Source organism: Lysinibacillus zambalensis (genome assembly GCF_040183165.1).
GTDB lineage: Bacteria > Bacillota > Bacilli > Bacillales_A > Planococcaceae > Lysinibacillus > Lysinibacillus zambalensis.
In genome coordinates, this window is record NZ_JBEGDG010000019.1 from 57,672 (window position 1) to 98,477 (window position 40,806).

General features: G+C 36.6%; 38 protein-coding genes, 1 pseudogene and 1 riboswitch (1 of these 40 cut by a window edge). Of the genes and pseudogenes, 4 read left to right on the top strand and 35 right to left on the bottom strand.

Annotation, left to right across the window (positions count from 1 at the left end; translation table 11 throughout):
• Positions 1 to 312: the 5' portion of a DUF86 domain-containing protein gene (locus tag ABNX05_RS20145; RefSeq protein ID WP_349661339.1), read on the bottom strand. 141 nt of this gene lie to the left of the window's left edge; the window shows 312 of its 453 coding nt (coding positions 1-312); its start codon is at positions 310 to 312; its stop codon lies off the left edge, out of view.
• Positions 313 to 401: 89 nt separating this feature from the next.
• Here ABNX05_RS20145 and ABNX05_RS20150 point away from each other — a divergent pair, with 89 nt between their 5' ends.
• A complete protein-coding gene (locus ABNX05_RS20150) occupies positions 402 to 668 on the top strand; it encodes a DUF3055 domain-containing protein (protein WP_079561497.1) in 267 nt (88 codons plus the stop codon).
• A 181-nt stretch (positions 669 to 849) separates the two neighbouring features.
• Here ABNX05_RS20150 and ABNX05_RS20155 read toward each other — a convergent pair whose 3' ends face one another.
• The 10 genes from ABNX05_RS20155 to ABNX05_RS20200 form a co-directional block, all read right to left on the bottom strand.
• Complete coding sequence (locus ABNX05_RS20155) at positions 850 to 1,044, bottom strand: hypothetical protein (protein WP_142510565.1); 195 nt, start codon at positions 1,042 to 1,044, stop codon at positions 850 to 852.
• Between the two features lie 64 nt (positions 1,045 to 1,108).
• Positions 1,109 to 1,636, bottom strand: a complete 528-nt coding sequence (locus ABNX05_RS20160; protein ID WP_349661340.1) for a D-glycero-alpha-D-manno-heptose-1,7-bisphosphate 7-phosphatase — start codon at positions 1,634 to 1,636, stop codon at positions 1,109 to 1,111.
• A 143-nt stretch (positions 1,637 to 1,779) separates the two neighbouring features.
• On the bottom strand, positions 1,780 to 1,920 hold the full coding sequence (locus tag ABNX05_RS20165; RefSeq protein ID WP_349661341.1) for a hypothetical protein: 141 nt from the start codon (positions 1,918 to 1,920) through the stop codon (positions 1,780 to 1,782).
• A 420-nt stretch (positions 1,921 to 2,340) separates the two neighbouring features.
• Complete coding sequence (locus tag ABNX05_RS20170) at positions 2,341 to 2,694, bottom strand: YutD family protein (RefSeq protein WP_349661342.1); 354 nt, start codon at positions 2,692 to 2,694, stop codon at positions 2,341 to 2,343.
• Between the two features lie 32 nt (positions 2,695 to 2,726).
• Positions 2,727 to 3,650: a lipoyl synthase gene (gene lipA, locus ABNX05_RS20175; protein ID WP_197143327.1), complete on the bottom strand. Its 924-nt coding sequence runs from the start codon at positions 3,648 to 3,650 to the stop codon at positions 2,727 to 2,729.
• Positions 3,651 to 3,755: 105 nt separating this feature from the next.
• Positions 3,756 to 4,559: a sporulation protein YunB gene (yunB, locus tag ABNX05_RS20180; protein WP_349661343.1), complete on the bottom strand. Its 804-nt coding sequence runs from the start codon at positions 4,557 to 4,559 to the stop codon at positions 3,756 to 3,758.
• A 23-nt stretch (positions 4,560 to 4,582) separates the two neighbouring features.
• Positions 4,583 to 5,692: an HD-GYP domain-containing protein gene (locus tag ABNX05_RS20185; protein ID WP_349661344.1), complete on the bottom strand. Its 1,110-nt coding sequence runs from the start codon at positions 5,690 to 5,692 to the stop codon at positions 4,583 to 4,585.
• 38 nt (positions 5,693 to 5,730) lie between these two features.
• Entirely contained in the window at positions 5,731 to 7,098 is a 1,368-nt protein-coding gene (locus ABNX05_RS20190) for a bifunctional metallophosphatase/5'-nucleotidase (RefSeq protein WP_349661345.1), read from the bottom strand.
• Positions 7,099 to 7,212: 114 nt separating this feature from the next.
• Positions 7,213 to 8,034 carry a sulfite exporter TauE/SafE family protein gene (locus tag ABNX05_RS20195; RefSeq protein WP_349661346.1) on the bottom strand — a complete coding sequence of 274 codons (822 nt, stop codon included), beginning with the start codon at positions 8,032 to 8,034 and terminating at the stop codon, positions 7,213 to 7,215.
• Positions 8,034 to 8,891 carry a DUF72 domain-containing protein gene (locus ABNX05_RS20200; protein WP_349661347.1) on the bottom strand — a complete coding sequence of 286 codons (858 nt, stop codon included), beginning with the start codon at positions 8,889 to 8,891 and terminating at the stop codon, positions 8,034 to 8,036. The genes ABNX05_RS20195 and ABNX05_RS20200 overlap by 1 nt, the downstream gene beginning before the upstream one ends.
• 525 nt (positions 8,892 to 9,416) lie before the next feature.
• On the opposite strand from ABNX05_RS20200, the pseudogene ABNX05_RS20205 reads away from it, so the two are divergent.
• A pseudogene (locus ABNX05_RS20205) lies at positions 9,417 to 10,236 on the top strand (GNAT family N-acetyltransferase).
• A 67-nt stretch (positions 10,237 to 10,303) separates the two neighbouring features.
• Here the strand turns inward: ABNX05_RS20205 and ABNX05_RS20210 are convergent.
• The 9 genes from ABNX05_RS20210 to sufC all read right to left on the bottom strand — a co-directional run bounded on the left by ABNX05_RS20210 (position 10,304) and on the right by sufC (position 17,656).
• Positions 10,304 to 10,906: a nitroreductase family protein gene (locus ABNX05_RS20210; protein WP_349661348.1), complete on the bottom strand. Its 603-nt coding sequence runs from the start codon at positions 10,904 to 10,906 to the stop codon at positions 10,304 to 10,306.
• Between the two features lie 97 nt (positions 10,907 to 11,003).
• Positions 11,004 to 11,603, bottom strand: coding sequence for a DsbA family oxidoreductase (locus tag ABNX05_RS20215; protein ID WP_349661349.1), 600 nt, complete (start codon positions 11,601 to 11,603; stop codon positions 11,004 to 11,006).
• An 81-nt stretch (positions 11,604 to 11,684) separates the two neighbouring features.
• Entirely contained in the window at positions 11,685 to 12,122 is a 438-nt protein-coding gene (locus ABNX05_RS20220) for an Rrf2 family transcriptional regulator (protein ID WP_349661371.1), read from the bottom strand.
• A 57-nt stretch (positions 12,123 to 12,179) separates the two neighbouring features.
• The gene (locus ABNX05_RS20225) at positions 12,180 to 12,380 is read right to left on the bottom strand and encodes a hypothetical protein (protein ID WP_349661350.1); all 201 of its coding nucleotides are present in this window, start codon (positions 12,378 to 12,380) and stop codon (positions 12,180 to 12,182) included.
• Between the two features lie 22 nt (positions 12,381 to 12,402).
• Complete coding sequence (gene sufB, locus ABNX05_RS20230; protein ID WP_031417705.1) at positions 12,403 to 13,800, bottom strand: Fe-S cluster assembly protein SufB; 1,398 nt, start codon at positions 13,798 to 13,800, stop codon at positions 12,403 to 12,405.
• 103 nt (positions 13,801 to 13,903) lie between these two features.
• Positions 13,904 to 14,332, bottom strand: a complete 429-nt coding sequence (gene sufU / locus ABNX05_RS20235; protein ID WP_349661351.1) for a Fe-S cluster assembly sulfur transfer protein SufU — start codon at positions 14,330 to 14,332, stop codon at positions 13,904 to 13,906.
• Positions 14,322 to 15,551, bottom strand: a complete 1,230-nt coding sequence (locus tag ABNX05_RS20240; protein ID WP_079561482.1) for a cysteine desulfurase — start codon at positions 15,549 to 15,551, stop codon at positions 14,322 to 14,324. Before ABNX05_RS20240 ends, sufU begins: the two co-directional genes overlap by 11 nt.
• The gene (gene sufD, locus ABNX05_RS20245) at positions 15,551 to 16,858 is read right to left on the bottom strand and encodes a Fe-S cluster assembly protein SufD (RefSeq protein ID WP_349661352.1); all 1,308 of its coding nucleotides are present in this window, start codon (positions 16,856 to 16,858) and stop codon (positions 15,551 to 15,553) included. Before sufD ends, ABNX05_RS20240 begins: the two co-directional genes overlap by 1 nt.
• 18 nt (positions 16,859 to 16,876) lie before the next feature.
• Positions 16,877 to 17,656: a Fe-S cluster assembly ATPase SufC gene (gene sufC, locus ABNX05_RS20250; protein ID WP_068985348.1), complete on the bottom strand. Its 780-nt coding sequence runs from the start codon at positions 17,654 to 17,656 to the stop codon at positions 16,877 to 16,879.
• 830 nt (positions 17,657 to 18,486) lie between these two features.
• Between sufC and gltC the strand changes: the two genes are divergently transcribed.
• Together gltC and ABNX05_RS20260 are read left to right on the top strand one after the other, a co-directional pair.
• Positions 18,487 to 19,389: a glutamate biosynthesis transcriptional regulator GltC gene (gltC, locus tag ABNX05_RS20255; RefSeq protein WP_349661353.1), complete on the top strand. Its 903-nt coding sequence runs from the start codon at positions 18,487 to 18,489 to the stop codon at positions 19,387 to 19,389.
• 39 nt (positions 19,390 to 19,428) lie between these two features.
• Positions 19,429 to 19,593, top strand: a complete 165-nt coding sequence (locus tag ABNX05_RS20260; protein WP_349661354.1) for a hypothetical protein — start codon at positions 19,429 to 19,431, stop codon at positions 19,591 to 19,593.
• A gap of 159 nt (positions 19,594 to 19,752) precedes the next feature.
• Here the strand turns inward: ABNX05_RS20260 and ABNX05_RS20265 are convergent, their stop codons facing one another.
• From ABNX05_RS20265 to ABNX05_RS20335, 15 genes are all read right to left on the bottom strand, one after another.
• The gene (locus tag ABNX05_RS20265) at positions 19,753 to 20,799 is read right to left on the bottom strand and encodes a glycosyl hydrolase family 18 protein (protein ID WP_349661355.1); all 1,047 of its coding nucleotides are present in this window, start codon (positions 20,797 to 20,799) and stop codon (positions 19,753 to 19,755) included.
• Positions 20,800 to 20,820: 21 nt separating this feature from the next.
• On the bottom strand, positions 20,821 to 22,572 hold the full coding sequence (locus ABNX05_RS20270; protein ID WP_349661356.1) for a polysaccharide deacetylase family protein: 1,752 nt from the start codon (positions 22,570 to 22,572) through the stop codon (positions 20,821 to 20,823).
• A complete protein-coding gene (locus ABNX05_RS20275) occupies positions 22,569 to 24,431 on the bottom strand; it encodes a glycosyltransferase family 2 protein (protein WP_349661357.1) in 1,863 nt (620 codons plus the stop codon). Before ABNX05_RS20275 ends, ABNX05_RS20270 begins: the two co-directional genes overlap by 4 nt.
• A 5-nt stretch (positions 24,432 to 24,436) precedes the next feature.
• Positions 24,437 to 25,873 carry a polysaccharide deacetylase family protein gene (locus tag ABNX05_RS20280; protein WP_349661358.1) on the bottom strand — a complete coding sequence of 479 codons (1,437 nt, stop codon included), beginning with the start codon at positions 25,871 to 25,873 and terminating at the stop codon, positions 24,437 to 24,439.
• A 10-nt stretch (positions 25,874 to 25,883) separates the two neighbouring features.
• Positions 25,884 to 27,209 carry a nucleotide sugar dehydrogenase gene (locus tag ABNX05_RS20285; protein WP_349661359.1) on the bottom strand — a complete coding sequence of 442 codons (1,326 nt, stop codon included), beginning with the start codon at positions 27,207 to 27,209 and terminating at the stop codon, positions 25,884 to 25,886.
• Positions 27,210 to 27,911: 702 nt separating this feature from the next.
• Entirely contained in the window at positions 27,912 to 29,075 is a 1,164-nt protein-coding gene (locus ABNX05_RS20290) for a dicarboxylate/amino acid:cation symporter (protein ID WP_349661360.1), read from the bottom strand.
• Positions 29,076 to 29,720: 645 nt separating this feature from the next.
• Positions 29,721 to 32,900: a hypothetical protein gene (locus ABNX05_RS20295; RefSeq protein WP_349661361.1), complete on the bottom strand. Its 3,180-nt coding sequence runs from the start codon at positions 32,898 to 32,900 to the stop codon at positions 29,721 to 29,723.
• Positions 32,897 to 34,321 (bottom strand): glycosyltransferase family 2 protein, encoded by a 1,425-nt coding sequence (locus ABNX05_RS20300; protein WP_349661362.1) that lies wholly within the window; start codon positions 34,319 to 34,321, stop codon positions 32,897 to 32,899. The genes ABNX05_RS20295 and ABNX05_RS20300 overlap by 4 nt, the downstream gene beginning before the upstream one ends.
• Entirely contained in the window at positions 34,318 to 35,364 is a 1,047-nt protein-coding gene (locus ABNX05_RS20305; protein ID WP_349661363.1) for a HEAT repeat domain-containing protein, read from the bottom strand. Before ABNX05_RS20305 ends, ABNX05_RS20300 begins: the two co-directional genes overlap by 4 nt.
• Entirely contained in the window at positions 35,361 to 36,245 is an 885-nt protein-coding gene (locus ABNX05_RS20310; protein ID WP_349661364.1) for a response regulator, read from the bottom strand. Before ABNX05_RS20310 ends, ABNX05_RS20305 begins: the two co-directional genes overlap by 4 nt.
• A gap of 461 nt (positions 36,246 to 36,706) precedes the next feature.
• On the bottom strand, positions 36,707 to 37,564 hold the full coding sequence (locus tag ABNX05_RS20315; RefSeq protein ID WP_349661365.1) for a MetQ/NlpA family ABC transporter substrate-binding protein: 858 nt from the start codon (positions 37,562 to 37,564) through the stop codon (positions 36,707 to 36,709).
• Positions 37,565 to 37,671: 107 nt separating this feature from the next.
• Complete coding sequence (locus tag ABNX05_RS20320; protein WP_349661366.1) at positions 37,672 to 38,340, bottom strand: methionine ABC transporter permease; 669 nt, start codon at positions 38,338 to 38,340, stop codon at positions 37,672 to 37,674.
• Positions 38,330 to 39,358: a methionine ABC transporter ATP-binding protein gene (locus ABNX05_RS20325; protein ID WP_349661367.1), complete on the bottom strand. Its 1,029-nt coding sequence runs from the start codon at positions 39,356 to 39,358 to the stop codon at positions 38,330 to 38,332. The genes ABNX05_RS20320 and ABNX05_RS20325 overlap by 11 nt, the downstream gene beginning before the upstream one ends.
• 316 nt (positions 39,359 to 39,674) lie before the next feature.
• A riboswitch (SAM riboswitch) is annotated at positions 39,675 to 39,779 on the bottom strand.
• Positions 39,780 to 39,841: 62 nt separating this feature from the next.
• Positions 39,842 to 40,144: a thioredoxin family protein gene (locus tag ABNX05_RS20330; RefSeq protein ID WP_349661368.1), complete on the bottom strand. Its 303-nt coding sequence runs from the start codon at positions 40,142 to 40,144 to the stop codon at positions 39,842 to 39,844.
• Positions 40,145 to 40,158: 14 nt separating this feature from the next.
• Positions 40,159 to 40,500, bottom strand: coding sequence for a toprim domain-containing protein (locus tag ABNX05_RS20335; protein ID WP_349661369.1), 342 nt, complete (start codon positions 40,498 to 40,500; stop codon positions 40,159 to 40,161).
• Positions 40,501 to 40,806: the final 306 nt, after the last annotated feature.

Genomic DNA, 40,806 nt, shown 5'->3' on the forward strand with positions numbered 1-40,806 from the left:
AAATTCACGAACAAGCATTTTACGTAAGCCAACTACTGCTTTTAATGGTTCTTCCATTTCAGTAGATACGACCTTTTCATCGATTAAAATATCAATAATATCCTCATAGCTTCCTGGATCACGCATAATGAAGCCATCAATCATTAAATTTCCAACATCCATCATTGACTCCATCACATTGTGACCAATTCGCTCGATTGCTAATTCCTTAATATCGTTTTCAAGCCAGCTATTTTCTGATTCTAAAATAGCTAATAGCCCATCTAAGTACTGTAAATTTTTTGTGATTTTATTACGATCTACAAAATACACAAGGAAAGCCCCCATTCAAAATCTTTAAAAGTTGATAGTCATTTCTCTTCTATAGTACCATATCTATAGGACTGGAAGGAGATTAAAAGATGGAACGTTTTTTTTTATATGATGATGTAGAAGATACAAAAACACGCTTTGTTAGTTTTGCTGGGGAAAAGTTACGTTATGATTTAGCCATTTTGCAATCGGGTCGTTTCTTTGGGAAAGTGCTTGTCATGGACATCCAATTTGGGCGCTTTGCAATAATCGGTCCAGATGATGTAGAAGAGCCTGGCTATCTTGAACACGTTTATAATCGTACAGAGGAAGAGACCGTCGAGCTACGAGAATATTTGCGTGAATTATTAAATTAACACCCTCCAAATCGGGTGTTTTTTTTGTGCCTGCAATGATAGCAATTAAGAATTTAATACAAAAAAATTCCGCTTTTCTGCGGACATAGGTTTCTACTTTGTGCACCTGCTGCAACAGAAGGTTGGCGGAATTTTTTTGTAAGTATCTTAAATCTAAATCGAGGAGCATTGTATTGTGCGCCTACTTTTCATTATTTAATTTAGCAGGATTATCCTTATTGCGAGGCTTGTCTTTGTTTTCATTGTCGTTTTGTTTTTTGGCTTGTTGATTTTGCCCAATTACGCCTAAATCATCAACACTAATATCAAAGCCAAATCCATATTCTTCTCGATCTAACGATTTTTTATTTTCTTTAGTCAAATTAATCACCTCCAATAAATAAATTATCCTCTTTCAAATGATTTATACGTTTTTTCTTTCTATCTCAACAACACTAGCTTTATGCTGTTGAATCCTTAATAATCCATTCAGCAGCACTAATTAAATCTGGAAAAATCGCATCTGCCAGCGGATCTTTTGCACCTAAAAATATTCCCTTAGTTCCTGCTCGTTTACCTGCTATAATATCTGTATCCGTATCTCCAACCATGTAGGATTTTTCCAAGTCTATATTGTATTTTTCACCAAGATCAACGATTAATTTACTCTTGGGCTTGCGACAGGCACAGCCCGACTTTGGTTTATGGGGACAATAGACGACTTCGTGAATAGTGGCCCCTTCCTTCTTCAATTCTTTTACCATATGCTCATGTATTTTTTGTAGCTGCGTTTCTTTCATAAACCCCAATCCAACGCCACCTTGATTAGTTACTACAAAAATATAGTCAAAGTATTTATTCAATTTTTTTATTGCTTCCGGAACATGCGGTAGGAAATAGAGTTCATTAGGTTTATTTACAAATTTAACGCGATCCGTTAATACTTCATTAATGACCCCATCACGGTCCAAAAATACAGCTTTTTTCATCTAAACAACACACACCTTTAATATAAAACTAGGAATAATTTTTAAAATCCGTTCCGTCCCTTTTGATTCATCACCAAAAATTAGGAATATTACTTTTTAACTATGCCATAATATGGAGCGGAGACTGGGCGACTCCTTTGGGATTAGCGATATAGAGGAACGAAGACTATAAGCATCACATCCTGTGTAACGCCTTCGTGACCAACATCCTGCTGTTGCTGTCGCTGCGCTTTCGCACAAACAAAACCAAAACCTGTTGTTGCTGTCGCTGCGCTTTCGCACAAACAAAACCAAAACCTGTTGTTGCTATCGCTGCGCTTTCGCACAAACAAAACCAAAACCTGCTGTTGCTGTCGCTGCGCTTTCGCACAAACAAAACCAAAACCTGCTGTTGCCGCTACGTTGCACTCACGCTTTCGCGCAAAAGACATCTGTTGGCCCGAGACCCTGCAGCGAAGCGGGTAGAGGAACGAAGGCTAAAAGCATCACGTCCTGTGATAACGCCTTCGTGACCAACATCCTGTTGCCCCGACGCCCCCAGGAAGCTCTGTGCGAAAGCGTAGCGTCAGCAACAAAGCACCCAGTCGGAACGGAAATCAACCTCACGCTATATTGATAAACTACATTTTTATTATTGCCAATTTATAAAAAACCTATCACTGCAAAGTAAAAACCTGATGCAAATTGCATCAGGTTTTAAATGTTTATTCTGCTATTTGTTCATTCTCAGCAAGCTTTGTCACTTGACTATCTTCACTTACTACAGCTACTGGCTGCTGAGTGGATTTACCGGTTTTGCGCAAGACGAAATAGGCACAGCCAAAATTACAATACTCGTATAGGTAATCTTGTAGTGTACTAATCTTTGTATCGAAAGTGGCTTTCTGATTTTTATCGTCAAAAAAGCCTTTTAAGCGCAATTGATTATAGCCCCAGTCGCCCACAATATAATCATATCTAGCTAAAATATCCGAGTAGCGTTCCTTGAACACTTCCTCTTCGAAAGCTTCTCGGTAATCATTTATAAGCTCGTATTCATATCCTTCAATAGTAATCAAAGTGACACCACCTTCCATTTCAACATTTGTTTTTACAGTTCTGTTTGTAATTGACGTTCTTTTGTTGCTTCGTTTACTTGTTCATCAGCATGATAGCTACTACGTACAAGTGGGCCTGCTTCACAATGCTTAAATCCTTTTTCCATTGCGATTTTACGAAGTTTACCAAACTCTATTGGTGAATAATACTTTTTAACAGCTAAATGCTTCTTCGTCGGCTGTAAGTATTGACCAATTGTCATAATATCTACGTTAATTGCTCGTAAATCATCCATAACTTCTAGAATTTCTTCTTCTGTTTCACCTAAACCTATCATTAAAGATGATTTCGTAGGGATGTCTGGCTGCATTTCTTTTGCCAAACGTAGAAACTCTAATGAGCGCTCATATTTTGCACGAGCACGTACTCTTGGCGTTAAGCGACGCACAGTTTCAATATTATGATTTAAAATATCTGGCTTCGCATCCATTAATAATTGAAGGTTCTCTTTCACGCCCCCTAAATCAGACGGTAACACTTCAACCGATGTAGCCGGACTTTTACGACGGATCGCACGCACGGTTTCAGCTAATACTTGTGCACCGCCATCCTTTAAATCATCACGCGCAACCATTGTAATAACAACGTGCTTTAAGTTCATAATAGCAACAGAATCTGCTACGCGTTCTGGCTCAGCTAAGTCTAATTCATTTGGTAAGCCTGTTTTAACAGCACAGAAACGACAAGCACGTGTACAAACAGATCCAAGAATCATCATTGTTGCTGTACGGCGCTCACCCCAGCATTCATGAATATTAGGACAGCGTGCTTCCTCACATACAGTATGCAGATTTTTTTCTCGCATGAGCTTCTTTAGCCCTTTATATTCATCATTTGTGTTTAGTTTAATTTTTAGCCAATCTGGCTTTCTTAAGTATTCTTCTTTGTCTTTACTTGTAGGTTTACAAGATGTCATACGGATATCGCCCCTATCAGAAATGTGCATTTTTTCTATTAACTATCTTCACTGTTGTCAATGTAACATAATATATGAACTCCAACAACTATCACAGCAACATTTCTATTCATTAAAAGGCACTGGTATTTCAAGGGACGGCTGTGTTGCTGAATCACCACTTGAATAAACATTTGGCACTTGCCCCTTCGTTAAACCCATTGCCACCGGAATATCCTGAGATACTGTAGCTGTTTTACTAGCAAAAGGGACAATAATTTGTACATTTACCTCTAAATGAATTCCTACCTGAACAAATGCACTATTAATACCATACTCCGTTATTGAAGAAGTAACTTCACTATGCACATTTCCAACTACGTGAAAGCGTACCGGAATTTTAGGCCCTAAATTCCCGAGTAAAGGGATATTAGCAGCCTGGCTAATAGGTACATAAAAAACGACTCCATTGCCTTCTTTTATCTTGTTAAAATCGTATTCAACATTATCAAGATTTGGTAAGTTGGCCAAGTCTCCTTCCTCAGCCTGCTCTAAATTCATTTTTACTTGCTTTACCGTTTCGGCACGAACTCGATTAATTACTTCAGTATTAATTTTCAAATCAGAGTTGTTGCCAGGGGATACTTCTACAAGAACATCATTAATATCTAAAACATTTGATGTGGCATTACTTACAACATAGGATGCAATCTTATTCGTTTGTATTTCGGCATATTCTAAGTAAGTTGGCATAAGCCGTTCATTCAAAAAATAAATAAATAAAAAAATACCAACAATAACGCTTACAATTAAAAGGGGTATACGATTCAAGCGTTTTTTTCCCCTTTTTCTATAGTTACTATGCTGATTATATGATCGTAATTTCATCCTTTTTCGAGGGAAAAACAAAAAAATCTCCTCCTGTTCCATAACGTATGAACAGGAGGAGATTTTTATTCGATTTTCGATGGGACAACGTAATCCGCTTCAACACTTTCAATGATTAGGTTAGGGTAGTCCACTAAATTAATTTCATATGTAGCTGCTAATATTTGATTTTGCTCTTCAAAAATACGAATCCAGGGCATTGCTGGATCCAATGTATTTTGTCTTGATACGATACCTCGACGGCCGTCAGATAATTTTAAAATAACACCTTTAGGATAATGGACCACAGACTTTTTCAATGCATTGACAACACGTACATCATATATAGTTCCAGAGCCTGCTTCTACAATTGCTAGGCCTTGAGAAGGTAGCATTTTTTCACGATATACACGGCTTGTCGTCACTGCATCAAAGACGTCAGCTACACCAATAATTTTTGCAAACGGATGGATTTCAAAATCAACTAAACCCCGTGGATAGCCACTCCCATCAATCCGTTCGTGATGTTGGAAGGCACAATGTGCAACAATCAATGATATGGAATGTAAATTACGTAACAAATCAAACCCATATCGAGTATGCTGCTTCATCGTTTCAAACTCGTCAAACGTTAGGCGCCCAGGTTTTGTCAAAATCTCTTTTGGTACCATCAGCTTCCCTATGTCATGTAACAAAGCGCCAATTCCAATTATACGTAAATCTTCGGCTGAGTAACCAAGCTCTTTAGCAATCGCTATCGAATAAAGAGTGACTTGAAAGGAGTGTTGATATAAATATTCATCAAATAAATACGCATCTGTTAGTATTGTTAAAATTTCATCATTGCCACTAACTACCGATAGTAACTCATCTACAATTGAGAGAATTGCCTTTGATTGTTGGTCAAGCACATAAGAGGCATTTACTGGACTTAAACCATCGATTGATTGGAAAGAATTTTTAATGGTTGAAATCGTTTTATTTCGAACAACAATTGGGACTGTTTCCTCTACTTCAATACCCTCAGAAATTTTATCGTCAATATACAAATAATGCGTATTTAATTGTTGAAGTCTTTGTATGATACGTTCATTAATAACTACATCTTTTTTTAAAAGAGGGTGTCCCGCCTCGTTCCAAATGGTTCTTGCTAAGACCATTCCTTCTTTTAATACATCGATTGAAATTAACCGCATGACCTTTTCCCCAATCCATTCTAAAAGCGTTTTATCTATTAGTGCTTAAAGAATCTTTGCCCATAATCTATCATAATATTTCTTAAAAATTCTGGTAGAATATATTTTTTCTTAGCATATTTAAAGCTTGGATAAAAATAACCAAACGTAAATAAATCAAGCGTAACTAATTTATAAATTCGATCGTTATCTGCAAGCTTCCCATTGATCAGTAATTGGCGATCTTCATTCATTGAAAAGCCATACGTTAACATCTTCCCAAAGATTACGCCTCTAAATCCTAATCCTTTTAGCTCAATATAAGGCCATTCTTCATTTTTAGATTGCTGGAAAATTTCTTTCATTTCAGCAACCGATAATTCAATCGTACATAAATTTATAGGATGTGGGAATATTCTATGCAAATCAAGTGCCGTCACTGTTCCCTTAGGTAAACCATCTAAAAAAATACCCGCGTTAAATAACGCACAATCCGCTCCACTTTTCTCTAAAATAGCCCGCGCGAACAAATCGGATAATTGCGAATAATGGAACCATTCTTTGTTGTACGATTTTTCTGTAGTGAATACTGGCTTATCGAGTAATCGTTTGCCCTCATCTTCTAAAAACTGAACGATTTCATGTTCATTTTTAACCGTAGGCAAATCTTTATTATGAATTAAGAAATCCTTTTTTTCAACAATTTTCCTCATACTTTTGTCATATTCTAACACAAGTTGGCCTGTATATTGACCAAATTTCCCCCCACCAGTTAATAAAACGCCATTAACCAGCTTTCCATTCGGGAGAACATGATGTGTATGTGAGCCGAATATAACATCTATTTCTGGGCATTCCTCAGCTAAAAGTTCATCCTCTGTTATCCCTAAATGCGACAAACAGACTATAATATCTACTTCTTTACGAAGCTGATAGGACAAGTGAATAAGTGAGTTTCGTGCCTCTTCAATCTCCCAGTTTAATTCCTTATAATAAATTTCAAACATAGCCGTTGCTGCAATAACTGCAATCTTTGTGCCATAAGCAGTTGTTAATATAACATACGGCTTCATCCACGCTGGATTTGTTCCATGTGAAGCATTTACATTAGCAACTACTACGTCAAAAGCTGCTCCATCATATAAATGATACAGCTCCTCATGGGACAATGTTATACCTTCATTATTACCGATTGTCACAACATCGTAGCCCGCTTCATTTAATAACTTCACATTGCCCTTACCAACTGTTGCTTCTGTATAAATATTTGAACGATCTAAATGATCGCCGATATCAAATAAATAGCTTGTCTCTCCCATGTTTGTAAGTCTAGTACGCATTTCTTTCACATGACTTTGCATTCGTGGCCAATATTTAAAATGACTATGCAAATCATTCGTATGAAAAATATGAATTTTTTCTAGCAATTAAGCCACCTCTTCTTTAAAATAGCTTCTATGTCTGTAGAAGACTTGCTATCAAAGTCACCTATACTCTTCGGACCTTAACGTCAATGTAAATTCGATTTATAAATATCAACATTACAATAATCCTTCGATAATAGAACGAATTCCTAATAATAATAAAATAACTCGAAGTGCTACTACAAGCGTATCTGATTTAATTCTTTTATTTAATGCTGCCCCTAGCTTTGCTCCAATATAAGCTCCTGGAATAACAGGAATCGTATAAAGCCAAGGCACATTTCCTAAATAAATATGACTCGCTGAATTAACAAGCGACGATAAAAATACTAGGAACATCGATGTTGCCACAGCTACATGTGGTGGGAATAAAAATAAAATTATCATTGCAGGCACAATCATCGAGCCTCCACCGATACCAAATAACCCTGAGGCAAAGCCAATACAAAACGTTAATGCAATGGCAAACCAAATTGGATACCCATATACATAGGTATTTCCTTCTTGATCTTCGAACTCTCGTTGCATACCGTTTTTTACAAACCATTCTACTGGTTTCAATTTATCACGTACAAGTAATATCGTCGCTAAAATAATAAGTAAAATACCAAAATATAAATTAAATGATGGTAAATCTAGCCCCTTATTTACCCATGCGCCCAACATTGTGCCCGGAATACTCCCTATAAAAAAAATCCAACCACTTTTGTAATCTACTGTTTTAGATTTCATATAACTTAGTGTAGAAGCAAGTCCAGTGAAAATCATCATGACAACAGATAATCCAACCACTTTTTGAGGAGTGATATCTGGAATCATCCCTAGATTTAACCCAACGAATAATGTTGCTGGAACTAAGACAACTCCTCCGCCAAGCCCAACCAATGAGCCAATTACCCCAGATAATAATGCAATAATAATTAAAAGAAAAAATTCCATTATAGTTCCCCTTCAAACATGTTTAATTGTTTAGGCGCTAACCCTACATCACTAATCGCTAAAATTCCTTGTAACTCTTTTGCATTTTTAGCGGCATGAAGCCCTGAGTTATTATTAAATAATACATATAGGTCCTGCACTTCTGATTGGAGATGTTTTATATGCTGTCCCATCTGCTGTAACTCTTCCCTATTATAATCATATAAAAAGCGAACTTTCCGCCAGTTTTCGGCATTCCCAGTATTGCGCCATCCATGAATGTTACGTCCATGAATACGTACAAGTGCCTTTGTTGCAGTAACCGTAGGATAAAAAGGTACTGAGCCTACGCCAGCCTGCGGTTCATCACAAATTGTATGAATGAATTGATGCTCTCGTAAAAAATCCATTGTTTGCTGCACTACATTGTCCGCATACCATGTTCGATTGCGAAACTCAATAGCTACGTCAAAGCCTTTAAGCTGCTGCCTAATATACAATAAATATTGTACATTTTTAGTCTGACAATCAAACCACGGTGGGAATTGTGCCAATACCATCGCTAGCTTCCCATGACGTTTAAATTCATTAACACAATCGATAAAGGCATTAAACATGTCATTCTTCGATTCAAACGGTATGTCGCCACGTAAATGACCAGTCATTCCTTGATAAGCCTTCACAACAAAACGGAAATTTCCGGGTGTATCCTCACACCATTTCCGAACATTCTCTTTAGAAGGTATGGCATAAAAAGAGGTATCTACCTCTACCGTTAAAAAATGACCTGTATAATCGAATAATTTGTCCTTTGAGGCAGTCACTCCACTATAAAGTGAAGGATGATCACCCCAACCAGTTAATCCAACTATAATCATGTGACTCCCTCCTTCATGTATATTTATCATAGCATACACCTTCTAATTAAACGTATCGTAAAAAAATCATAGTTCTTAAATAAGGTAAATATGTACATTACCATAATTTACACATACGATAAAATATAGGATTATCAGCAAAACGTAGGGTTGATTTCCGTTCCTGCTGGGGGCTTTGTAGCTGCCGCTTCACTTTCGCACAGATGAAACATTCGTTGTTGCTGACGCTTTGCTTTCGTGCAGAGCAGAGCATCCTGGGTGCGTTCGATGAGCCTCTTGGGCCAACAGATGTTTTTTGCGCGAAAGCGTAGTGCTAACGTAGCGACAGCGGCATGATGTTGGTCACGAAGGCGTTATCACAGGATGTTATAACGCCTTCGTTCCTCTATCGCTGTTCCCCGAGGAGTCGCCCAGCCTCCACTCCAATCAACTTATATGCATCATATACTTTTTTATAAATGTCACCCCAAACTTTGGTGATGAAACAAAATATGTGAAATTTAACGCGAAGGGGATTTGACTAAAATGATTACTGAACTACCGAAAAATGAATTTTACAGGTGTAAAGCTTTGTTAAATGAGCACGGTCAATTAGAAGTAAAATCTGTCGTAGAGGGAGTGAATCCTGGACGAATATTTGTTGATCAAATCGACAAACCTCAATCAGCACTTATTTGGTTAGGGAACAATGATGGATTTCTTTTTATAGGAAATGAAGATAATGAACAATTTAATAATCAAATTAACGACTTTATTGATCAAGTAATTGTACCAGAAGCGAAAAAAGTGGGATTGTATTACTTCGAAGGCATTGGTAATCATCAAAAGTGGGATCAAACGATTGAAAAAATATTTAAACATCGGGAACTTGGTAGTTGGAAGCAAAGAGTATATAAGCTTCATAAAGAAAACTATAAAGCGAATAATAAGCCAGATATTAAAGAAGGCTACACTGTTTTAAAAATTGACAACGCTCTGTTTGAAGATAACACAATTAAAAACCCTGCATTTTTACACTCTATTATCATTTTGGTCTTCAATTGAGTGTTTCTTGAATAAAGGGATCGGATACTGTATCGTTTACGATCGTTACATTATTAGTCTTTGTTTTTCAGGCTTTGTCGTTGAGAGTATCCACTGTATTGACATTGAAACATTAGAAGCTCACCAAGGAAATAAATTAGCCCAAAAGTTAGCTCACTATTTTGTAAAAGATTACTTAACGCAAAGTTCGATTCCATATTGGGATTGTATGGACTCAAATAACCCATCCATCGCTGCAGCAGAAAATACAGGGTTTTCCAATGCTTTTAACTATGTAGGATACGAGTTTTCATTTAACTAATATGTTAGAAACCCCATTAAGTGAACCGTGTCCACTTAATGGGGTTTAATTGTAGTTAGATTTTTAATTAATAAAACTTCACTACATCTTCAAAAGGTAAAGAAGTTTTTTCTCCTGGTTGTTCATTTGGTTCACCAAATGGCATTTGAGCTACAAGACTCCATTCTGCAGGAATATTCCAAGTTTCTTTAACTTCCTCGTCAATAATTGGATTATAGTGCTGAATAGATGCGCCGATCCCTTCAGTAGTTAAAGACATCCATGTTGCGTATTGTAACATTGCATTTCCTTGATGTGACCAGAATGGGAATTGCTCTTTATAAGAAGGCGCGTTTTCTTGCATTTGTTTGATTGTTGCTTGGTCTTCAAAGAACAAAATTGTCCCTACGCCATCTTTAAAGCCTTGTAAGCGTTCTTCAGTCGCTGCAAAATTTTCTGCTGGCACACGTGCACGTAATGTTTCTTTGACAATGTTCCAAAACTTTTCGTGTTCATTATCCATTAAAACTACTACACGTCCACTTTGCATATTAAATGAAGACGGTGCATGTACACTAATTTTTAATAGCTCTTCAATTTTTTCTTTTGTAATTGCTTCGTTCTTTTTCACCTTACGGATTGAACGACGATTAATAATTGCTTCTTTTAAATTAGTTGTTGTTACTGACATTTGTAATTCCTCCAAATTTTAATAAGATTCATTTATCTACACAGATTTTTACAAGTAGCTTTAATTTATATACTACTGTTTAAATCATTTACATAACCTACTTTTTTAATTGCTGATCGATCACTTGTGCTAGTCTTTCTTTACTAGCTAATCCTTGGATCATTTCATCACCAATAATTAATGTAGGAACGGCAGTAATATTCGCCTCTTCATAAGCATGCTTTAAAGCTTCTTGATGAGCTTCCCGATATTTACCTGAACGTAAAGCTTCTTTGAATTCTTCTGCAGGTAAACCTACCTCATTCGCTAATCGAGTTAACACTTCTACATCCTCAATATTTTGTTCTTCTTGGAAAAACGCTGTGAAAATTCTATGATGAAATTCATTTCCCTTTCCAAGCACCTTAGCAAATTGATATCCTTCAAAAGCTAAATTTGTATAAGGATGTGGCGATACACGCGGTAATCGCATATCAATCCCTAGCTTTTTGGCTGTAGGGAGAATATAGGAATCCCATGATCCTAATTTAGCCGGCTCTTTCCAAGGGTCAATTTTCGGATATGGTTCAGGTCTTAACTCAAATGGCATCCACTCTATTTCAATATTCTTTTCTTTTGCAATTTCATCTAATGGCCCTTTCCCTAAAAAACAGAAAGGACAAATAAAATCCGAATATGCTTTTATTTTAAGAGTCACCACTTAAACCTCCCTTTCTCTTTTAGTTGTAACCATTTTAGTTACAACTAAGTCAAATAAATAATGCATTCAGGAATGCATTTATTGTGATTGTTGCACCTCACGGATTAAAGATGTAATTACATGCTCCATAGTAATATTGGCTAATACTTGCTCCATAGCTTCTTGTGCTTGCACTAAAATTAGCTCTAATACAGCCTGTATATTGGCACCTATAGGACAATCAGGATTTGGATTTTCATGTAAATGAAATAACCGATCTTCTTCTACAACTTCTACTGAACGAAAAACCTCTAGCAAAGTAAGAGCATCCAAATCTTTGATCAAAGAAGCTCCTCCTGTTCCACGGCGCACTTGCACTATACCTGCCTTTTTAAGATAGGACACTATTTTCCTAATTACTACCGGATTTGTATTTACGCTTTCCGCCATAAATTCCGATGTGCAAATGGTCGATGGATTTTGTTTGATGATTGATAAAATATGCACAGCGATTGTAAAACGACTGCTAATTTTAATCTTCATCACCTCCAGCTGTAACCATTATAGTTACAACTTAAAAATAAGTCAACTATTTTATAAAAAATATAAAAACTCGCCCTCGATTGCTAATTTGATAAATGGGATTAGATTCACAAATACGCTGAGCTGTTGAATAAAAGGCTCAAACTCTATATTGTCATCTTGATCCATCAGAACGACATATCCAAGCAAAGCTCTATCCGTCGCTATAGCTCTTCTAATTTTTTCAAAGATGGAAAAACCCGCCACAAACATGTTGTGGCGGGTTTTAAAAGTTTTATCCGATTGAACCTTCCATCTCGAACTTGATTAGACGGTTCATTTCTACTGCGTATTCCATTGGTAATTCTTTTGTGAATGGCTCGATGAAGCCCATTACGATCATTTCTGTCGCTTCTTCTTCAGAAATACCACGAGACATTAAGTAGAATAATTGTTCCTCTGATACTTTTGAAACTTTCGCTTCATGCTCTAAAGAAACATTATCATTTAAGATTTCGTTGTATGGAATTGTATCTGAAGTAGATTGGTTGTCCATGATTAACGTATCACATTCGATATTAGCACGTGCACCACTTGCTTTAGGGCCGAAACGAACTTGACCCATATATGTTACCTTACCACCTTGTTTGGCAATCGATTTAGAAACGATTGTTGAAGATGTGTTTGGTGCCATATGAATCATTTTCGCACCTGCGTGTTGGTGTTGACCTTTACCTGCTAATGCGATTGATAATGTCATACCACGAGCGCCTTCACCTTTAAGGATACAAGCTGGGTACTTCATTGTTAACTTAGAACCGATGTTACCGTCGATCCATTCCATTGTACCGTTTTCTTCAACAACTGTACGTTTTGTTACTAGGTTGTAAACGTTGTTTGCCCAGTTTTGAATAGTTGTATAACGGCAGTATGCATCTTTACGTACAACAATTTCTACTACTGCTGAGTGTAAAGAGTTTGTTGTGTAAACAGGAGCTGTACAACCTTCAACATAGTGTACGTGTGCGCCTTCATCTACAATAATTAACGTACGTTCGAATTGACCCATGTTTTCAGAGTTAATACGGAAGTAAGCTTGTAATGGCGTTTCCACTTTTACACCTGGTGGTACATAGATGAATGATCCACCTGACCAAACTGCTGAATTTAGTGCAGCAAATTTGTTGTCAGTGTAAGGAATTACTTTGCCCCAGTATTGTTTGAAAATATCTTCGTTTTCACGTAAAGCTGAGTCAGTATCTTTGAACACAATACCAAGATCTTCAAGGTCTTGTTTCATGTTGTGATAAACAACCTCAGATTCGTACTGAGCAGATACACCTGCAAGGTATTTTTGCTCTGCTTCTGGAATACCTAATTTATCAAAAGTAGCTTTAATTTCATCAGGTACTTCATCCCAAGATTTTTGTGTAGCTTCTGATGGTTTTACGTAATACGTAATTTCATCAAAATCTAAATCTCCTAGGTCGCCACCCCATTGCGGCATTGGTTTTGTATAGAAAGTTTCAAGTGCTTTTAAGCGGTACTCAAGCATCCACTCTGGCTCTTGTTTCATATTAGAAATTTCACGGACGATTTCTTCAGTTAAACCACGTTTTGAACGGAAAATTGATACGTCCTTGTCATGGAATCCGTATTTGTAATCGCCAATATCAGGCATTTTTTTAGCCATCTTTTCTCCTCCGTTCATAAATAATTGTTATTTTGTTTAATGCTCAATAACCTTACTTCAAGTGAAAGCACAAATAATGCTTTCACTTGAAATTAGGATTTATTTATTCCTTAACACCTTTTTCCATCGCTTTCCAAGCTAATGTTGCACATTTAATACGTGCAGGGAATTGAGAAACACCTTGTAGTGCCTCAACATCCTCAAGGTCATATTTATCGCTATAGTCTTCACCCATCATCATTTTAGAAAAAATATCAGCAAGCTCTAATGCTTCATCAATTTTTTTACCTTTGATGAGCTGCGTCATCATGGATGCAGAAGACATCGAAATTGAACAGCCTTCGCCATCAAACTTCGCATCCTCGACAATACCGTCAGTCACTTTTAGCGTTAAGTGAATACGGTCTCCACAAGTCGGGTTGTTCATATCAATCGTTACAGCATCGTTTTCTATAGATCCTTTATTACGAGGATTTTTATAGTGATCCATAATGACTGAACGATATAGTTGATCTAAATTATTAAAAGACATCGCCAAAATACTCCTTCGCAGAACGTAACCCTGCCACTAGGCGGTCAATATCTTCTTCTGTGTTGTACAGATAGAAGCTTGCACGCGCTGTCGCTACTTGTTGAAGACATTTCATTAATGGCTGCGCGCAATGATGTCCTGCACGAACAGCAATACCGCTCATATCAAGAACCGTTGCCACATCATGTGGATGTACATCGTCTAGGTTAAACGTTACAAGGCCACATCGCTTCATCGGGTCACGTGGGCCAAAAATTTTAAGTCCGTCAATTGTTTCAAGCTGATCCATCGCGTAGCCTGCAAGCTTATGCTCGTGCTCCGCAATTTTATCTAGCCCAATTTCAGTTAAGAAATCAATAGCAGCTCCTAAACCTATTGCACCTGCAATAATAGGAGTTCCGCCTTCAAATTTCCACGGTAATTCTTTCCACGTCGACTCATGAAGTCCAACAAAGTCAATCATTTCGCCACCAAATTCAATTGGCTCCATCTTTTCAAGGTGTTCTTTTTTACCATATAGTACACCTATTCCAGTTGGTCCGCACATTTTATGACCTGAGAACCCTAAGAAATCTACATCCAAATCCTGTACATCGATTTTCATATGTGGTGCTGCTTGTGCAGCATCCGCTACCATTACCGCACCATTAGCATGCGCAATTTGAGCGATTTCTTTAATTGGGTTAATCGTTCCTAGTACGTTTGACGCCATCGACACCGACACAATCTTTGTTTTAGGTGTAATTGTCGCACGAACCTTTTCTAGATTAAGTGTGCCATCTGCTTCAAGCTCAATATATTTCAGTGTTGCATTTTTTTCCTTTGCAAGCTGTTGCCAAGGAATAATATTGGAATGGTGCTCCATGTGGGTAATGACAATTTCATCACCATCAGCCACATTAGCACGACCATAACTTGCTGCTACTGTATTTAAAGCAGTTGTAGTACCGCGAGTAAAAATAATTTCTTGTGTTGAAGTAGCATTAATAAAATTACGAACCTTTTCACGTGCCCCTTCATACTTGTCAGTAGCACGATTACCTAATGTATGCACACCACGGTGAACATTGGAATTATCGAATTCATAATAATGCTTCATCGCTTCAATTACTTGAATAGGTTTTTGAGAAGTGGCTGCGCTATCAAGGTAAACAAGTTTATGACCGTTTACTTCCTGATTTAAAATTGGGAAATAGCTTTTAATGTCTTTATTCATCATTAGCGAACTTTCCTTTCAATAACCTCCGTCAGTTGCTTTTGAACGCCTTCGATTGGTAATTGCGTAACAACTGGCGCAAGGAATCCATGGATAACAAGGCGCTCTGCTTCTGCTTTCGAGATACCACGACTCATTAAGTAGTAAAGTTGTAGTGGATCAACTCGGCCAACAGATGCTGCGTGTCCTGCTGTTACATCGTCTTCATCGATTAATAGAATCGGGTTTGCATCGCCACGAGCTTTTTCAGAAAGCATTAACACACGTGATTCTTGTTGTGCATCCGCTTTTGTCGCACCGTGTTCGATGTAGCCAATACCGTTAAAGATTGATTGTGCCGCATCTTTCATTACACCATGCTTTAAGATATGACCATTTGAGTTCTTACCCCAGTGACGAACTTCAGTAGTGAAGTTAAGTTTTTGTTCACCGCGACCAACAACGACTGTTTTTGTATCAGCATTAGAACCGTCACCGATTAGATGTGTAATGTTTTCAGAAATAGTATCTGAGTCATTCATTAAGCCAAGAGCCCAATCTACTTTCGCATCACGAGCTAGACGTCCACGACGATTTACATAAGTAGTATATCCTTTCGCAAGTACATCAACCGCACCGTAAGTAACTTGTGCATTGTCTTGAACTACTACTTCAGCAATAATATTTGCTTGACCTTTTGCTTCTTCAACCGTTGAAATATATGTTTCAACATATGTTACCGCTGAATTTGCTTCAGCTACAACTAACACGTGGTTATATAATGAAGCTTCTGCGTTATCGTTTAAGAAGATAACTTGAAGTGGCTGTTCAATAATTACATTTTTCGGTACGTATACGAATACACCACCGTTAACAAGTGCCGCATGAAGCGCAGTTAATTTATGCTCATCAACTTTAACAGCTTCTGTCATGAAGTACTTTTTAACAAGGTCACCGTGTTCACGAACCGCCGTTAAGATATCTGTAAAAATAACACCTTTATCAGCTAATTCTTGTGATGTTTTAATGAAAGCTGGTGTATTATTGCGTTGAACATAAAGGTTTTCTTGTGCTTCAAGATCAATTAAACCTTTCGCTTCTTCTGGTAAAGCATCAAGTGAAGCAAATCCTTCACTGTCAACTGTATGAGTTGGGAAATTTAAGAAATCCCATTTTGTAATATTTGTTCTGTCTGGTTTTGGCATATCTAAACCAGTTGCTTTGTCTAGTGCTGCCGCGCGAAGCTCAGTAAACCAAGCCGGTTCTCCCTTTGCTTCTGAGAACGAGCGCACGTCCTGTACTGTTACAGGCAAGTTAAGTTCCACTGTCATGCTAGTTCGTCCTCCCTCTTATGCTTCTTGTTCTTCTGTTTCTTCTTCGATACCTAATTCTTTTTTAATCCAGTCATAGCCTTCCGCTTCTAAACGTTGTGCTAACTCTTCGCCACCTGATTTAACAACACGGCCTTGCATCATTACGTGTACATGGTCTGGTGTAATGTAGTTAAGTAGACGTTGATAGTGAGTGATCATTAAGCAGCCGAAGCCTTCTCCACGCATTGCATTGATTCCTTTTGAAACAACTTTAAGCGCGTCAATATCAAGACCAGAGTCAATTTCATCTAAAATTGCGAAAGTTGGTTTAATCATCATTAATTGAAGAATTTCGTTACGTTTTTTCTCACCGCCAGAGAAACCTTCATTTAAATAACGTTGTGCCATATCTTCATTCATTTCAAGGAATTCCATGTTTTTATCTAATTCACGGATAAATTTCATTAGAGAAATTTCATCGCCCTCTTCACGACGTGCATTGATAGCTGAACGTAAGAAGTCAGCATTTGTTACACCAGCGATTTCAGAAGGATATTGCATAGCTAGGAATAAACCTGCTTGAGCACGCTCGTCTACTTCCATTTCAAGTACATTTTCGCCATCAAGCTCAACTGTACCAGAAGTTACTTCATATTTAGGGTGACCCATAATTGCAGAAGCTAGTGTTGATTTACCAGTTCCGTTTGGTCCCATGATTGCATGAATTTCATTTGTATTGATCGTAAGATTTACGCCTTTTAAAATCTCTTTCCCGTCGATTTCAACGTGAAGATCTTTAATAACTAAAGTTGACATAAAATACCTCCATAGTGTGTTCAGTGAATGGTGAACCATCCCTTAATTATCATCATTCTAATCTTAACTGAAAATCGTTCTCTATGCAAACCATTTCAATCACTTTCACTTTTCTTTGAAACAATCCTTAAAAACAAAGAGTTTGTAAGCATTTTCAAAATATTGCTAATCGTTATTGACAATGAGAATCAACTCCCCGTATTTTCAATAAAATAAACCTAATTGAGAATGGATTTCATCTAGCTACATAGTGGAAACCCCTCAGGAATCGCTAATTGTAGCGGTTTTGTGACAGAAATGTATAAAGAACAGTACCAATACTATAACCTTTTTTATTAGAATAGAATCAAATAAGGGAAAGAAATTTATAGAGTTCTAGTTCAAAAAAAAGATTTTCCATCATATCGTGGGGGATGATTTCCGTTCCAGCTGGGCGCTTTGTTGCTGTCACACAGTTAAAACATTTGTTGCTGCGCTACGCTTTCGCGCAGTTAAAACATTTTGCCGCTGTCGCTTCGCTTTCGCGCAGAGCAGAGCTTCCTAGGGGCGTCCGGCCTCCACTCCAATCAGCCTATTCATTTAACATATTTTTCAGATATCATCCTAAACTTTGATGATAGCCAAAATTAACAATTGAAGATAATGCAACTTCTTTTAATTCTCTTTTTCATTTTTACTTTTCTTCTTGAGCTCCAATGAAGTTTCTGAGCATCTCCTTCTATTAAAGCTCGCTAGCTAACATTTGTTTATTTACGGTAACTTTCATTTTAAATAGTATATAATTGAAGAATAATCAATCGTATTTTTCGATTAATAGAGGTGAATATCTAGTGGAGTTACGTCAATTACGATATTTTGTTGAAGTTGCTGAACGCGAACACATATCAGAGGCTGCCGAACATCTTCATGTTGCTCAATCTGCAATAAGCCGACAAATTGCTAATTTAGAAGATGAATTAGGCACACCACTTTTTGAACGTGTAGGACGCAATGTTAAATTAACACCGATTGGAAAAACATTTCTCGAGCACACCATTACTGCTTTAAAAGCCATTGATTTTGCCGCTAAGCAAGTTGAAGAATATTTAGATCCTGCTAAAGGTACGATAAAAATCGGCTTTCCAACAAGCTTAGCTAGTTATGTATTGCCAACTGTTATTTCTGCCTTTAAGCGTGAATATCCAGATTTGCAATTCCAACTCCGTCAAGGTTCTTATCGTTTTTTAATCGATGCAGTCAAAAACCGCGAGTTAAATTTAGCTTTTTTAGGCCCACTTCCACCGAAGGACGAAACAATTCGTTCAACCATATTATTTACTGAAAATATCGCTGCATTACTGCCAGCAAAACATCCATTAGCCAAAAAAGAAAGTATTCAACTTGCTGATTTACGTAATGATTTATTTGTATTATTCCCAGATGGCTATATACTACATAAAGTAGCTATGGATGCCTGTCGCGCTGCCGGCTTCTTACCAAACATCATCTCTGAGGGTGAGGACTTAGATGCACTAAAAGGACTTGTCGCTGCGGGCATTGGGGTTAGCTTATTACCAGAAAGCTCCCTATATGATTCAGCCGCTCGTTTCACAGTAAAGGTACCGATTAAATCACCTACAATTCCAAGAACAGTCGGTATTATTTCACCCGTAAACCGCGAAATTGCTCCATCAGAAAAAATATTTTTAGACTTCGTTACCAATTTCTTTTCACGACTTTCTCAATTCCAATAAAAAAAATCGCCGTATGTGGCGATTTTTTTGTGGATTTAGATGGTTCTTACCGTCACTAGCGATTTTATCCGTCATTCTAGCAGTACTTTCCGTCACTTTGATAATCCTATCCGTCGTTCTGGTGGTTCTTTCCGTCGCTTTGATAATCCTATCCGTCGTTCTGGTGGTTCTTTCCGTCACTTCGATGATCCTATCCGTCGCTGACGATTTTATCCGTCGCTCTGGCCGTTCTTTCCGTCACTTCGATGATCCTATCCGTCGCTCTGGCGGTTCTATCCGTCGCTTTGATGATTCATTCCGTCTCTCTGGCTTCTCTATCCACTACTTCACCTGTGCCATCTGTCTCTCTAGCAATCGAATCCGTCACTCCACTGATTGTTCGTTAATCCATTGTAACGTTTTCGAACTTAGACCTCCGGCACGCCATAAAACAATCTCATTGTAGCGTTTCTTTCGTACGTGTGCTGTCCATTTTTCAAGTGTTTCCTGATCGGCATACCAAACTTCATGCTTCACTTTTTGTTCATCTACATACGTGAAATATACAGCACCACTTGCTTTATCTCGTTGTTTAACCGCTTTCGTTTTGTTCAGTAATTCCTCTGCCTCTATCTCTGTTAATGCAACTGTTTTTCCTTGATTTACCCATTCAAATCCGCCAGTTGCAAAAGCAATCGCTAGTTTTTGATTGGACTTCTTAATTTTTTTTATTAAGTCATTTAAAAATGAAAAGTTTGCCTTTGCACCTGGACCACTATGATATCCGTGCACATTATAAGCCATCACTGTATATTTAGGTCCATTTGGCAATTTAACATCAAATGGGAAGCTAGGCTCTAGTACGACATGTAATGAAATACCTTTTTTTGATAACTGTTTATAAAGTTCGTTTAGGAAACGGACATACCCAGGAAGGTCCTCTTTAGCAACCTTTTCATAATCAATTTCGATACCATTCACATTGTATTGGTCAACAACTTGCAAAATATTATCAATATGTCGCTGCCTTGATGGCGCATTTTGAAACAACCGATTTAATAACGTGCTATCCTTCTGAACTGAAGGGGCGTTATCTGTAACAGTGTCGTTAATTAACGTAAGTATCACTTGATGTGATTCATTAAATTGTTGCTGTGTTTGTTTCAACATTTCTATCGTATCTTCAGTTAATAATAATTGGTCATTCTCATTAAAATAAGCACCAAAAACGCGAATGTCTTGTAAGCCATGTTCTGAATTTTCTACATCCTCGATGGCAGATTTGATTTGCCATTCAGGTAACCAAATAGATAGTTGAAGCTTTTCTTTGTTCTTCAATGGTTCTCTCGCCTTCACAGGTTCTTCTTTACTATTACTACAGGCCGTGATAATTAGTAGTGCTAGACAGATAAACAATAAAATTTTTTTCACTTGAATTTAGTTCCCCCCGCTTTAGAAGGTTTCAATAAAGAAATCCACAACGCTATTAATCAAAGTCATTGTTTTGTGCTTTACTTTATCGAAGTTCGTATATTGGTTAGTAAAAAGTGTACGATCGTTACTATCTGTAATCAAAATATCTTCGATGAATGTATCATAAATATCATCTGCATACTGTTCATGCGAAGTTTCTTTTGTGCTGAACATCGCACCAAATCCAATTTGTGATCCTTGGATATCAGGATTTACTTGTATTGTTTTGGATAATACCGTATCTACGTCTATCTTAATTTTATCCTTATTAACAGCAATGTTAAATTCTCTTGTTTTTGTTAGGTTTCGTGGATATTCTTCCTTATCAATTCTAGAGCCTTTTTGCGTATCCTGATAATTGTATACAGTAGCCTTATTAAATGCATACTCTTCTTCATTCCACTTTATTTCATTTAACGGGAAACGCCCCTTCTCTACAACGCTTGATTCTGGTGATTTCTCAAAAACAACAATCTCATTATCGATTAATGCTACCCGAATATAGCTATCATTTTTTTTATCATAGTTTAAATAAATAGATTGTTGTCCAACGACATTCCCTTTAAAGGCAAAGTTTATATGATATTGCTCTGGAAGTGTTTCCTTCAATATTACCCGACCTTCACTAGCGGGTGCAGATGTTATAGTAATCGCATTATTTTCATATTCTGCTGCACCATTCATGACAGACCATTCTTTTGCTCGTTTAGGATCTCCGACTTCAAATTCTACATTTTGCTTACTAGCTTGGCGTATTTTCATCATCAAGTGATTAGTAGACCAATAAGGAGAAACTTGCAATCTACTTAAGTTGTAAAGATTAGCATCCGCATCATTATATGCCCCTAGCTCCAAATTGAAATGCATTTTAAATTTATCTTTAATTTCTTTATTATTCGCACGTTCAACTAACGAATCCATATTATTATAAAGTGAGTTGGCATGCATAATCGCATAAGCTTTAGGAACTTCTCCTAATTCCTCCTCATAAATATCTTGCATTAGCTTGTAATCTTTTTGGATACGTTTTTCCATTTCCTGTCGCGTTTCACTTGGTATCATATATTGATTGCGGATGAAGTCCATTAAATAATGATTATAATATTCGATAGTCGTTTTATTTGGCACATTATTTTCATCTATTACACCTAACGACTGTCCTTTATTATTAAAAATATTTATATATGTTAGACGGTACCCATTAGAGCCCAACTCCCAATACCCACTTTTCTCCATGAGCAATAAGTCTTTCGGCTTTAAAAATTTGTTGTCCCGTGTATCCATTTTATTGGCGTACGTAAACATCGTAGCTTTATAGTTTAGATCCTCCATGATGTTTTGAGCAAATATACTAGAATCTGTCCGTCCATCTTCAAATGATAAAAACAAAGCTTTTTCTGGCAACGGTTTGTCTTTCTGATAAAAATCTAAAATATCTTGCTGAGTAATTGTTTGATAACCTTGACTTTCAAGTAATGCTAGTTGTTTTTTTAAATTCTCTTTAGATACGTATTTAGGAGACTCGCCTCTGCTCACACCAAAATATGATAATGCGATGAAACCATCTTTATTTTCTAGAGGAACCGTTTCCTCTACCCTTTTTTCTGTTAAAAACACTACACGGATTAAAATAATCGCTAAAAATATAACGATAATCGCTTGAACAATGGATCGTATTATTTTCCTACGATTTTTTTTCGCTGGATTTAATACAACATTTTTTTCACTCATTTCTTCTCACCCATTTTTCTATTTAGAATCGAAAATCGGGATTTTCGCAATTTTTGTTTTTCCAATTTCTTTTCTTTGGCGATGACATCTTGAGGTGTTTCTCTCGTACCCCATGTTGATTTCCAAAATGTAACCCATGCAACAGGCATTTGCCACAGCAAAATAAATTCATAGAAAAGTACAAAGATAAAGCCAAATGTCCATAACTTACTTTTTCTAAAGAAAAGATGGGCCAAACTCATTAGCATTGCCATCAGGAACAAGCCCATTAAAAACGTAGTTGGAAAAACGCCATGCATAATTGGCACGTAAAGTAGATTGTAAACAACAACAATAGGGGCTGCTATCGGTACGATTAAACCGATGATGAAGAAAAGAAACATAAAAGGTTCCTTCTTCCACATAAATAAAAATGCTCGTAACGATTCGCGTAGCCATGATCGTTTCCATCTCATTTGTTGAGATAAAAAGACTTTTGAATCTGATGGAACAATTGTAGAACATACGGCATTGTCTTGATATCCCGTTCGATGTGTTTTTAAAATATAGTTTGTCATACTACGGTCATCACCGAATGTTGCGGGTTGTCCAAGAAATTTTTGGTTTAACCATGCTGATTCATTCTTTAAAATAAGCTCTTTTCGATAACATGCTAATGGACCAGATAAACAAGTTACTGTATCAAACCAAGACTCAGCAGCTTTCATTATCCGGAAGGCTATATAATAGCGAACGGTTTGCAATTTTGTCAGAGCATTTGTAAATTTATTTTCAACCTCTGTTCTTCCAGCTACACCGCCCATTTTAGGATCTTGGAAAGGCTGCACTATATTTCGAATAGCATGAGGTTCTAAAAAACTATCTGAATCTACGAAAACGACTAAATCGTGTTTGGCTAGATGCACTCCGGCCACTAGAGCCTCACGTTTCCCCCCATTTTGAGGTAGCTTATGAAAACTTAAACGATTCTTTGTTTTAAAACGCTCACCCTCACTATGAATAAGTTCAATCATTTCCTTTGCTTTTTCCTCAGTTCTATCTGTTGAATAGTCATCTACGACAATTACCTCTAATTTGTCTACAGGATAATACTGATTAATACAGCTTAAAATTGTTCTATGAATCCACTCTTCCTCGTTAAACACTGGAATAATAATAGAAACGCCAGGTTCAAATTGAGGATTTATCGGGACATTCCTATAGAAAATACCGAATAAATATCGGCTTAAAAGAAATGTTGCAGCAATAATACTATATAGATATAGGAATTTATTGAATCTGAAATAAATAACACTTTCAGCCCTCATTAATACCACAATAAGAGAAACAATCAATAGAAATAAACTTGCCACAAAGATTGATAGTCCCCAACGTTTTTTAGTCATATAGTCATTTAAAGGCTGTAGAAATTCACATGCATAATAGCATCTAGTTTCACCATCTACTTCTTTCGTAAAATGACGAACAACTTTCGCTTTTACCTTTACCTTAGATTCATAGCCCTCAGGCATCGCACCACCAGGTATAGTAAATTTCATTGTAATAATTTCATCTATTACAAAATTAGTAGGACTATTTGAAAATATAAGGATACCTGTAACCGAAATATCCTCCGCATAATGTTTGTCACTAACCTTTTGCTTTACTCTTTTAATTTGTACTTCAAAATTAGTTTCATAGCGTAAACTTAACAGCTGTAATCGATATATTTCATTGACATCTGTAGGATCGATTTCTTCCTTTTGATACGAAGCACCTCGTCGATTAACGAGATTTCGTACATTTTCTGGGTCAGGAATATTCGATAAAATTCGTCGATCAGAGCGCGGTATCGTTAAAATCTCTTTTTTCTTATTCATGATTATCAATTCACTTTCTTATTTGAATCTTCTTCAATCCAAGTCGACATTTTTGCAAAGCTATATCCATCTTTTTGCAGCTTTTCAATGATTACTGGTAAAGCCTCAACTGTTTTTGTACCATCTAAAATGTGCATAACAATTACTTTTCCTGGACCAATCCTACTCATCACACGATTATAAATATCTGAAACGCTATATTCTAAATTCCAATCGAATGATGCAATATCGTACATGGCAATGGATTTGATACCTGTTGCGGCAATAATTTTCGCTGATTCTTCATTAATAGCACCTTTATTAGGTCTGAAATACAGTAAAGGTTCTTCCTGTAAGGCGTATGTTAACGCCCTATGTGCCTTCACGACATCCTCTTGGAGTTCCTCCGGTGTCATTGTCGTAACATCAAGGTGACTGTAGGAGTGGCTTGCAATCTCATGGCCTCCCTCAACAATTAATCGCGCTAGTTGTGGATCCTTTTCCACACCTTTGCCAATTAAAAAGAATGTAGAGTGAACGTTATACTTATCAAGAACATCTAAAATTTCTTTAAGTCTCTCCTCACTCGCCCAATCATCAAAGGTTAAAGCAACTTCCTTTTTAGAAGTATTTTTACGGTAGTACATATTTGGTTTTACATTTTCATAATCCGGATTCACTTTAATCGCGTCATAACCTTCTATTGCCTCTAAGGATTTTACTATATATTGCTCATCTAATACGTCTGTTAATGTAGAGAATGCATATCCTTGTTCTTTCCCCAATTGAGACAATAGTGGTACAACATCAATAATTGCAGGATTAATGTATGTGTTTAAATGAATGACTGATCCACTGTTGATAAAACGATGAATATAATCCGTTATCTCTTCGGCACTTTGCATATTTCGATCTTTCGGATTAATGGAAGATTCTACGACTCCCTGCATATTGAGCGTTTTAGTTGCTAAACGCATATTGTCAGTTGAGTCACCAGAACGACTTCGGACGTATTTTGGTGTATAACCTAGATGCTCTTCAAAAACTTGATTTGCTAAATAAATCTCTTTATAGGTTTCTTCATAATTTAAATCGGTCATATCAGGAAACGTCAGCGTACCATTTTCTACTTCATGACCTTTTGCTAAAATGTCCTTCACTAACTCAGGATCTTGTGCCACTCGCGTTCCTTCTACAAAAAATGTTGCCTTCATGTTACATTGGTCTAATACCTTTAATAGCTTCTGCATTGTTTCATTGTCAGCAAGCCCATTAAAGGTTAATGCTATCTTCGGACTAAGAATACTCGCATGACTATAAATTTCACTCATTGTCCCATCATGTTCCTTCACCTCAATTGTTGAATCAACTGGTTGAATCTGATTAGTTTGAGCAGACGATTGACATCCTGTTAAAAATAAAATGAATAATAGACTACATATTTTTAGTCGACTCGCGTTCACAGAATCCCTCCTATAATTTGTAGTATTTTTCATTCTCGAATAAATAATGGGTATTACGTGTATCAAAAATTAAAGCAGCGTGTTGATCAATTAAAGAATAATCAATAGTTGTATGATTCGTTAAAATGACTACAGCATCTGCTTTTTGAATGATTTCTTTTGTAAGTGAAACTGTATTCAACATGTAATTACCAACTGTAAACGTATCAATAAATGGATCAATAACATTTAGCCCACATTGCTTGTCCATTAATTCGTCAATGACACGTAATGCTGGTGATTCTCTAAAATCATTAATATTTGGCTTATAGGAAACTCCAATCACTACAATTTCCGCATCACTTATCTCTTTACCTTGCGCATTTAAATAACTTTCAAGTCTTGTAACTACAAAGCTTGGCATGGAATCATTTATTTTATCAGCGGTCTCAATTAAAGTTGCAGCAATACCATGTTGCTGGCCAGCCCATAATAAATATTTAGGATCAACCGGGATACAATGACCACCTACTCCTGGGCCTGGTGTAAATGGCATAAAACCATAAGGCTTTGTCGAAGCTGCTTCAATAACTTCCCACACATCAATATCCATCTTATGACAAATCTGACTTAATTCATTAACAAGAGCAATATTAATTTGCCTAAATGTGTTTTCTAGTAACTTTTCCATTTCGGCAACCTTTGGACTTGTTACAGCAAATACATTTGTATTGATTACTGATTCATAAAAAAGCTTAGAAATTTCTAAACAAGATGGTGTTATTCCACCAACTACTTTAGGCGTGTTCGAAACTGAAAAATTAAAATTTCCAGGGTCGACACGTTCAGGTGAATAAGCTAAAAATAGATCTTGTCCAATAACAAAGTTACCATTTTCTAAGATTGGTTGAACTACTTCTTCTGTTGTTCCAGGGTAAGTTGTACTTTCAAGAATAACTAAAGTATTTGAGGATACGTTCTGTACGATTGCATTTGATGCATCAACAATATACGAGATATTAGGTGTTCCATCTGCAGTTGTAGGTGTTGGTACACAAATAATAATAATATCTACTTGTGTAAGTTTAGAAAAATCATTTGTCGGCTTAAATTTCTGTTCATTAACCGCTTTTTCTATGGCTGCATTAGACATATCAGCAATATAACTATTACCGCTTTTTAATTTGGTGATTTTTTCATTATCTTTGTCGAGGCCAATTACTGCAAAGCCTTTATTGACGATTTCCAGGGCTAATGGGAGCCCCACATAACCAAGTCCAACAATTCCAATTGTTGCACTTTTTGTTTTGATTTTTTTTGATAAAGCTAATCCCCTTAACTCAATTTTTATCCCCATAAACAAATTCCTCCTTTGTCTAAGTTATGATCAATTATGTCTCGGCAAAATTGCGTCCAGAATTGATTTTGTACATAGGCCTACACGTCGCTACGAAAAACACTTGTAGCTGGCGTTTCACTTTCGCTACGAAAACATTTGCTTAAAGAAAGTTAAAAGCCTAATTCGAAGATTATCTCTACAATTGTAATTTCATTTATGATTCATTTTCCGTACATGTATTCCCTCATCGCACATCTAACGAAGTAACATTATCCTAAAATCCAAAATGCGAATCTCTCTAATACATATATAGTACTAAACAAAACTTAACATTTTCTATACAATTTACTTTTTAAATGAAAAAATAACTATTTTACCAATAACCAGTCTCCTAGCTAAATCCATTTTCCCTTTCTTTAGAACTACTAATTTTCGATATATCCCTACATAAACATGTAATTTTATTAAATTTCAACAAGAAATATTTTTAATTATTTATTACTAAAAATTTTTCCTAGTCTTAAAAAATGTGCGCTATTTAATTAACCATTAAATCCGTAACGCTTTATATTCTCCATTAGCTATTTATCTTGAAAAGTAGTACTCTCTAATTAATCTGCAAGAGAATTTCCACATTATTTCGCGTCCTAAACAAAAAAAAAATCGCCATAGCAGGCGATTTTTTTCTTTTGTTATTCTATCCGTTCACTCTGTTATTAATTAATTTGTTGGTTTGCTGAAACGGTCAACAATCATGGCTAATGCACCATCTCCCGTTACATTTGTAGCTGTACCAAAGCTGTCTTGTGCTATGTACAGTGCGATCATTAGTGCAACCATTGTTTCATCGAAGCCGAGCATTGTTTGCAGTAAACCTATTGCTGCCATGACTCCTCCTCCTGGGACGCCAGGTGCAGCAACCATTGTAATACCTAGCATAAATATAAAGCCGATATATTGTGTAAAGCCTATATCCATACCGTTCATCATCATAACACCTAAAGAACAAGTTACGATTGTAATTGTACTACCTGATAAATGGATAGTTGCAAACAGTGGGATTGTAAAATTCGTTACTTTTTCTGAAGCCCCTGTTTTTTGTGATTGTCGCAATGTAACCGGAATAGCTGCCGCTGAAGATTGTGTGCCTAATGCTGTAAAATACGCAGGTAGCATTGTTCGAAGTAACTTAAGCGGATTTTTCTTATTTAAAGTTCCCGCAGTAGTGTATTGCACTAGCAAGATGATCCAATGCATCGCAATTATAAGTACGAAGACAATTGCGAAGACAGATAATATTTTTGCTACTTGACCTCCATATGTCATGTTCAAGAAGATCCCAAAAATATGAAATGGTAAAAGTGGAATAATGACAAATGAAATTAACTTTTCAATGATTACATTAAACTCTTCAAAACCACGTTTCATCACATCGCCTTTGATGACTGTCATACCAATCCCTACGATGAATGCAAAAATTAATGCTGACATCACACCCATTAATGGCGGCATTTCAACTTTAAAGAATGCCTGTGCTAAAAATTCCTCTGGGTTTTTCATACTTTCCATAGCACCATTTGATATGAAGTTAGGCAACACATTTCGCGCTACTAAAAAGGCGAACATGCCTGCAATGATTGTTGAGAAGTAGGCAAAGAATGTTGCCAAACCTAATAATTTTCCTGAGCCTTTCCCAAGCTGAGCAATGCCCGGTGCAATAAATGCAATAATAATAAGTGGTACAACAAAATTTAAGAAATTACCGAATAAGCCATTGAATGTTGCAAATATACGTACAAATGACTCTGGCATAAAACCTCCAAGTATTACCGCTAAAAAGATAGCGACAATAATTTTTGCCAATAGACCAAATTTAAACTTCACTAAAATGTCCTCCTTAAAAAAACAACTGTCTTTCTCGAATGTATTAGTAGTAATTTAACATATACAGTTGCAAGAATATACAGCTTACGAAATAGACGGAATTGTAAAATATTTTTGTATTTTTAAATAAAAATAGTTCCTCACCATAATGCGGGGTTGATTTCCGTTCCGACTGGACGCTTTGTTGTTGCTGTCGCTTCGCTTTCGCACAGTTAAAACATTTGTTGCTGTCGCTTCGCTTTCGCACAGTTAAAACATTTGCTGCTGTCGCTTCGCTTTCGCACAGTTAAAACTTTTGTTGCTGTCGCTTCGCTTTCGCACAGTTAAAACTTTTGTTGCTGTCGCTTCGCTTTCGCACAGTTAAAACTGTTGTTGCTGTCGCTTCGCTTTCGCACAGTTAAAACTTTTGTTGCTGTCGCTTCGCTTTCGCACAGATAAAACGTTTGTTGTTGGTCACGGAGGCGTTATTACAGGATGTGATGTTTTTAACCTCCGCTCCTCTATTGCTAATCTCTAAGGAATCGCCCATTCGTAACGAAGATCAACGTATATATCATACGTTTTAACAAATAACATCCCAACTTTTAGTAATGAGCCAAAAAAAACTTAGAATAGGCAAAAAAATCACCTATCCTAAGCTCTCATTTAATATGCTTTAAATAATTTTTGTAAAATATAATATGATTGTTTTAAACGCTCATCAAACTTAGGCGTTTGCCATGGTTCCCAAGTATAAGGTGAGAGTTTCGGTAAGACTTGGCCATTTGTCTCTGGTAAAGATTTTACAGTTTTGCCCTCTTTATCTACAAAGACCGCACCAATATAAATATTATCGACTTTCGTCGAAGCTGTCTCTCCATCTTTATATAAGTCCCCCATAAACTCACGCTGGCTTGGATCTCTAGTTTGGATTAGTAGCCAAGGAATTCGTAGCTCAATCACATTATCATCCGTCCACGTATAGTCTACTAACGAATTATAATCTTTTGCTTTTGGATTGGCATTCCCTTGAAGCAGCTTCCCTGTTTCATAATGACTGAAATCAGTAGTAATGTTTTGCTCTGGTAAGTACAACTCTTTATTTAACACATAATAAATTGGTGCAAACTTACCACTATTTTTTGTTGGAACTGCCATACGAGGTGGAATCAGATTTATATTATGACCGTAAAAATAATCATAGAAATCATAGTATTCATCTATGACCACTCGAGAGTCTCCACTTTTATTTAATTCCACAATAAAATCTACGCCATTTGAAAACGTCATATCTTTTATTGATGTAGCTGAAGTATTCCCTTGATTTGGTACTACATCAAGTAAAATACGAGGTGATGTTTTTTCTAAAACATCACTTTTTAATTTGAGATACAAATATCTTTCATCATAATCGACAGCAAAATCTGTTGAGTCAGAAGGTGAGGTATTGTACATTTGAGTACCTTTCCATTCCTTAGTATCGCCGTCTACTTTTACTTTAAATCGATCAAAGCTTAGTACGCCAAATTGCTGTTCATTTGTTTGTGCATTAGACCAAAATGGTCGACGGTTTGGATCATCATAATCCATCGTATTCCACGTCCGCTTAAACCACTCGTCCTGCCATGTAAAGACTAGGCCTCCGAGCAAGCCTTCATGCATAATATCTTCATATAAATGTTGTAGCGTTTCACCTTGTTGCTGTTCGGACATATGGCCCTGATTCCAGCCATAAACATTTTCATGTGTCATACCACGAGCCGCAGGTATTCCAAATTCTGCAACAAGAACAGGCATTTTATGCGCTTCATGTAGTTCTTTTAAATACCCTGCATAACTATTTTTATTGCCCCGGAAATCTTTATAATTTAAATATTTTTGATCGTAGTTAAAGAAGTCAGGGTAATAAGGATAAACATGATAGGAAGCAAATTGACCTGGTGCCTGCATCTCACCTTTCGTATAGATAACATTTGGATTTACGCCTACCAAATCCTCATCCTCAGAAGGCTCAGATGGATGGTCTAGTAAGTCGGTTGTTACCCAGTTTGTGAAACTCATTGGACGGATCCAATTATACTTATCCTTCTCGTAAACAGTAATAAGATCCATTTGCTCGGCTAACCAATGTTCAAATGGTGCAGCATTTTTCGTTTCAAAATACGTCCCATTGTATTCACCTATATTAGCGTGTTTCTCGTTCGTACCAACAACCATTTGCGGATACCATTCGATTCCTAGCACCCAGCCTATTATATATTTTGAAACGTCCACATCATATAATCCTGAGGCATGTCCTGCTACTGGCTTCACATAAGTATTACCGTGGATAACGTCCACCATTCGTTTCATTTCAAGTTGAAAATCCTTTAGAGTAGCTTCATCATAGGCATCTAATGAATCAACCAAACCTTCTTCATTAATCCATACACCATGCAATACATACAGTGGTTTATCTGGATTTTCTTCATTGTATTTTGCAAGTGCCCGATAAAAACCTGGCGGGTGTAATGTATATATACGAATCGTATTGGCATTCATGTCAGCAATTTGACGGAACCATCGATAGTACTCTTCTTCCGTAATAGCAGCCTCGCCAGGAAATGCTCCTGGTTTACCCATACCGATATTAACGCCCTTAAAGACTATCGGCTCCCATTTTCCATCTCGTAAGACTTCAAATGATTCGCCCTTAATACGTGCGTTATAATTTAATTTGCCATGATTAACGGTTTCTTGAACTTCTTTTTGCTCAAACGTTTCAAAAATTTTATGCATGACTGGTATATAAATTGACCAATAAAACGAACTATCTGCATACTTCTCAGCATATTTATAAATGGTCGGTAATCCTTTTATTTTGTAAAGGGTCGGCACACGGGACATATCGTTAAAGTCTCCTGCAAAATAATAGCTTGTCGTGTAGCGTTTATCCTGTGAAACGATTGCCGCAAATTGCTGTGGAATATCGTTGTCCTCTAATAGTTTTTCCCCTTCTTTTGTTAAGTCCCATTCATAATTAGCAAGAGCATCCTCTGCATATTTAGGTGTGATAATATCAAACCAATAGCCATATTCTGCACGAGCAGAGGTGTTGAAGAACTTTTTCCCTTCTTCAGTAAATTGCACCTGAATACCTTCTGTGTTTACATGCTTGTCCAACTCTAACACAATGAGCTTTTCTGTAATTTCATTAAATAGAAGAAAGCCTCCGCCTTTGTATGGCCAATTATCACCATGTTCATCTATGACCCATTGTGGAATTTCCGTATTTTTATGATAATTAAGCTCATCAAAATATCGCCCAATCCATCCAGACCATGAAATTCCTAAATAATCCTGTAACTCTTTTCTAACTTCCGCTGACGTCGGTGATGCAAATGTATTGTATTCAGCAATTAACATACTTTTCTTGTTGCTTGCTAAACGATCTACTATAGACTGCCATTCATCCATTTCCAAGCCGCCTACAATTTTTTCTGAACGTTTACCTAAGCGCTTTTTTTCATCTAAATCATCCTTATAAACGCCGTACGTATCAGCCAAATAAATAACATCATAATTACTATAGTCAGTCGGAAACTTTTTTTCTGACACGTTCTTCGTTTTATCATTCGGAAGTGTACCAAAGTAATTTTTTTGTACATCATACGGATGCTCATCGATCGTGTATTTATAATGGTTTAAAAACCAGTTCACACCTAAATGCTCTCGATAAGTTTCATTCGGAACCGTTTTATCTAGAATCGCAACGTTGAGCGGTTTTTCATCGCTGAAATACCACCATGCTATAGGTGTAATAACGAGAATTAGAACGACTATAATTCCTATATATATACGCTTCATACACTTTTCTCCTTTTCACCGATGCCGACACGCTTCATATTGCCCCAATCGCTTCTTCTTAGCACAAACCGAATTAATCCCTCACAGCGCCAAAAAAGAGTGAGTGGTCGATACCAGAAAATTTCAGTAAATGCTAAAAGTATCATGCGTAGTAGCTCTCTCGGTTTCGGATAAGTATTCAAAATCCATGCTTCGAATAATATAGAAGCTATTGAAAATATCACCCCATAAATAACGAAAAGCAGTAACAGAATTATGGCTATTTCATAATAGATTTTCCCTAAGAAAAATGCCACTATGATATAAATATAACCACCTAACTCAACTAGTGGACCTAGGCATTCTACTAGCCAAAAGTATGGAAATGAAAGCAAGCCTATTAAGCCATACTTAGGATTCAACGTCATCGTCTTATGCTTCCATAGGCTTTCAAATAATCCTTGATGCCAACGTCTACGCTGGTTTCGCAAAACCCCTAATGACTGAGGTGCTTCAGTCCAGCACACAGGATCTGGAACAAATTCTATACGTTTCTTTTCTTTTTTCTTTCTTATCAAACGGTGAATATTCACGACAAGCTCCATGTCTTCTCCAATAATATTCGTTGAATAACCGCCCGCTTCCACAGCCCATTCCTTCGAAAACACACTAAATGCTCCCGAAATAATAAGCACAAGATTGTATTTACTTAAAGCTATTCGCCCCATTAAAAAGGCTCGCGCATATTCTATTATTTGCATAATCACTAAGTAATTATTTGATAAGTGTGTTTCAGTAACGGAACCAAGCTGCATTTTTGCGCCATTGGCAATTCGGATATTTCCTCCTGCCGCAATCACTTCACCATCAGATAAAACAATCGGCTTCATCACACGAAGCAATGATTTTTCATCTAAGATTGAATCACCATCAATAGAGCAGAAATATGGATATTGAGATACATTAATACCTACATTTAATGCATCTGCCTTACCACCATTTTCTTTATCTACTAAAATACAATTTTTATAGATTTCAGATTCATAAATTTGTTTAACTTGATTTGTAGGGATATGTGTACGAACAATTTTATCAACGGGCTTCATTCGGAAATGCTCGATTACGGTTTGTAGTGTAGAGTCAGTAGACCCGTCGTTAATAATGATAATTTCCGTTTGTGGATATCGTAAATTCAACAATGAATAGACTGTGTCTACAACGCCAATCTCTTCATTGTAAGCAGGGACTAATAAGGATACTGGTTTTGAGTAAAAGGCATCTGTATGCGCATCATCATACTCTGAGGGGTCTAATTTATAGCGTTTTCGCATAACTAGCATGGCGATAACAAACATGGCGCAATACGAAACAATAACAAACAACATATAAAATAGAATAAATCCACCAAAGAACCACATACAAAAATCTAAAAATACTTTCATTTGTTCCCTCGCTTTCTGACGATTGTTTCACGAGCCATGTCAATTGCATATGGGTCATTTGAGGACTCCATAAATTGCTGTAATTTTGCAATTCCATCTCTATTTTCTGCAATTGTTTTAGCAGCCTGTGAGCGAACCCACCAATTTTCATCTTGAAGAAGCTGTTCTAAATAAGCATAGGTATAGTTTAGTGGTACATGCTTAAAGATTTTCGCAACCATTAATCTTATTTCCCAAATATCTGATGTCACAAATGGGACATAAGGATCGATTTCATCAATTACACCAATTTCATAAAGACCTTTTAATGCTCTGATTTGTATTTCTGGAACCTCATGCGTTAATAGCTGTTTTAACTGATCAATGTATTGTATATTTCTTTTGACAGCTGCAGTATCAATTGCAGCAAATTGGATATTTGTTGTCCAACTATTAAAGTCTTCAAATAATCGAATAAATACGTCATCCTCTAACAAGACAAATACTCTTCTATACTCGCTTTCAGAATAATGAATGTTCGATTCTTTAATTTTTTCGATAAACATTTCAGGTCGGAAGAGAGAGTAAATTTTTAACAGTTGAAAATATTCCTCCTCCGAAATTTTGGTTTTTTCGAATTGAAGACATGCCTCTAATAAATCCTCTATCTGTAAATCAGCAATATGATATAAAGCATTCATCCTAATGCTCCATCGTTTACTGGACAAATCCTTTTCATAAAACTTTTTTAAATAGAGATTAGAAAACTCTTTTATTTTGTGTTCAACTATTTCATTGCTTATATTTTTCAAATAAGATGAAAAGATTATTTCTATAGCTGCTACTTGAGCTCTCCCTCTGGGTACAAGCACTATAGAGAAAATTTCATCATTGATTAAATAGTTGTACCATTGCTGTGAAGAGTTTTGTAAAAAAGTATCACGCACTTCTGCAAAACGAATCTCCCGCTTGCGCTGAACAAGTATATAGATCGTAAATAAAAATAGAACTGTTAATAAAACACCGCTGACCGTTAAAAGAAAAGGGATCGACAGCTTGATCATAGCCAAAACCTCGCAAAAGTCTTCTTAATTTTTGCTTCTAACAAACGTAAATTAAATGGTTTGACGATATATTCATCGACACCACCTTCATAAGCATTCAGTGTTGCACCCTCTGAGTTTCGTTCAGACATCATATAAATGATGAACTTTTTCTCATTCGGCATTTCTCGCAAAATGTGCAAAATTTCTAAGCCATTTTTACGTGGTAAAATATCGTTCATCACAACTAAATGCATATGGCCAGATTTATAGTGATCGGACTGTAAAAAATCATAGCCATCCTCATAGGTCGACACGTCAAAAGTATAATGAGGAATGTCTAAATTTTCGAGTGTCGTTTCTAGCACCTTTCTAAAGATTTCATTCTGTTCAATAATGCTAACCTTTACTTGCTCCATCGGTTGTACACGATAATCTGTAACCTGTTCTACTGACCAAGTTGGCTGTTCTTCATCAGCTAGTTTGTGCTTATTTTTCTCTAACAATGTTTCAAAATCAACATTATTATTTCTTATTTCAGTAACGGAAGCTTTTAACGTTATTTGTTGAAATTCCCTTTCTTGCGTTAGAATTGCGAAAATCCGTTTTAAAAATGCTTTTACCTCTACTTCACTACTTTGCAGAAAAAATATTCCCCAATGCATGCCATCTGCTAGTTGGAAAAGTAAATCTGTTTTTCGTATTTTAGATTTTAGAAAAGCTGAAATTTGATGATTTACTTGATTACAATCTATATCAGTTTCTTGTGAGGAATTCGCTACTTTAAAAAAGACTGCAGTCATTGTTAAACGTGAACGAATAACACTCTCACGCAAAATTTCAAAATAACCTTTCACCTCATGCTCTTGCATGATATCTTCCGCAACGATTAATTTATTCATTTGTGTTCACTCCAGTTGATGGAAGAAGCATTGTATTCTTCTTCATTATTTTTCTATCATTCTTTTGATTTATAAACACAACAACTATAGTAATAAATATGACTAAACAATTTCTATATAAAATTTTTGGTAAATCGATTACTTGTAAAATATTATTATATTTTTGCTATAAACTACAGAATAATACCTTCCCTGACAAAAAGTTATATTTTTCTGATAAAAGACAGCCTTTTTACAGTAAGAAGAAAGGGTATGTAATCTTTTAAACTACATACCCTTTCAAACTCAAAAAAACTCTATTTTATTCCAGCTTGTCGACTTATACTGCGATGGGAAGAGTGAAGCCAAACCCGGGGAAAGCGCCAACTCGGAGTGAAAATCAACTTTTAAAATTCTTTTAATAACAAGGAAAAAGGGTATGTAAGTTTTATACTTACATACCCTTATCGATCAATTTCAAATTATTTAACTGGTACAACTGAACCTTTCCATTCTTCAATAATGAAGTCTTGGATTTCTTTAGATTTTAATACTTCTATCAATTTTTTAATTTCTGGTTTTGTTTCATCACCAGCACGTACAGCTATAATATTTACATAAGGAGATTCTTTATCTTCAAGAGAAATTGCATCTTTCAATGGATTAATGTTGTTATCGATTGCAAAGTTCGAGTTAATTAAAACTGCATCGCCTTCATTATTTTCATACATTTGTACAAGCATTTCCGGAGCTGTATTTGCATCGAATTTGAAGTTTTTAGGGTTTTCTGCGATATCTTTTATTTCTGCTGCTGTTTTATCGACGCCATCTTTTAATTTAATTAAGCCCTTAGCTTCTAACAATGAAAGCATACGACCGTGGTCTGACACTGAGCTAGAAAGTAAAATTGTTGCACCTTTTGGTAGATCCTCAAGAGATTTATATTTTTTAGAGTAAATTCCGATTGGTTCAATATGAATGGCACCAGCATTTACAAAGTCATAGCCATTTTCTTTCATGCTAAGCTCTAAAAATGGTAAGTGTTGGAAATAGTTTGCATCAAGTTCACCTGACTCTAAATGTTGGTTTGGTAATACATAGTCTTGATACGTTTCAATTTTAAGATCGATACCTTCTTTAGCTAAAGCCGGTTTTGCTTTTTCCAAAATAACCGCATGTGGTGTATTAGAAGCACCTATTGTTAATGTTACATTTTCTTTATTGTCTGATTTATCACCAGATGATGCGTTTGAGTTTGTATCATCTTTTTTACCAGCACCACAAGCAGCTAAAGCTAATACTAATACTGATAAAAATAATCCTGCTAATAATTTCTTCATTTTATTGCACTCCCTTTTAACTAATTTAAAATATGTTAGCGGTATAAAACCGAAATAACCTTTTGGATGTTCGTAGCGAGCTACGCTTTTTTGTCATTAGCGCCTTTTTAGCGTTTATCTGTTTTGGCTGTAATTAAGTCGCCAATCCATTGAATAATAAATACTACTATTAAGATTAATATAGTCGCCATTAAAGTTACATCTTGGCGATTACGTTGGAAACCATCTAAGAATGCTAAGTTTCCTAGACCACCTGCACCGATAATACCTGCCATCGCAGTATAGCCAACAAGTGCTACAGCCGTTACAGTAAGACCAGAAATAAGCGCTGGTAACGATTCTGGAATTAATACTTTCCAAATAATCGTTGACGTTTTAGCACCCATTGAACGAGCCGCTTCAATAACGCCTTTATCGATTTCACGTAATGAAATTAATACCATACGCGCATAAAATGGTGCAGCTCCGATAATTAGTGCCGGTAAAGCCGCATCTGCTCCACGAATTGTGCCGAGTAAAAATTTCGTAAACGGAATTAATAAAATAATCAAAACGATAAACGGAATCGAACGGAAAATATTAACGATTGAGCCTGTTAAAAAGTTCACCAGTTTATTGGCCCATATTTGGTTAGGACTTGATAAAAACAATAAGATCCCAATTACTAATCCAAGTATAAATGTGATCACCGTAGAGATTGTTGTCATGTACAACGTTTCATACGTAGCTTCCCACATTTTTTCCCAGTCAACATTCGGAAAGAGACTAGTTAGCATTGGCAATCACCTCCGTTTGTACTTCGACTGTATGCAAGTAGCTCAGTGCAGCTGCAACATTCGACTCTGTGCCTTCAATTTGTACGATAAGTGTACCGTACGCGCCATTTTTAGTTTGCGAAATATTACCATGTACTATACTTACTTCTACATCACACTGTTTCACAAGATGTGAGATGACAGGCTGTTCTGTTTTTTCTCCTACAAATATTAGCTTTACAAGTTGTCCATTAGGGTAGTTTGCTTTAATTTGTGCCACAGTTTCCTGTGTTTCCTTCGTATCTGTAATTTGAGAAACGAATTTTTTTGTAATGTCAGCTTGTGGCGCTTGGAATACTTGTAATACTTCACCACGTTCTACAATTTCTCCAGCTTCCATAACCGCTACACGGTGGCAAATTTTACGAATAACATGCATTTCATGTGTGATTAACACGATCGTTAAACCTAGTCGCTCATTAATATCGACAAGTAAATCTAGGATAGCATCTGTTGTCTCCGGATCGAGTGCGGATGTTGCCTCATCACATAACAATACTTCTGGATCATTAGCAAGTGCACGAGCGATGCCTACACGTTGCTTTTGTCCCCCTGATAGTTGTGATGGATACGCTTTAGCACGTCCGTCTAAGCCAACTAATGTGATCAATTCTTTCACACGTGCCTCACGTTTTGCCTTTGGAACACCTGCGATTTCTAGTGGGAAAGCAATGTTTTCCGCAACAGTTCGAGACCAAAGTAAATTGAAATGTTGGAAAATCATACTGACCTTTTGTCTAGCATTTCTAAGCTTTTGCCCCTTTATGGATGAAAATTCTTGATTGTTAACCGTTACCGTACCTGATGTAGGCTTTTCTAAACCGTTTAACAAGCGAATCATTGTACTTTTACCAGCGCCACTATAGCCGATAATGCCATAAATTTCACCTTTATCGATAGAAAGGTTGACGTCTTTAACTGCTGTTAATTCGCCATTCGAGGTTTTGTATTTCTTCGTAATATTTTGAAGCTGAATCATAGCGAATTCTCCTTTTTTTATCAATTGTGCCTCGGCATAATTGCGTCCGGAATCGACTTTGTGCTTGCACAAAGAAATCCTTTTCGATTCCATGACATCCGCCGGAGGCTTTAGGCCAACAAATGTTTTCTGTGCGAAAGCGTAGTGATAACGCAGCGGCAGCAACATGACGTTGGTCACTCAGTCGTTGCCACAGGATGTGGCGTTCTTAGACTGAGTTCCTCTATTTCAGCGGGTGTTTCGGTGAAAGAAGTAAAAAAACCCCTTCAACTATAGACAAGTAGAAGGGGTCACGTAACTTATACGCTGAACCGTTCTCTCATCTTTCAAAGATAAAATCTTTGGGTGATTTGGCACCTTTTCACTTTGTGATGGTTGCCGGGCTTCATAGGGCACTTCCCTCCGCCGCTCTTTATAAGAGTTCGATATATTTATATTTTTTAGTATATTCGTACTTTACCACGTGAGTAAAGTTCAGTCAATTTATTTTTTTAACAATTCGTATAAATACGGTACAGATTGAAAAGCATAAACCTTTTCCGTCACTTTTCCGCCTTCACATACAAGTAAACACGGTACACTTTCGATTTTATTATCATAAGCGATTTGTTCGATAAAATTAATATTCGCTTTACCAACCTGTAGCTGTGGTAGCAATTGCTCAACAACCGACATCATTTTCGATGCAACTACACACGTTCCACACATTGGTGTATATAAATAAAAAGCAGCCTTTTCACCCGACTGAATAGCCACGTCCCACTGCTCTTTTGACCATTCTTCCATTTTTTCACGCAACCTTACAAAATATATTCATTATGGATTGAGAAATGCGCACGAATTAAGATTGCCGCTAACACCTTTCTCGGAGTTGTCTCTACTTCCTTATATGTTGGCATAGTACGTAAATGCTCAGCCTCTGGATAATGTCTGTCCATTAATGCTCGTAGCTTATCACCCGATGTATCTGCATCAAAAAATGTATAAAGCTCACAGCCTTCATATGGATCAAGTAACTCTTCTAATTGATGCACACCAATTGTACCATTCGTGCAAAGTATTTTAACATGTTCATTTAAAATAGGTTCAATTTGAAGCTTATCCGAACGGCCTTCGACAATTAAGCATTTCCCCTCGAACATAACGCCACCCCCGTTTAGACATATCCCTTATCATTATTATATCAATAAATCTTGTCATTGATACTGTTAGACACCTATTGTTAAGGGAATATACTTGCATTCACCCTCATCCACTATGATGGCAGAATGGATGAAGATAATAAAAAACGTCGGTAGTTTCCGACGTTTTTCTAATCAATTATGCCTCGGCATAATTGTGTCTGGAATCGGCTTTGTGCTTGCACAAAGCCGATTGCGGGGGGAAGCGCGGGGGGGTTTAATAAATTATAGGGGGATTTTGGAAGGCCACTTAAATCATGATTAATA

Excerpts from the sequence above, each read along its gene's own strand:
- ABNX05_RS20260 (WP_349661354.1), top strand. The coding sequence starts at position 19,429 with ATGGTTCTTACCGTCACTAGCGATTTTATCCGTCATTCTAGCAGTACT.
- ABNX05_RS20315 (WP_349661365.1), bottom strand. The coding sequence starts at position 37,564 with ATGAAGAAATTATTAGCAGGATTATTTTTATCAGTATTAGTATTAGCT.
- ABNX05_RS20300 (WP_349661362.1), bottom strand. The coding sequence starts at position 34,321 with ATGAAAGTATTTTTAGATTTTTGTATGTGGTTCTTTGGTGGATTTATT.
- ABNX05_RS20305 (WP_349661363.1), bottom strand. The coding sequence starts at position 35,364 with ATGATCAAGCTGTCGATCCCTTTTCTTTTAACGGTCAGCGGTGTTTTA.
- ABNX05_RS20270 (WP_349661356.1), bottom strand. The coding sequence starts at position 22,572 with ATGAGTGAAAAAAATGTTGTATTAAATCCAGCGAAAAAAAATCGTAGG.
- ABNX05_RS20240 (WP_079561482.1), bottom strand. The coding sequence starts at position 15,551 with ATGATGAATAAAGACATTAAAAGCTATTTCCCAATTTTAAATCAGGAA.
- ABNX05_RS20275 (WP_349661357.1), bottom strand. The coding sequence starts at position 24,431 with ATGAATAAGAAAAAAGAGATTTTAACGATACCGCGCTCTGATCGACGA.
- lipA (WP_197143327.1), bottom strand. The coding sequence starts at position 3,650 with ATGACATCTTGTAAACCTACAAGTAAAGACAAAGAAGAATACTTAAGA.
- sufC (WP_068985348.1), bottom strand. The coding sequence starts at position 17,656 with ATGTCAACTTTAGTTATTAAAGATCTTCACGTTGAAATCGACGGGAAA.
- ABNX05_RS20150 (WP_079561497.1), top strand. The coding sequence starts at position 402 with ATGGAACGTTTTTTTTTATATGATGATGTAGAAGATACAAAAACACGC.
- ABNX05_RS20210 (WP_349661348.1), bottom strand. The coding sequence starts at position 10,906 with ATGTCAGTAACAACAACTAATTTAAAAGAAGCAATTATTAATCGTCGT.
- ABNX05_RS20310 (WP_349661364.1), bottom strand. The coding sequence starts at position 36,245 with ATGAATAAATTAATCGTTGCGGAAGATATCATGCAAGAGCATGAGGTG.
- ABNX05_RS20285 (WP_349661359.1), bottom strand. The coding sequence starts at position 27,209 with ATGGGGATAAAAATTGAGTTAAGGGGATTAGCTTTATCAAAAAAAATC.
- ABNX05_RS20335 (WP_349661369.1), bottom strand. The coding sequence starts at position 40,500 with ATGTTCGAGGGGAAATGCTTAATTGTCGAAGGCCGTTCGGATAAGCTT.
- ABNX05_RS20330 (WP_349661368.1), bottom strand. The coding sequence starts at position 40,144 with ATGGAAGAATGGTCAAAAGAGCAGTGGGACGTGGCTATTCAGTCGGGT.
- sufB (WP_031417705.1), bottom strand. The coding sequence starts at position 13,800 with ATGGCTAAAAAAATGCCTGATATTGGCGATTACAAATACGGATTCCAT.
- ABNX05_RS20295 (WP_349661361.1), bottom strand. The coding sequence starts at position 32,900 with ATGAAGCGTATATATATAGGAATTATAGTCGTTCTAATTCTCGTTATT.
- yunB (WP_349661343.1), bottom strand. The coding sequence starts at position 4,559 with ATGGAACAGGAGGAGATTTTTTTGTTTTTCCCTCGAAAAAGGATGAAA.
- ABNX05_RS20325 (WP_349661367.1), bottom strand. The coding sequence starts at position 39,358 with ATGATTCAGCTTCAAAATATTACGAAGAAATACAAAACCTCGAATGGC.
- ABNX05_RS20160 (WP_349661340.1), bottom strand. The coding sequence starts at position 1,636 with ATGAAAAAAGCTGTATTTTTGGACCGTGATGGGGTCATTAATGAAGTA.
- ABNX05_RS20225 (WP_349661350.1), bottom strand. The coding sequence starts at position 12,380 with ATGTTTGTGGCGGGTTTTTCCATCTTTGAAAAAATTAGAAGAGCTATA.
- sufU (WP_349661351.1), bottom strand. The coding sequence starts at position 14,332 with ATGTCTTTTAATAATTTAGATCAACTATATCGTTCAGTCATTATGGAT.
- ABNX05_RS20185 (WP_349661344.1), bottom strand. The coding sequence starts at position 5,692 with ATGCGGTTAATTTCAATCGATGTATTAAAAGAAGGAATGGTCTTAGCA.
- ABNX05_RS20195 (WP_349661346.1), bottom strand. The coding sequence starts at position 8,034 with ATGGAATTTTTTCTTTTAATTATTATTGCATTATTATCTGGGGTAATT.
- ABNX05_RS20320 (WP_349661366.1), bottom strand. The coding sequence starts at position 38,340 with ATGCTAACTAGTCTCTTTCCGAATGTTGACTGGGAAAAAATGTGGGAA.
- sufD (WP_349661352.1), bottom strand. The coding sequence starts at position 16,858 with ATGACAGTGGAACTTAACTTGCCTGTAACAGTACAGGACGTGCGCTCG.
- ABNX05_RS20200 (WP_349661347.1), bottom strand. The coding sequence starts at position 8,891 with ATGATTATAGTTGGATTAACTGGTTGGGGTGATCATCCTTCACTTTAT.